Raw genomic sequence first — 53,555 nt, 5'->3', positions numbered from 1 at the left:
ACCCAGATCACCGTTCGGGGCCGGTCGCCGCCGCGCAGCAAGTCCAGTTCCCCTTCGTCGTGTGCCGCGGCAATGGCCCGCACCTGCGCACCGGCGGTCGACGCGGCGCGCAACAGGCCGTCGCGGTCGGCGGCGATCAGGCCGTCGGCGTCTTCGAGATCGACCGACTGGACGGCGCTCACGGTCCCGCCTCCGCCGGCAGCTGGGCCGCGATTTCGCCGCTGACCTGCTGCACCACCGCATCGACATCCTCGGCGCTGCGGGCCTCCACGTTGAGCCGCAGCAACGGCTCGGTGTTGGAGCTGCGCAGGTTGAACCAGCTGTCGTCGCCCAGATCCACCGTTACCCCGTCGAGGTGGTCGATGGACTGGACCCGGTTGCCGAACGACTTCAGAACCGCTTCCACGCACGCCTCGGCGTCGGCCACGTGGAAGTTGATCTCGCCGGACGATTCATAGCGCTGGTAGTCGGCGGTCAGCTCGGACAACGGCCGGTCCTGCTCGCCGAGGGCGGCCAGCACGTACAGTGCGGCCAGCATCCCCGAATCGGCGCCCCAGAAGTCGCGGAAGTAGTAGTGGGCCGAGTGTTCGCCGCCGAAGATCGCGCCGGTGTCGGCCATCAGCGCCTTGATATAGGAGTGTCCGACTCGCGAGCGCAACGGCGTGCCACCGCGCTCGACGACCAGTTCGGGCACCGCGCGCGAGGTGATCACGTTGTGGATCACGGTCGCGCCGATCTCCCGGCCGAGCTCGCGCGCTGCTACCAGGCCGGTCACCGTCGACGGCGACACGGGGTGGCCGGTCTCGTCGACCACGAAGCAGCGGTCGGCGTCTCCGTCGAAGGCCAGTCCGATATCGGCGCCGGTGTCGCGCACATAGGCCTGCAGGTCCACCAGGTTGGCCGGGTCGAGCGGGTTGGCCTCGTGGTTGGGAAACGAGCCGTCGAGCTCGAAGTACAAGGGCAGCAAGGTAATCGAGCCGATCGGGCCGAGCACGGCCGGTGCGGTGTGGCCGGCCATCCCGTTGCCGGCGTCCACGGCCACCCGCAGCGGCCGCAGGCCGGTGGTATTGACCAGCGATCGCAGAAATCTCCCGTAGTCGTCCAGCACATCCTGGTCGGTGCGCGTTCCGGCCGGCCCGTCGTGGGCGGGCACGCCATTGATGAGATCGTCCCGTATGGCGATGAGTCCGGTGTCCGCGCCCACCGGTTTGGCGCCGGCCCGGCACAGCTTGATGCCGTTGTATGCGGCGGGGTTGTGGCTGGCGGTGAACATCGCACCGGGGCAGTCCAGCAGTCCCGAGGCGAAATAGAGCTGATCGGTCGACGCCAAACCGATGCGCACCACGTCGAGGCCCTGTCCGGTCACCCCGTCGGCAAACGCGGCGGCCAGCGACGGCGAACTGTCGCGCATATCGTGGCCGATCACCACCTGCCGCGCGCCCTCGGCGTGCATCAACCGGGCGAAGGCCGCGCCGATATCGACGGTCAGCGACTCATCGATCTCTTCCCCGACCAACCCGCGCACGTCATAAGCCTTGATAACACGATTGATAACCGCGGCGGGCCAAGACATGGCGGGCTCCTGACGACTTGGTTTTCTTCGTCCCTTGGCCGCCAGCCTATCGGCCCGACGAAGTCGCCGACGGCATCGGTCTGGACCGGAGCCGAACCGGCTATGAGAATCGGCCGGGCTAGTCGGGACTAGTCGGGGGGATCGGGCAACACGCGCAGGTGTCCGCGGCGACGTCCATTGCGATGTTCGGGCGGCGCGAACACGCCGCCACTCGGGGCCTTAGCATGAACACCGGCATGGGCACCGGCGCGGTGGACCACAGGATCGGGGAAGCCGTTGTGCGGCGAGCCGTTTCTGCCGGGTTGGGCCACCGAATAGGCCCCGGCAGCGACGGGGCCGCCCTCGCGCACGGCGTCGGCCAGCGCAACCAGATCGTCCTCATCGGGATTGGTGGGTAGCGGCCCGGCGTGGCGCACGAGTTCCCACCCTCGCGGCGCGGTGATGCGGCCGGCGTGGCTGACGCACAGATCCCAGGAGTGCGGTTCACGTGCTGTGGCGAGCGGACCCACGACCGCCGTCGAGTCCGAATAGACGAACGTCAACGTTGCCACTGCGTAATGCGGACACCCGGGCCGACAGCAGCGACGGGGTACGTTCACGACCGAAAGGCTATCGTGCGGAAACGCCGCCGAAGCGGCGGACACGCGCATCCGTTCCGGGCGCGATGTGCAACCGTTACCATCGGCGCGTGAACGATTCCCGCGGCTACCCCCGCAGTGGCCGGCCGGGTGGCAGATCCGCGGCGGCGCGCCGGGTGCGGCGCCGGGGTCGCGAGTGGCGTGGCCCGCTGCTGCCGCCGACGGTGCCGGGGTGGCGCAGCCGGTCCGAGCGGTTCGACATGGCGGTGCTGGAAGCCTACGAACCCATCGAGCGCCGCTGGCAGGACCGGGTGTCCGAATTGGACGTCGCGGTGGACGAGATCCCGCGCATATCAGCCAAGGATCCCGAGAACGTGCAGTGGCCGCCCGAAGTCATCGCCGACGGGCCGATCCCGCTTGCCCGGCTGATACCGGCAGGAGTCGACGTCCGCGGCAATGCCACGCGAGCACGAATTGTCTTGTTCCGCAAGCCAATTGAGCGACGGGCGAAGGACACCCTGGAGCTTGGCGAGTTGTTGCACGAAATCTTGGTGGCCCAGGTAGCCAGCTATCTGGATGTCGAGCCCTCGGTCGTCGACCCGACGATCGACGACGAGTGAGCAGCGGGCCGCCCCCAGATCCCGATCAGATCCCGATCAGATAATGCCGCGCTTGAGGCGCCGACGCTCGCGCTCCGACAGGCCACCCCAGATGCCGAAACGCTCGTCGTGAGCGAGCGCGTATTCCAGGCACTCGTGGCGCACCTCGCAGCCAAGGCAGATCTTCTTTGCCTCGCGGGTCGAGCCGCCCTTCTCCGGAAAGAACGCCTCGGGATCCGTTTGGGCACAAAGGGCCCGGTCCTGCCACTGGTCGGCGGGCGGCTCGACGAGAGCCGGCGCCTGCTGGGGCTCGAACGCGTCGGAAACCAAACTCAAGTGCGGTCGGGCGATCTCCATCGATGGCACTGTCGCCGAGCCGGCAGCGGTGTGCGGTGCGCCTGCCATCACACCCCTAAGGTGCTCATAGGACATGCCGCCGCCTCCTCACCTAATAGATCGTGAAATGGTTTGCCACTGTTTTGATGTGCAGTTAACCCAATTCGAACTAGTGATCGAATCTCGGTCTGCGACACCGAAACCGGCCGGCCAACCGGGAAATGACACTGATGTGATTAGACACGCATTGGGCAGCCGGGTCAAGCATTCCGGCGCATTTCCATACCATCTCGTGATCAAATTTCCGCGATTCTGTTTCGGTTCGGTGTACGGCGTGTCGAGTGCACTTCGTCACAATGCGCGTCAGGGACCCGTCAGGGGCCGGCGTGAAAGCGCGGTAACCCCGCCCTGATCCCCCGTCCCCGGCGGGTACTGTCCTGCGGTGTGAAGGTCACCGTTCTCGTGGGGGGAGTCGGCGGCGCCCGCTTTCTGTTGGGGGTCCAGCAGTTGCTCGGCCTGGGACAGTTTGCCATACCGGGACACGACGCATGTCACGAATTGACCGCGGTGGTCAACATCGGTGACGATGCCTGGATCCACGGGCTACGGGTCTGCCCGGACCTGGACACCTGCATGTACACCCTGGGCGGCGGTGTCGACCCGCAGCGGGGCTGGGGTCATCGCGACGAAACCTGGCACGCCAAAGAGGAACTCGCGCGCTACGGCGTACAGCCGGACTGGTTCCAACTCGGCGACCGGGATCTGGCCACGCACCTGGTGCGCACCCAGATGCTGCGCGCCGGCTACCCGCTGTCGCAGATCACCGCGGCGCTGTGTGACCGCTGGCAACCGGGGGCGACGTTGCTCCCGGTCAGCGATGACCGTTGCGAGACCCACGTGGTGATCACCGACCCGGAGGCCCAATCCCAGCGTGCCATCCACTTCCAGGAGTGGTGGGTGCGCTACCGCGCCCAGGTGCCGACCCACAGCTTCGCCTTCATCGGCACTGAAACAGCGAGTGCCACAACAGAAGTACTGGCCGCTATCGCCGAGTCTGACGTCGTCATGCTGGCTCCGTCCAACCCGGTGGTCAGCATCGGTGCCATCCTGGCGGTCCCCGGCATCCGTGCCGCGCTGCGGGCCACCTCAGCGCCGATCGTCGGCTACTCGCCGATCATCGGGGGAAAACCGTTGCGCGGCATGGCCGATGCGTGTCTTTCGGTGATCGGGGTGGATTCCACCGCGGCGGCGGTGGGCCGGCACTACGGCGCGCGCACCACCACCGGCATACTCGACTGCTGGCTGGTGGCCGAGGGCGATCAGGCCGACATCGACGGCGTGCTGGTGCGATCGATACCGCTGTTGATGAGCGACCCGAAGGCAACCGCGGAGATGGTGAGCGCCGGGCTGGAGCTTGCGGGTGTGGCGGCGTGAGCGAGCACGGCACCGGATCGCCCATCGAAATCCTGCCTGTCACCGGGCTTCCCGAATTCCGCCCCGGCGATGACCTGAGCGCGGCGATCGCGGCCGCCGCGCCCTGGCTGTGCGACGGCGACGTCGTGGTGGTCACCAGCAAGGCGGTGTCCAAGTGCGAGGGCCGGCTGGTGCCGGCGCCGGAGTCCGAGGAGGCACGAGATCGACTGCGCCGCAAGCTGATCGACGACGAAGCGGTACGGGTACTGGCCCGCAAGGGCAAGACCTTGATCACCGAGAACCGGCTCGGGCTGGTGCAGGCCGCCGCCGGGGTGGACGGATCCAACGTCAACCGGAATGAATTGGCGCTGCTGCCCGTCGATCCCGACGCCAGCGCCGCGGCCCTGCGCGCCGGGCTGCGCGACCGTCTCGGTGTCACCGTGGCGGTGGTGGTCACCGACACCATGGGCCGAGCCTGGCGCTGCGGCCAGATCGACGCCGCGGTCGGTGCCGCCGGTCTGGCGGTGCTGCATAACTATGCGGGCGCCCTGGACCGGCACGGCAACGAATTGGTCGTCACCGAGATCGCGGTCGCCGACGAGATCGCCGCCGCCGCCGATCTGGTCAAGGGCAAGTTGACGGCGCTGCCGGTGGCCGTGGTCCGCGGGCTGCCGGTGCGCGACGACGGCTCCACGGCGCGGCGCTTGGTGCGGCCGGGCGCCGAGGACCTGTTCTGGCTCGGCACCGCCGAAGCCATCGAGCTGGGGCGCCGACAGGCCCAGCTGCTGCGCAGGTCGGTTCGCCGGTTCAGTGCCGAGCCGGTGCCGCCGGAGCTCGTCGAATCCGCGGTCGCCGAGGCGCTCACCGCGCCGGCCCCGCACCACACCCGGCCGGTGCGGTTCGTATGGCTGCAGACGCCGGCGGTGCGCGCCCGGCTGCTCGATCGGATGAAAGACAAGTGGCGCTGCGATCTGGCCGGCGACGGCAAGCCGGCCGACGCCGTCGAACGCCGCGTCGCGCGCGGCCAAATACTCTACGACGCACCCGAAGTCGTCATCCCCATGCTGGTGCCGGAGGGTGCCCACGCCTACCCCGACGCGGCCCGCGGCCACGCCGAGCACACCATGTTCACCGTCACGGTGGGAGCCGCGGTGCAAGCCCTGCTGGTTGCCCTGGCGGTGCGTGGGCTGGGCAGTTGCTGGATCGGCTCGACGATCTTCGCCGCCGATGTGGTGCGTGCCGAATTGCAGTTGGCTGCCGACTGGGAACCGTTGGGCGCCATCGCGATCGGCTACGCCCAAGAGCCGACGGGGGTGCGCGACCCGGCGCCCGTTGGGGACCTGTTGGTCCGCAAATGACAACGTTCGCGGGTAAGGCCGCCGCGTCCGCCGACAAGGTTCGCGGCGGCTACTACACGCCGCCCGCGGTGGCCCGGTTCCTGGCTCGCTGGGTCTGCGAGGCCGGCCCACGGATCCTGGAGCCCTCCTGCGGCGATGGCCGGATTCTGCGCGAACTGGCCGCCCTGACTTGCCGGGCACACGGTGTGGAACTCGTTGAGCGGGAAGCGAAAAAGTCGCGAGCATTCGCTGCCGTCGACGTCGCCAACTTTTTCAGCTGGCTGCATACGACCCGACCCGGCAGCTGGGACGGCATCGCCGGCAACCCGCCCTATATCCGCTTCGGCAACTGGGCACCCGATCAGCGGGCACCGGCCCTGGAGCTGATGCGAAGCGCGGGCCTGCGCCCGACGAAGCTGACCAATGCGTGGGTCCCGTTCGTCGTGGCCAGTACCGCCCTGGTGCGCGAGGGCGGACGAGTGGGCCTGGTGGTTCCGGCGGAATTGTTGCAGGTCAGCTACGCGGCGCAGCTGCGGGAATTTCTGCTGAGCAGTTATCGCGAAATCACGCTGGTGACCTTCGAGCGATTGGTATTCGACACGATCCTGCAAGAAGTCGTGGTGTTCTGCGGAGTGGTCGGTGCGGGCCCGGCGTGGATACGCACCGTCAACCTCGCCGATGCCGGTGGACTCGAGCGCGCGAACCTCACCGGCGAGACCGCTCCGGCGCTCCTTCACGAAAAAGAGAAGTGGACCACGTATTTCCTCGACCCGGGTCAGATCGAGCTGTTACGCGCACTGCGCCGGTCCGGGACCATGGTCAGGCTCGGCGACCTGGCGGAGGTGGACGTGGGCATCGTGACCGGCCGCAACAGCTTCTTCACCTTCACCGACGCCGAGGCGGCCGCGCGGGGGCTGCGGCGGCACTGCGTTCCGCTGGTCTCTCGCAGTGCCCAACTCAGCGGTCTGGTCTACGACGACGATTGCCGGGCAAGCGATGTCGCCGCCGGGCACCGAACCTGGCTGCTGGACGCCCCCCGCACCCCCGCCGACGGCGCTTTGGCCGCGCACCTTGCCGCCGGCGAGGCCGCCGGGGTTCACCTGGGTTATAAGTGCTCGATCCGCAAACCGTGGTGGCGCACGCCGTCGCTGTGGATTCCGGACCTTTTCATGCTGCGCCAAATCCACTGCGCGCCGCGCCTGACGGTCAATGCGGCCGCGGCGACGAGCACCGACACCGTGCATCGGGTGCGGGTGGGCCCCACCGTCGATCCGGCAAGGCTTGCCGCCGTCTTCCACAACAGCGCGACGTTCGCGTTCGCCGAGATCATGGGCCGCAGTTATGGCGGTGGCGTCCTGGAGCTCGAGCCGGGTGAGGCCGAGCTGTTGCCGGTCCCGCCGCCGGCGTACGCGAGCTCCGAACTTGCCCGCGACGTCGATCTGCTCTTGAAGTCGAACGAGACGGAGAAGGCCCTCGACATTGTGGATCGTCATGTCCTGATCGAGCGGCTCGGTCTGTCGCCGGACCTGGTCGCGAGCTGCCGGGCGGCGTGGTCCACCCTTCGCGGTCGCCGACGCAACCGGGGGTCGCGTTGAGCATCCGGGATTCGGTGATCGCCACCCTCACCGATTGGCAGGCTCCCGACCCGGGCCAGGACTCGCTGCGGCATGCCGTGCTGGCGTTCGTGCATGCCCGGGCCGACGCGTGCCGGCGCGACTGCGAAGCCGGCCACATCACCGCCTCGACGCTGGTGCTGGACGACAGCGGCACTCAGGTGCTGCTGTGTTTGCATCGCCGCTTCGGTCGTTGGGTGCAGCTGGGCGGCCACTGCGAGGACGACGACCGCGACGTCGTCGCCGCGGCGCTGCGCGAGGCGACCGAGGAATCCGGCATCGCCGGTTTGCGGCTGGCACCCGAACTCGTCGCGGTGCATGTGCATCCGGTCACCTGCTCGTTGGGAGTGCCGACGCGTCATCTGGATCTGCAATTCATGGCGCACGCGCCGGCCGGGGCGCAGATCGCGATCAGCGAGGAGTCCGAGGACCTGCGGTGGTGGCCGGCCGAGGAATTACCGCGCGGGACCGACCACGCGCTGGCGTACCTGGTGACTCAAGCAACTCAAGCGACGCGCCGAGCGTGACGCCAGCGTCACGTTCGCCGTCGAGCGTGTCAACAGCGTCACGTTGGAGGTGAAAGAAGCTCAGACGTCGGACGAATAGCGGATGCCGCCGTCGGGAATGGAGACCCCGGGCCACACCCGGGCGCCACGCAGCAGTTCGCAGCGCGCGCCGATGTCGGCGCCGTCGCCGATCACGCCGTCGCGGATCAGCGCCCGGGGCCCGATGCGGGCGCCGAAGCCGATGATCGATCGCTCTATCACGCTGCCGGCCTCCACCTTGACGCCGTCAAAGATGATCGCGCCGTCCAGCCGGGCGCCGGGGCCGATCTCGGCGCCCCGCCCGACGACCGTGCCGCCGATCAACAACGCCCCGGGCGAGATCGCCGCGCCGTCGTGCACCAGCTGCTCACCGCGATGGCCGTGCAGGGCCGGTGACGGAGCGATGCCGCGAACCAGGTCAGCCGACCCACGCACGAAATCTTCCGGTGTGCCCATGTCGCGCCAGTACGTGGCGTCGACATAGCCGCAAATCCTGACGTCGGCATCGGCGAGCAACGCCGGAAAGACCTCGCGCTCCACCGAGACCTCGCGGCCCCGGGGAATCCGGTCGATGATCTCGCGCTTGAACACATAGCAGCCGGCGTTGATCTGGTCGGTGGGCGGATCCTCGGTCTTCTCCAGGAATGCCGTGACCCGGCCGTCGGCGTCGGTGGGCACACAGCCGAAGGCCCTCGGGTCACCCACCCGAACCAGGTGCAGGGTGACGTCCGCCTGGTTGGTGTCGTGGAATTCCAGCAGTTGGTTCAGGTCGGCCCCGGAGAGGACGTCGCCGTTGAACACCATCACGGTGTTGTAGCGCAGCTTGTCAGCCACATTGGCGATGCCGCCGCCGGTGCCCAGCGGGTTCTCCTCGGTCACGTAGTCGATCTGCAGGCCCAGCTTGGACCCGTCGCCGAATTCGGCTTGGAACACCTCGGCCCGGTACGACGTGCTCAGGATGACGTGTTCGATTCCCGCCGCGGCGACGCGCGACAGCAGATGGGTCAGAAACGGCAGCCCGGCGGTCGGGAGCATGGGTTTGGGCGCGGACAACGTCAGCGGCCGCAGCCTGGTGCCCTTGCCGCCGACCAGGATCACCGCATCGACTTGCCGAACTGCCAACTCAGTGCCGCCCTTCTACTAGTTTCCGGCGCGAACTGCGCACCATGAGACGAGAACGCACCGCCAGTGATCCCCGCAGCGTCCAGCGCAGCGGCGCACGCCACCAGCCGCTATGCCGATCCGCCAGGAATATGTAGGTGCTTTGGTGATGTGCCGCCAGATGCGTCGCCGGGTCGCGTCCGGTCGAGTGCCCCTTGTGATGCAGGACCTCGGCTGAAGGCACATAGACGCTGAGCCAGCCGGCCTTGCCGAGCCGGTCGCCGAGATCGACGTCCTCCATGTACATGAAGTAGCGCTCGTCGAACCCGCCCACCTGGGCGAAGGCCGAGCGCCGCAGCAACAAACACGACCCCGACAGCCAACCGACCGCCCGTTCACTGGGCTCCAGGTGCTCCTGGCGGTAGGCCTTCGTCCACCTGTTACCCGGCCATACCGGTCCGAGCACCGCGTGCATGCCGCCGCGGATCAGGCTGGGCAGGTGGCGTGCCGACGGGTACACCGACCCGTCGGGATCGCGGATCAGCGGACCCAGCGCACCGGCGCGGGGCCAGCGCTCGGCGGCCCCCAGCAGGGCGTCGATGCTGCCCGGTCCCCATTGCACATCCGGGTTGGCCACGATCACCCAGTCGCCCAGCCAGTCCTCACCGAGCCGGTCGAGCTGGGAAACGGTGAAGTTCACCGCGGTTCCGTAGCCGAGATTGGCTCCCGTCGGCAGCAGCCGCACGTTGGGGTAGCGCTCGACGGCGGCCTGGGGTGTTCCATCGGTGGAGCCGTTGTCGGCCAGCAACACCCTGACCGGACGCTCGGTGGCCAGCGACAATGACGCCAGGAACCGCTCCAGGTGAGGGCCCGGCGAATAGGTCACCGCGACGACCGGCAAGACGTCAGTCACGCGTAGAGGGTAACGGTCGTGGCGTGGGATGTCCCGGGGCTGCGCCGCAAGCTGCCGCCAGCGCCGCGGCCAGCGCGCTGCGCCAGGGCCGCAGCGGGGTCAATCCGGCCGCGGTCCAGGCCCGGCCACCCAACGCCGAGTAGCTCGGCCGCGGCGCGGGCCGCGGGAACTGGGCACTGCTGACCGGCCGCACCCGGCGGGGGTCGGCGCCGCATTCTTCAAACACCGCGCAAGCTTGGGCGAACCGGGAGACCGCACCCTCATTGGCGGCGTGCAACACACCTCCGGGTACGCCGGCGCCGGCCACTTCCAGCAACGCGGCGGCCAGGTCGGCCACATAGGTCGGTGATCCGGTCTGGTCGCTGACCACGTCGATCGGGCCGTCACCGGCGGCCAGCCGGCGCATGACGGCCACGAAGTCCGTGCCGTCCCCGCCGGTGTAGACCCACGCGGTGCGCACCACGACGGCCTCCGGCAACGCCGCCAGCACCGCTTGTTCACCGGCGAGCTTGCTGCGGGCATACACACTCTGGGGCGCGGTTGCGTCGCCCGGCTCGTAGGGATGTGGCGGCGCACCGCCGAAGTCGCCGTTGAACACGTAGTCGGTCGAGACGTGAATCAGCTGGGCACCGACACGCGCGCAGGCACGCGCGAGGTTTTCCGGACCGGTGGCGTTGACGGCGTAGGCGCGGGCCTCGTCGCTTTCGGCGGCGTCGACGTCGGTGTAGGCGGCGCAATTGAGCACGATGTCGCCGCTTCGGACGATCAGGTCGGCCGCGCCCGGGTCGGTGATATCCCATTGCGACGACGTCCGCGCCAGCACCTCGCGGCCCGCGAGGCCCGCCTGCGCAGCCACAACGCGGCCCAGCTGCCCGCCCGCACCGGTGATCAAGATCCTGCCCGACATGCGTTCGAGTCTGGCACGCCGGCCCGCGCTACCCAGAAACTAGCTGTGACACAAGTAACCTACAGTGATGCCTGTGCAACGTGTGGTTCGTGCGGTGTGCACCGCATTGGCCGTCGCGGTCGTCCTCGGCACCGGATTGGCATGGACCAACGTCCGGTCGTTCGAAGACGGCATCTTCCACATGTCCGCGCCCTCGCTGGGCCATGGCGGCGACGACGGCGCGATCGACATCCTGCTGGTCGGCCTGGACAGCCGTACCGATGCCCACGGCAACCCGCTGTCCGCCGAGGAACTGGCGACGTTGCGGGCCGGCGACGAGGAAGCCACCAACACCGACACGATCATCCTGATCCGGATCCCCAACAACGGGAAGTCGGCCACCGCGATATCCATTCCGCGCGACTCCTACGTCCAGGCCCCCGGCGTGGGCAAGACCAAGATCAACGGCGTCTACGGCCAGACCCGGGAGGTCAAGCGGGCCGGACTGGTCCAGGCCGGCGCTTCCGCGGCCGAAGCCGCCGCCGCGGGCACCGAAGCCGGTCGCGAGGCGCTGATCAAGACGGTGGCCGAACTCACCGGGGTCACGGTCGACCACTACGCCGAGATCGGCCTGCTCGGTTTCGCGTTGATCGCCGACGCGCTCGGCGGCGTCGACGTGTGCCTCAAAGATCCTGTCTACGAACCGCTTTCGGGCGCCGACTTCCCGGCCGGGCGGCAGAAGCTCAACGGTCCGCAGGCGCTCAGCTTCGTCCGCCAGCGCCACGAGTTGCCGCGCGGCGACCTGGACCGGGTGGTGCGCCAGCAGGCGGTGATGGCCTCGCTGGCCCACCGGGTCATCTCCGGCAAGACGCTGTCCAGCCCCGCGACGCTCAAGCGGCTGGAGCAGGCTGTGCAGCGCTCGGTGGTGCTGTCGTCGGGCTGGGACATCATGGATTTCGTCAAGCAGATGCAGAGCCTTTCCGGCGGCAACGTCGCCTTTGCCACCATCCCGGTGCTCGACGGCGCCGGCTGGAGCGACGACGGCATGCAGAGCGTGGTCCGGGTGGACCCGCACCAGGTTGCCGACTGGGTGGGCGGCCTGCTGCACGAGCAGGACGAGGGCAAGACCGAGCAGCTGGCCTACACACCAGCCAAGACCACCGCCGACGTGGCCAACGACACCGACATCAACGGATTGGCGGCGGCGGTCTCAGAAGTCCTGAGCGCCAAGGGATTTGCTACCGGATCGGTGGGCAACAACGACGGCGTCCACGTGAAGGGCAGCCAGGTGCGGGCCGCCAAGACCGACGACTTGGGCGCGCAGCAGGTCGCCAAGGAGCTGGGCGGGTTACCGGTCGTCGCCGACTCCTCGATACCGCCGGGATCGGTCCGGGTGGTGCTGGCCAGCGACTACACCGGACCGGGCTCCGGCCTCGGCGGCAACGGGACCGGCACCATGACGCCCGCCCGCGCTTCAAATTCCGGGAATGCCGGCGCCTCGGACACCACTCCCCCGCCGTCGCCGATCCTGACCGCCGGTTCCGACAATCCGGAGTGCATCAACTGACCACGCTGTCCGGGGCGATCCTCGATCCGATGCTGCGGGCCGACCCGGTCGGCCCCCGCATCACCTACTACGACGATGCTGTTCAGCCTGCCGGCGAACGCATCGAGCTGTCGGCGGTGACCCTGGCGAATTGGGCCGCCAAGACCGGGAATTTGTTGCGCGACGAGCTGGCCGCCGGGCCGGCCAGCCGGGTCGTGGTGTTGCTGCCCGCCCATTGGCAAACGGCGGCCGTGCTGTTCGGGGTGTGGTGGATCGGCGCCGAGGTGGTTCTCCAGGGCCCTGCCGACGTTGCCCTGTGCACCGCGGAACGGCTGGACGAGGCGGACTCGACCGTCCAGCCGGGTGGCGAGGTGGCGGTGTTGTCCCTGGATCCGTTCGGCCGGGCGGCGCCCGGCCTGCCGATCGGGGTCACCGACTACGCCACCGCGGTGCGGGTGCATGGCGACCAGATCGTTGCCGAGCGCCACCCCGGGCCGGCGCTGGCCGGCCGATCGGTCGACCAGATCCTGGCCGACTGCGAAAACTCCGCGACGGCAAGGGGTTTGACGTCAAACGATCGGGTGCTTTCGGTGCTTTCCACTGCCTCGTGGACCACTCCCGGCGACATGGTGGACGGCCTGCTGGCGGTCCTGGCCGTGGGCGCTTCTCTGGTGCTGGTGGCCAACCCGGACCAGGGGGCGCTGCAGCGCAGGATCGAGACCGAAAAGGTCACCCGCGTCCTTTGATCCGAGGCGATTCGACGGCTCAAGCCACGCCCGCAGATACATGTTGATATCGCGATATTTTGATGTTAGCGTCGTGGCCGATGACAGGCCGAAAGGAAGGTACAGACTCATGGCGGCGTACGGAGTGTTGGCGAAGGCGGCCACCTTGGTGGTCCACGGGGTGGTCGGGGTGGCAGCCTATGACCTGGTGCGCAGGGCCGCGAAGAAAGCGCCGGTGCATCAGGCGGCGGTCTCGGTGGTCGAGTTGGGGTTGCGCGGAACACATAAGGCCGAGGAAGCCGCGGAGTCGGCCCGGCTGAAGATTTCCGACGTGATGGCCGAGGCTCGCGAGCGTGTCGGCGAGGAGGCGCCCACCCCTGCCGTCGGTCACGCCCACGACCACGACCACTGAGCTACCCGAGATGACGCTGGCAATTCCTCAAGCAGTTCCTCACGAAGTGGTTTCCGATGCGGCCGGGCGCATGCGGGTCCACGTCGGCTGGGTCCGCGGTGACTCCCGCCGGGCGGTAGCGATCGAAGAGGCCGTCGCCAAGCAGAACGGGGTGCGGGTGGTGCACGCCTACCCGCGCACCGGGTCGGTCGTGGTGTGGTACGCCCCGCGGCGCTGCGACCGCCCGGCGGTCTTGCAGGCGATCAGCGACGCTCAGCACGTCGCGGCCGAGTTCATTCCGGCCCGGGCGCCGCACTCCTCGGAGATCCGCAACGCCGACGTGCTACGCATGGTCATCGGCGGCGCGGCGCTGGCCCTGCTCGGGGTGCGCCGCTACGTGTTCAAGAGGCCACCGCTGCTGGGGCCCAGCGGCCGGATGGTCGCCACCGGCGTCACCATCTTCACCGGCTACCCGTTCCTGCGCGGCGCACTGCGCTCGCTGCGCTCCGGCAAGGCCGGCACCGACGCGCTGGTCTCGGCAGCCACCGTCGCCAGCCTCATCCTGCGGGAAAACGTGGTCGCGCTCACCGTGCTGTGGCTGCTCAACATCGGCGAGTACCTGCAGGATCTGACGCTGCGGCGGACCCGGCGGGCGATCTCGGAGCTGCTGCGGGGCAATCAGGACACCGCCTGGATCCGCCTGACCGACGGCACCGAAGCGGGCACCGAAGTGCAGGTGCCGATCGACACCCTGCAGATCGGCGACGAGGTGGTGGTGCACGACCATGTCGCCATCCCGGTCGACGGTGAGGTGGTCGACGGTGAGGCCATCGTCAACCAGTCGGCGATCACCGGGGAGAACCTGCCGGTCAGCGTCGTGGTCGGGACGCACGTGCACGCGGGTTCGGTCGTGGTGCGCGGGCGCCTGGTGGTGCGCGCCCAGGCCGTGGGCAACCAAACCACGATCGGTCGCATCATCAGCAGAGTCGAAGAGGCGCAACAGGATCGGGCACCGATCCAGACGGTCGGGGAGAACTTCTCCCGCCGGTTCGTGCCCACCTCGTTCATCGTGTCCGCGATCACCTTGCTGATCACCGGGGACGTCCGGCGGGCGATGACCATGCTGTTGATCGCCTGCCCCTGCGCGGTGGGCTTGTCCACCCCCACCGCGATCAGCGCGGCGATCGGCAACGGGGCGCGCCGCGGCATCCTGATCAAGGGCGGCTCGCACCTCGAACAGGCCGGCCGGGTCGACGCGATCGTGTTCGACAAGACCGGAACGCTGACCGTGGGGCGCCCGGTGGTCACCAATATCATTGCCATGCATAAGGATTGGGAGCCCGAACAGGTGCTGGCCTATGCCGCCAGCTCGGAAATCCACTCCCGGCACCCGCTGGCCGAAGCGGTGATCCGATCGACCGAGGAGCGCCGCATCAGCATCCCGCCGCACGAGGAGTGTGAGGTGCTGGTCGGCCTGGGCATGCGAACCTGGGCCGACGGGCGGACCTTGTTGCTGGGTAGCCCGTCGCTGTTGCGGTCGGAGAACGTCAACGTCTCCAAGAAGGCGTCGGAATGGGTCGACACGCTGCGCCGTCAGGCGGAGACCCCGCTGCTGCTGGCCGTGGACGGCACGCTGGTGGGGCTGATCAGCCTGCGCGACGAGGTGCGGCCCGAGGCCGCCGACGTGCTGAAAGAGTTGCGGGACAACGGTGTTCGCTGCATCGTCATGCTCACCGGCGACCATCCCGACATCGCCAAGGTGGTCGCCGAGGAGTTGGGCATCGACGAGTGGCGCGCCGAGGTGATGCCGGAGGACAAGCTCGAGGTAGTGCGCGAGCTGCAGGACGACGGTTACGTCGTCGGGATGGTCGGCGACGGCGTCAACGACGCCCCGGCGCTGGCTGCCGCCGACATCGGGACCGCCATGGGGCTGGCCGGAACCGACGTCGCCGTCGAGACCGCCGATGTGGCGCTGGCCAACGACGATCTGCATCGGCTGCTCGATGTGCGGGACCTGGGTGGGCGGGCAGTGGAAGTGGTCCGGCAGAACTACGGCATGTCCATCGCCGTCAATGCCGCCGGACTGCTGATCGGGGCCAGCGGCGCGCTGTCCCCGGTGCTGGCCGCCATCCTGCACAACGCGTCGTCGGTGGCGGTGGTGGCCAACAGCTCTCGGTTGATCCGCTACCGCCTGGACTGAGACCGGTTACGCCGAGATCGCCGTCATGGCTGTGGATGATCCGCCTACCACAACCCTGGCGGCGATCTCGGCGACCGGGCCGACGCTCAGCAGCCGCAGTCGTGACCCTGCCAGGACCGGACGCCCTGCCACACCGCGACACCGGAGATGGCGAGCCCCATGACCGGGTCGACCCACCAGCCGCCGGGCCAGCCGGCCGTGATCGCCAGGCCCAGCAGCACCCCGGCGGCCTGGGCGGCGCACAGGTAGTTCTGGGTGCCTTCGCCTTCGGTGGCCCCCGATTTCAGGCGGGCGCCCAGTTTGTGGTTGGCCCAGCCGAGGATCGGCATCAGCACCAGCGCGATGGCCGTCAACGCGATGCCCAGCACCGAGGTTTCGGCGTGCTGGCGGCCGGCCAGGTGCTGCAGGGACTCGGCAGCGATGTAGGGGGCAGTCAGCCAGAACGACACCGCGACTCCGCGTTGCGCGCGCCGCTCGGCGGTCGCGGACAGGGTGCGGTCGCCGGTGAAGCGCCACAGCACCATGGCGCTGGCCAGACCCTCCGAGCCGCCGGCCAGAGCCCACCCGGTCAAGGCCACGGATCGCACCGCCAGGCCCTGCCACAACCCGATGCCGCCCTCGATGAGCAGCACGGCCAGGCTGACCCCGGCCAGCCGGTGCGCCCACACCGCATTGTGCTGCCATTCGGAGTCCCGCTCGACCGCCGGCGTCGCGGGCGCAACCCCGTGGCAGTGGTCGGTCTGCGAGATCCCGGTGTCCATCCCGAAGATGTTAAAGGCAAGGCCGGCCCGGCGCCGGTTCGACCGGCCCACTGTGACCGAAGCGATGGTGATTACGCTGACTGACCAATAGCCTGCGGCCGTCGAGGAGATCGCAGATGGGGCGCACCGAGAACGACACCTGGGACCCGGCTTCCAGCGTGGGTGCCACGGCGACCATGGTGGCGGCCGGACGCGCCCGCGCCACCCGGGCCGCCCTGATCGACGACCCGTTCGCCGAACCGCTGGTGCGCGCTGTCGGCATCGACTTCTTCCTACGGTGGGCCAGCGGCGAACTTCGGTCCGAGGACGTCGACCTGCCCGATGCCCCGTGGGGCATGCAGCGGATGACCGACCAGCAAGCGGCGCGCACCCGCTACATCGACGCGTTTTTCGCCGCGGCCCAACACGACGGGACGCCCGCGGGCAACCGACAGGTCGTCATCCTGGCCTCCGGGCTGGACACCCGCGGATACCGGCTGCCCTGGGCGACCGGAACGGTGGTCTTCGAGATCGACGTGCCGCAAGTCGTCGAATTCAAGACCACCGCACTGGCCACCCTCGGCGCCGTTCCGCGCGCCGACGTGCGCGGCGTCCCCGTCGATCTGCGTGATGACTGGCCGTCGGCGCTGCGACAGGCCGGGTTCGGGGCCGACCGGCCCACCGCATGGGCCGCCGAGGGACTTTTCGGTTACCTGCCACCCGATGCCCAGGACCGGCTGCTCGACCACATCACCGCGCTCAGCGCCGACGGCAGCCAGCTGATCGCCGAGGTCTTTTTCAGCGCTGCGGCCAGCCGAGAGCTTTTCAGTGTTATCTACCAGCGCTGGTACCAGCACGGTCTGGACGTCGCGCTCAAGGCTCTGGGCTTCCCCGGCAAGCGCAACGACGTGGCGACGCACCTGGAAGAGGCCGGTTGGCAAGTGGTTCGCACGCCGCTGGATCGGCTGCTGGTCGACAACGGATTCGCGCCGGCCTCCGTCGATGGCACCGCTGCCCCTGCCGCCCCAGGCCCCCCCTTCGCCGAGGACTACTACTGCACCGCGGTGCTGCGCCGGCAGGCGACCACATATAAGAGAATCAGGGAAGGGTTCGCCGATGCAGAACGACAGACCCGCCAAGCCACTCGACGGGTTTCGGGTACTCGATTTCACCCAGAACGTCGCCGGTCCGCTGGCCGGACAGGTGCTGGCCGATCTGGGCGCCGAGGTGATCAAGATCGAGGCGCCCGGCGGTGAGGCGGCCCGCCACATCACCGCGGTCCTTCCCGGACGTCCGCCGCTGCCCACGTATTTTCTGCCCAACAACCGGGGCAAGAAGTCGGTGACGGTGGACCTGACTACCGGCGCGGCCCGGCAGCAGATACTGCGGCTCGCCGACACCGCCGACGTGGTGCTGGAAGGCTTTCGCCCGGGCGTCATGGAACGCATGGGCCTGGGGCCCGAGGACTTGCGAGCCCGCAATCCGAAACTGATCTATGCGCGCCTGTCGGCGTTCGGCGGCAACGGCCCGCACGGCACCCGGCCCGGTGTCGACCTGATGGTCGCCGCCGAGGCCGGCATGACCACCGGGATGCCGACGCCGGACGGCAAACCGCAGATCATCCCGTTCCAACTGGTCGACAACGCCAGCGGCCACGTGCTGGCCCAGGCGGTGTTGGCCGCGCTGCTCAACCGCGAGCGCCACGGGGTGGCCGACACCGTCCGGGTGGCCATGTACGACGTCGCGGTGGGGCTGCAGGCCAACCAGCTGACCATGCACCTGAACAAGACCAGCGGTGACCGGCCGAAGCCCGATTCCGTGCCACAAGCCAAGCGGCGCAAAGGGGTCGGCTTTGCCACCCAGCCGTCCGACGCGTTCCGCGCCGCCGACGGATACCTGTTGATCAGCGCGTACGTGCCCAAGCATTGGAATAAGCTGTGCCACCTCATCGGCCGGCCCGATCTCCTGGACGACGAGCGATTCATCGACCAGCGCGCACGGGCGATCCACTACCACGAGTTGACCGACGAGCTTCAGTCGGCGCTAGCCGCCAAGACCGCCGCCGAATGGGTCGAGCTGCTGCAAGAGGGCGGTCTGATGGCCTGCCTTCCCTATAGCTGGAAACAGGTCGTCGACACCCCGCTGTTCGCCGAGAACCGGCTTGCCGTCGAGGTCGGCCGCGGGGACGACGCCGTCACCGTGATCCGGACGCCGGCGCGCTATTCGAGCTTCAGCGCGGTGGTCGCCGATCCCCCGCCGGCCCCGGGCGAGCACAACGACATGTTTCTGACCGAACCCTAAAGTCCGGTGTCACGGTCCACAGCTTTCTTTGAGTTACCGATGAATGACCTGCCCCGCGCTGACCTCGTCCAGACCCGCGTAGAGGATTACAGGGTCGTACTCCGTAACCTCACATATTCGCTATTTATCCAATATGAACTCTCGCTTTCAAAGCCGGTGGACAGCGGGGGCGTCGGGACGGGGAAGCGGTTCTGCCGCCGATGACCTTTGATCGGTTCGAGGAGCCACGATATGAGCGCCGCTGTCAAGGACTCCGCCTTACGTACCGAAACCCGATCACGGTCGATCTTGGTTAACCTGCGGCACGACGTCCCGGCTTCGCTCGTCGTCTTTCTGGTCGCGCTGCCGCTGTCGCTGGGGATCGCGATCGCCTCGGGCGCTCCGCTGGTCGCCGGTCTGATCGCGGCAGTGGTAGGCGGCATTGTCGCCGGGGCCATCGGCGGGTCGTCGGTTCAGGTGAGCGGACCGGCTGCGGGTCTGACCGTGGTGGTCGCCGGGCTGATCGACGAGGTCGGCTGGCCGATGTTGTGCCTGATGACCATTGGGGCAGGTGTGCTGCAGATCGCGTTCGGCGTGAGCCGGATGGCCCGCGCCGCGTTGGGTATTGCTCCGGTGGTGGTGCACGCCATGCTGGCGGGCATCGGCATCACCATTGCGTTGCAGCAGATTCACGTGCTGGTGGGTGGTTCGTCCCGGAGTTCGGCGTGGCAGAACATCGTGGCACTGCCCAGCGGCATCCTGCATCACGAACTGCACGAGGTGATCGTCGGCGGCACCGTCATCGCCATCTTGCTGTTGTGGTCGAAGCTTCCGGCCAAGGCGAGGATGGTTCCGGGCGCTCTGGTGGCCATCGTGGCGGCGACCGCCCTCGCACAGGCCACTGGGCTAGACGTCGAGCGAGTTACCTTGTCCGGCAACTTTTTCGAGGCGATCAGCTTGCCGAATATCCCCGACATGTCCCCCGACGGCCGACCGTGGACCCAGGAGATCGGCGCGATCGCCGTCGGTATCCTCACCATCGCCCTGATCGCCAGCGTCGAATCGCTGCTGTGCGCGGTCGGTGTCGACAAGCTACACAAGGGGCCGCGCACCAACTTCAACCGGGAAATGATCGGACAGGGCAGCGCGAATATGGTGTCCGGGTTCCTCGGCGGCCTGCCCGTCACCGGGGTTATCGTCCGTAGTTCGGCCAATGTGGCCGCCGGCGCCCGAACCCGGATGTCGGGGATATTGCACGGGGTATGGATCCTCCTGTTCGCATCGCTGTTCACCAACCTGGTGGAACTCATACCCAAGGCGGCGCTGGCCGGCCTGCTCATCGTGATCGGCGCCCAGCTGATCAAGTTGGCTCACATCCGAATGGCTTTGCGCACCGGCAATTTCGTCATCTACACGATCACCATCGTGTGTGTGGTTTTCCTCAACCTGCTGGAGGGTGTGGCTATCGGGCTTGCGGTCGCGATCCTGTTCCTGCTGGTCCGAGTGGTGCGTGCGCCCATCGAGGTCAGGCCGGTGGGAGAAGAGGCCAAGCACTGGCGGGTCGATATGGACGGCACGCTGAGCTTCTTGCTCCTGCCGCGGCTGACCCGTGTGCTCTCGACGCTGCCGCGGGGAACCGACGTGACGCTGCACCTGAACGCGGACTACATCGATCACGCGGTGTCCGAGGCGATTTCGGATTGGAAAACCGCGCACGAGGCAACCGGCGGATCGGTCGCCATCATCGAGACGTCGCCGGCGAATATGATCAGCGCGCACAGCAGTCCGCCGAAACGTCACTTCGGGACCAGGTCGCTCCGCGATGTCGCCTGGCCGTCGCGGCGCGACAAGCATCCCGAGCGCGCTTCCATCCTGCACGGCGTCGAGGAGTACCACCGCAATGGCGCCAGAGCACTGCACCACCAGGTGCGGGCACTGACGGATCCGCCGAACCCGGACACGTTGTTTCTCACCTGCGCCGACTCCCGGATCCTGCCGGACGTCATCACCGCCAGCCGTCCCGGTGACCTGTACATCATCCGCAACGTCGGCAACCTGGTACCGACCGATCCCGCCGAGCGCTCGGTGGACGCCGCCCTCGACTTCGCGATCAACGAACTCGACGTGAGTTCGGTTGCGGTGTGCGGACATTCGTCATGCCACGCGTTGAACGTGTTGCTGCAGCCGACCAGTCCCCTGGGTCCCATGGGTCACTGGCTGCAACATGCACACGAGAGCCTGGCCGCATTCCGCCACAACCATCCCGCGCGGCTGAGCGCGGTGTCCAACGGCTTCACCGAAGCTGACCAGCTCGCCATCGTGAACGTGGCCGTGCAGGTGGAACGACTTGCCCGAAACCCGATCCTGGCCCCGGCATTGGCGTCCGGCGCGGTACGAATTGTCGGAATGTTCTTCGACCTCTCCACGGGCCGGGTGCACGAGGTGGACCGCAGCGGCATCGTGTGCCTGGAAGAGCCGGCCGGCGCGCAATAGCGGCATCAGAGCGTCAGCTTGACCGCCCGGTCGTTGCCGCGGTCGGCGACGTACACATTCCCCGAGCCGTCGACCGCCACCGCCAACGGGGTGTTGAGCCCGGTGAACGGCAGCACGGTCGCGGTGTTCGACCCGACCGCCAGCTTCACCACATCGCTCTTGTTGTGCTCGGTGACATAGACATTGCCGACGGTGTCCACGGCGATACCCCACGGCACGGAGAGTTCGCGGAACGGCAGCACGGTCTGGTCGTTGGACCCGGCGTCCAGCTTGACCACCCGGTTGTTGTCGGTGTCGGCGACATAGATGCCGCCGGCGCCGTCCACCGCCACACCATCGGGATTCTTCAGGCCGTCGAACGGCAGCACGGTCTGGGTCTTGGCGCCCGCCGCCAGCTTCACCACCCTGCTGTTGCCGCGGTCGGCGACATACACACTGCCCTGCGCATCGACGGCGACCCCTTCGGGGTAATCGAGGCCGTCGAACGGCAGCACCGTCTGGCTGTTCGAGCCGGCGGGCAGCATCACCACCCGGTTGTTGAAATCGGTGACGTAGATCGCACCGGCGCCGTCAACCGCCAGCCCCTGAGGCTGGTAAAGCCCGCTGAACGGCAGCACCGTCGCGGTGCTCGACCCGTTGGCCAACTTCACCACCCTGCCGTACATGCCCGCAGGCGCCGTCGGACGCGCCGTCGAGGTACTTCTGGAAGTTGGCCGTGGTCCCCGATTTGTCGCTGCGGAAGATCACGTGGATGGGCGTCGGCGGCAGGTTGGCGTCGGAGTTGAGGGCCTTGATCGCGGGGTCGTCCCATCGGGTGATGGTGCCGTTGAAGATCTTTGCGGTCGTGGGCCCGTCGAGATTCAGCTTGCTCACTCCGCTGACGTTTTAGGTCACCGCGATCGGGCCGAACACCGTCGGCAGATCCCACGCCGGCGAACCGCACCGGGCCGCGGCCCGGTCGGGCTGACCGGTCGACGGGTCCAACGGCACGTCGGAGCCGGCGAGATCGGTCCGGTTGTTGACGAACTCCTCCACCCCGGCCCCGGAGCCGTTCGCGTTGTAGTCCAGCGTGTAACCGGGGCAGGCCCGAATGAAGGCGTAGACGAATTGTTCGATCGCATTCTGTTGCGCGGTGGAACCGGCGTCTTGGAGTTCCTTTTTGCCGCCGCACTCGATCTTCGTGGCGGCGGTGTCGGTGTGGCCGCCGCATGCCGAGAAGACCAGCGCGGCCGCGGTCAGCACGCTCACCAGGCCGCTAGGGCCACCAGGTCGGTTGGACGTCACGGAACTCCTCTACACCCACCGTCGCCACAGGTCGCGGGCCCAGCCGGAACCGCTCCTGCGAAACGTACGAACGAAAAGGTGAACATAGTAAACCTTCGCGGGTAAACGGAACTGTGACAAGAGGCATCCCCGGATCGCCGGTGGGTTACGTGATCTATCCGATTTGGTGTTCGTGGGGCTGCTGATCGCCGCCGGACAGCTGATGGTTTGCCCGCCGGCACTCCGAATCTCGTTGAGCGGCAACCACTCAGCTCGACGGCAGCCGCACCACCTGCAGGAAGAACTCGTCGATCTGCCGCACCGCGGTCATGAACTGGTCGAGGTCGACCGGCTTGGTGACATAGGCGTTCGCGTGCAACTTGTAGCTGCGCAAGATGTCTTCCTCCGCCGCGGAGGTGGTAAGCACCACGACCGGGATGCGCGCCAGGTCGGGGTCCGACTTGATCTTCTCGAGCAGCTGCCGACCGTCGTACTTCGGCAGGTTCAGGTCGAGCAGGATCAGATCGGGTCGGGGCGCATCGTGGAACTCGCCGCGCCGGTAGAGGTAGTTAAGCCCCTCTTCCCCGTCGCGCGCGACGTGGAGCCTGTTCTTGACCTTGTTGTGCTCGAACGCTTCTCGAGTGATGAGCTCGTCACCCGGGTCGTCTTCGACAAGCAGGATGTCGATGGGGCGGCCTGCCGATGTCATGTGGTTGTTCCTTTCGGGGAGGGCGCGTATTTTCCGTCGGCGAAGTCGGCATCCGCGGCGTCGGCATCCGCGGCATCGGCACCCGAGGGCGCGGCGATGGGCAGCCTGAACTCGAAGCGAGTTCCGTCGGTGTGGGACGTGTCGATCCACACGGCGCCGCCGTGATGCTCGACGATCTTGCGGCACAACGCAAGACCCAAACCCGTTCCGCCGTAAGCGTCACGGCCGTGCAGCCGTTGGAAGATGATGAAGACCTTGTCGGTGAATTCCTCCGGGATGCCGATGCCGTTGTCGGTCACGCTGAACAGCCACTGACCGTCGCGCTCGCCGCTGCCCCGCCGGCAGTCGATGACGACCCGCGGCGCACGGTCCGGGCGCCGGAATTTGACCGCATTGCCAATCAGGTTCTGCCACAACATCGTCAGCAACGTCGGGTCCCCCACCACCCGCGGCAGCGGCTCGGCGGGACGCACAATATGGGCATCTGATTCCTCGATCGCGGTGGCGAGGTTGGCCAGGGCGGCGTCCAGCGTCGCGCCAAGGTCGACGTCGGTGCTCGTGGTGCCCAACCGGCCGACCCGGGAGAACCTGAGCAGGTCGTTGATGAGCACCTGCATGCGCTTGGCTCCGTCGACCGCGAAGCCGATGTATTCGAGGCCGCGCTCGTCGAGCTGATCGGCGTATCGCTTTTCGAGCAACTGACAGAAGGCGGCGACCTTGCGCAGCGGTTCCTGCAGATCGTGGGACGCGACGTAGGCGAACTGCTCCAGTTCGGCGTTCGAGCGCCGCAACTCGAGAGCCTGCTCATCCAATTGTGCCCGGGCCGAATGCGATGCCTCGAGCTCTTCCACTATCCGCTGCCGCATGTTCTCGACGTCGATGGCGATGCCCCGGATGTCTTTGGGTCTGCTGGGCGGCGCGATGGCTTCGCCGAAGTTGCCTTCCGTGACCCGCCGGCATGCCCGCGCCAGGGCAGCCAGCGGACGGGTGACCGCCCGTCTGGTCAACAGCCCCAGCAGCGCCGCCGTGGCGAAGAACACCAGCGCCATCGCGGCCAGCACCCGGTCGCGCCAGTCGTCCATGTGCGCAAGCCGCTCGGCCGCCTGCGCCCGGGCCTGGGCCAGATGCTGGTTCTGCACGCCGAAAAGCTCACGGAGCCGGTCGAATTGGGACTTGCCTATGGCCACGATGGAGCCGTTGACCACGATGGGAGTGTCCGGGGTCACCTGCGCGATCAGCGGCTGGGCATAGCTGATCCGCCAGGCGGCGGCGGCGTTTTCGACCGCGTCCAGATCAGCCAGCAGTTCAGGGTGGTGAGCCAGTCGCCGGCGGATGTCGTCGGCGGCGGCCTGCTCGGCACGCTGCCCCTCGTAGTAGGGGCCGAGGAACTGCTTGTCGGCCGATATCAGGTAGCCGCGGATGCCGGATTCCTGGTCGCGTAATGCCGACTGCAATTGGCAGGCCGCTACCCGCGACGGCGCAATGTCGTCGCGGAGTTGGCGCGACAACTCGTCGGTGCGATTCAGCAATACCGCACCCGCCACCGCGCCCGCGAGCACCATCACGCCCATGACCGCCAGCACCAGCGCTTGCCATCCCCGCACGGTGAGTTCTATTGGGCGCCATGCCATCCCACCGGCAATCATCGGGTCGTGCGCTCCACGCGCAGCACGGCGATGTCATCGGTGAGTCCGCCGAGCGACTGGGCGCGCTGCTGTGCCCCGTCGATGAGCGCGTCGACGAATGCGGGGCCGGACAGCGCCGCGTGCGAGCGGGCCAGCGCCAGCAGGCCGTCCTCACCGAGGCGTTCCCGGCCGGATCCCGAATACCCCTCGAACAGTCCGTCGGTGATCAGCAGCAGCCCGTGGCCAGCCGGCAATGCCAGCTCATGCTGCGGCCAGTTGTCGAGGTGCAGACCCAGCGCCGGGCCGGCCGGTGGCTCGAGCCATTCCACGGTGCCGCCGCCGTGCAGCAACATCCCTGGATGACCGGCCCGGATCACCTTGATGCGGCTGCCATCAGGGCCGCGTGACGGACCGGCGGGAATGGTCAGGCTGAGCACCGTCGCGAACACCCCTTCGCCGGTGCGCTCGGCGCGCAACACCTGCTCCAGGCGCCGCATCAGGTCGACGCCGTCGACGCCGGCCAACGTCAGCGCACGCCAGGCGATCCGCAGAGCCGCACCCAGGGCGGCCTCGTTGGGGCCGTGCCCGGCGACGTCACCGATCAGGACATGGACGACCCGGTCGGGGGTTTGGACGACGTCGTAGAAGTCCCCGCACAGCAAGGCGTCTTCACGGCTCGGCCGGTACCGGGCGACGATGTCGACGCCCGGACGGTCCAGCAGCAGCGGGGAGGGCAGCAGGCCGCGTTCGAGCAATGCGTTCTCCCGCGCTCGAAGCCGGCTTGCGTGCAGGTCGGCGGCAATCAGCTCGGCACGTTTGCGCTCGATCGCGTAAAGCAGTGCGCGCCGCAGCATTTCGGGTTCGACCCGCCCCTTGACCAAGTAGTCCTGCGCCCCCGCGGCCACCGCGGTGGCGCCGAAGTACTCGTCGTTCAGCCCGGTCAGCACGACGATCGGCACGGTGGCATCGCGCTCGGCGATGCGGGCAAGCGCGTCTATCCCGCTGGCGTCGGGAAGGTTCAGGTCCAGCAGCACGCAGTCGGGCCGGGCGGAGTCCAGCTCACGCTCGGCGTGTGCCATCGAGGGCGCCCACCTCACCTCGATATCGGTGACCGCGTCGGCGATCAGGTTTTCGACGAGGACGGCGTCGGCCCGATCGTCTTCGATCAGCAGCAAGGACAACGACTGCCGTTGCGTTGCGGGGGCGATGCCGGGACCCGGCCCAGGCGTCGGGTCGCGCTTAGGTGGCGCGCGCACAGATAACCACGCCTTCTACCTCACTCCCCCTGGCCGCGGTGTACCCGTTTGCTCGAGTCCGACGATGGCCGACGATAGCCGGTGCCCGGTTGTGCCCACGCCTGCCTCCCACCCCGAATGGACGGCAGCGCCGCTAGCTCGACTTTACTGGCGGATCCTGGGCGCGGGACCCGGTTATTCGGGGTTGTCCCGGAAATGTCAGCGCAGCAACGCCCGTGACATCACCACGCGCTGGATCTGGTTGGTGCCCTCATAAATCTGAGTGATCTTGGCGTCGCGCATCATTCGCTCGACCGGGAAGTCGACGGTGTAGCCGGCGCCGCCGAACAGCTGGACCGCATCGGTGGTGACCTCCATCGCGACGTCGGAGGCAAAGCATTTCGACGCCGCGGAGATGAAGCCCAGGTTCTGCTCACCGCGCTCGGCGCGTGCGGCAGCGGTGTAGACCATCAACCGGGCCGCCTCAACCTTCATCGCCATGTCGGCGATCATGAATTGCACGGCCTGGAAGGTGCTGATCGACTCGCCGAACTGCTTGCGGTCCTTGGTGTAGGCGATGGCGGCGTCGAGGGCGCCCTGGGCGATCCCCACGGCCTGGGCGCCGATGGTGGGACGGGTGTGGTCCAGCGTGGCCAGTGCCGTCTTGAAACCGGTGCCCGGTTCGCCGATGATCCGGTCGCCCGGGATGCGGCAGTTCTCGAAGTACAGCTCCGTCGTGGGCGAACCCTTGATTCCGAGCTTGCGTTCCTTGGGACCGACGGTGAAGCCCTCGTCGTCCTTGTGCACCATGAACGCCGAGATGCCGTTGGCGCCCATGTCCGGGTCGGTCACCGCCATCACCGTGTACCACGACGATTTGCCGCCGTTGGTGATCCAGCACTTGGCGCCGTTGAGAATCCAGTCGTCGCCGTCGGCCTTGGCGCGGGTGCGCATCGATGCCGCGTCGCTGCCGGCCTCGCGCTCACTCAGGGCATAGGAGGCCATCGCCGTGCCGTCCGCGACCTGCGGCAACACCTGCTTTTTCAACTCCTCGGAGCCGCGCAGGATCAGGCCCATGGTGCCCAGTTTGTTGACCGCGGGAATCAACGAGGCGGACGCGTCGACACGGGCGACCTCCTCGATGACGATGCAGGCCGCCACCGAGTCGGCTCCCTGGCCCCCGTACTCCTCGGGCACGTGCACCGCGTTGAAACCGGAGGCGTTGAGCGCGTCCAGCGCCTCCTGCGGGAACCGGGAATTCTCGTCCACGTCCGCGGCATGCGGAGCGATTTCCTTTTCCGCCAGCGCGCGAATCGCCGCCCGCAACTCTTGGTGCTCTTCGGGCAGCTGGAACACATCGAACGACGGATTGCCCGCCCAACCAGCCATCTCGGCCTCCTTCTAGTCGCGGGTTAACTTACCCGCACGCTTCTGCAGTTCCGCATCCTTGGCCCGCACGGTCTCGGCCAGCCGGTCCTGGAATGCCATGACTCGCGCCCGTATCTGCGGATCAGACGACCCGAGCATCCGCACCGCCAGCAGGCCGGCGTTGCGCGCCCCACCGATGGACACCGTAGCCACCGGCACCCCGGCCGGCATCTGCACGATCGACAGCAGCGAGTCCAGGCCGTCGAGCCGGGCCAGCGGCACCGGCACCCCGATCACCGGTAGCGGGGTGGCGGAGGCGACCATACCGGGAAGGTGGGCGGCGCCGCCGGCGCCGGCGATGATGATCTCGATGCCGCGGTCGGCGGCACCGCGTGCGTAGTCGAACATCGCCGCCGGGGTGCGATGCGCCGACACCACCCGCACCTCGGTCGGGACGTCGAACTCGGCCAGCGCCGCGGCGGCGTCGGCCATCACCGACCAGTCGCTGTCGCTGCCCATGATCACCGCGACCCGGGGCTGTTCGGTCATGCGGATCCCATCCGTCGCTCCTCCACATCGCTTCCTCCCTCGGGAGCGGGAGGGGGTACCTCCCGCTTCGGGGGGCGTGCACCCGGTGCATCGTCGCCGGCGGCATGGGGATCCCATCCGTCGGTCCACTGTGCATGTGACAACCAATGCGCGGCAAGCTCGGCGCGTTCCCGCAGCTGTTGCAGGTCAGTACCGTCGGCACCGAGGAAGTTGAGGTGTCCCACCTTGCGGCCCGGCCGCTCCGCCTTGCCGTACAGGTGAACCTTGGCGTCGGGCATCCGCGCGAACAGGTGGTGCAGTCGTTCGTCGAGCGACATTGCCGGCGGGGCGGCGGCGCCGAGCACGTTGGCCATCACCGTCACCGGGACGATCGCGCCGGTGTCGCCGAGCGGATAGTCGAGCACCGCGCGCAGATGCTGCTCGAACTGACTGGTCCGAGACCCGTCCATGGTCCAGTGCCCGGAGTTGTGCGGCCGCATCGCGAGTTCGTTGACCAGCAGCGTGCCGTCGGTCGTCTCGAAGAGCTCGACGGCGAGCACCCCCACCACACCCAGTTCGGCGGCCAGCCGCAACGCCAGCTGCTGCGCGGCCGCGGCCGAGTCGCCGGTCAGCTCCGGCGCGGGCGCGATCACCTGGACGCAGATGCCGTCGCGTTGCACCGTCTGGACCACCGGCCAGGCCGCGCCCTGGCCGAACGGCGACCGCGCCACCAGCGCCGACAGCTCCCGGCGCAGCGCCACCCGCTCCTCGACCAGCACCGCCACACCATTGGTCAGGTAGTCGCGCGCGATGTCGCGGGCATCGGCGACATTGCGCGCCATCCGCACACCCCGGCCGTCGTAGCCGCCGCGAACCGCCTTGACCACCAGCGGTGCGTCCACCTGCCCGGCGAACGCGTCCAGGCAGCGCAGGTCGTCGAGCCTCTCGATGCCGGTGTAGCGCGGCACCGGGGCTCCCAGGGCCGCCAATTTCTGGCGCATCACGAGCTTGTTCTGGGCGTGCACCAGGGCCTGCGGCGGCGGCGCCACGTTGACGCCTTCGGCGACCAGCTTTTCCAGCAGCTCGTTGGGGACGTGCTCGTGGTCGAAGGTGAGCACCTGAGCCCCGGCCGCGACGCGGCGCAGGTCGTCGATATCGGTGTGCGACCCGATCACCACATTGGGAGTCACCTGCGCCGCCGACTCGTCGGCTGAGGTGGCCAAGACCCGCAGGTTCTGACCCAGCGCGATGGCGGCCTGGTGGGTCATCCGGGCCAGCTGACCGCCGCCGACCATGGCGACCAGCGGGGCGCCTAAGGGCGCGACGAGCGGGGTGCGGGAACTCGGCACGGCCATCATGGTGTCATGGCTCGCGACCGGCGTGTTTGACGGCTGCAATACCAGATCGTTATGTAGCATTTTGCGTCGATTTCGCGTCGATCCGTACACTGACGTGTTGTGTCCTTTGCCGATGCCACGATTGCGCGCCTTCCCGGGGTGGTTCAGCCCTATGCGCAGCGCCACCATGAGCTGATCAAATTCGCCATCGTCGGCGGCACCACTTTCATCATCGACTCGGCAATTTTCTACACGCTGAAGCTAACGATTCTCGAGCCCAAGCCGGTAACGGCCAAGGTGATCGCCGGGATCGTCGCCGTCATCGCGTCCTACGTGCTGAACCGGGAATGGAGCTTCCGCGACCGCGGCGGCCGCGAGCGCCACCATGAGGCACTGCTGTTCTTCGCGTTCAGCGGCGTCGGGGTGCTGCTGAGCATGGCTCCGCTGTGGGTCTCCAGCTACGTCCTGCAGCTGCGGGTGCCAACGGTGTCATTGACGGTGGAAAATATCGCCGACTTCGTCTCGGCCTACATCATCGGCAATCTGCTGCAGATGGCGTTCCGGTTCTGGGCGTTCCGGCGCTGGGTATTCCCCGACGAGTTCGCCCGCAACCCGGACAAGGCGCTGGAATCGGCGCTCACCGCCGGCGGAATCGCCGAGGTCTTGGAGGACACCCTCGAGGCCGGCAACGTCACCCTGCTGCGCGCCTGGCGCAGTAAGAGGAGCCGGACCGACCGGTTGGCTCAGCTGGGCGCTTCCTCCGAGCCCAGGGTGTCGAAAACTTCGTGATACAGCAGCGCGTGCACTTCACGCAGGCGCGGAATGTCGGGGAACTCCAGCGGATCGTGTGACGCCGACTCGATGATCAGCGTCCCGGTGCGAAACATCCGTTCGGTAATCCGGTCACGAAACTCCACGCTGTTGATCCGTGCCAGCGGGATGTCGATCCCGGTTCGGGTCAGCACGCCATGCCGAAACATCACCCGCCGGTTGGTGACGACGAAATGCGTGGTCAGCCAGCTCAGGAACGGCCACAGCGTGCCCCAGCCGACGATCACCAGCCAGATGCCCCAGATGACGCCGTGAAGGATGTTCTTGGTGAGCTGCGGCCACTGTGTCGAGTTGACGAACCCGGAACCGAGCGCGGCCAGCCCGGTGACCAGGATCAGCACCACGACCGGCCAGATCAGCCGTTTCCAGTGCGGGTGGCGATGCAGGACCACCTGCTCGCCGGCGGCCATGGCGTTGTCCGGATACCTCATGGTGGCGACCTTAACTAACGCAGATGCACCACGTCACCGGCTGACACCAGCACCGGCTCACCCCCGGTGTCGACACAGAGCCGGCCCTGGCCGTCGATGTCGCGCGCGACCCCGACGACGTCGTTCCCCCCCGGCAGCTGCACCCGCACCCGCGAACCGATGGTCAGGCTGCGGGCCCGGTAGTCGGCCGCCAGTTGCGCGTCCGCGTCGTGCCATTGGGCGATCCGTGCCGCGAGGTCTCGTAACAGCCCGGGAATCAGCTGGCTCCGGTCCGGAGCCGGCACGCCGAGGTCGAACAACGACGTCGCCCCGGGACCGTCGACCTCCTCGGGGTCCTGCGTGACGTTGAGTCCGACACCGATCACTGCGAACGGTTGCGCGACCTCGGCCAGGATGCCCGCCAGCTTGCCCATGGCTGCGGCAGGCCCGGCCAGCACGTCGTTGGGCCACTTCAGGCGTGCTTCGATCCCGCCGGCTGCGATCAGCGGGGTGACCGCGTCGATCACCGCCAGCCCGGTGGCCAGCGACAGCCAGCCCCACGCGGCGGTGGCGACGCCGTCGATACGCACGCCGACCGACATGGTGATCTGCGCGCAGGGCGCGGCCGTCCAGCCCCGGCCATGGCGTCCGCGTCCGGCGGTTTGGTGCTCGGCGATCAAGACCACCCTGTCGATATCGGCTCCGGAGGCGGCGCGCTCCAGCAGATCGGCGTTGGTGGAGCCGGTCTGCTCCACCACGTCGAGTTGGCGCCATCCCGAGCCGATCGCCTCGGCACGCAAGGCCGCGGCATCGAGTGGCAGCCTGAGCTGATCCCGGTTCATCACCCCCAGAGCCTAGAGACCCTTGGAAGCGTGCTGGGCCGACGCAGATGCAGCGGGGTCGATCGCGGGATTTGGGATGCTGAAGCGGGCAGCTCATCGGGTGTTCGGCGGATTCGAACCGGGCGCCGGACCGGGTAACGATCTGGTTGCCGATACCATCGACTCCCATGACGAGCGTTACCGACCATACTGCCGAGCCCGCCGCCGAGCACACCATCGACATCCACACCACCGCGGGCAAGCTCGCGGAGCTGCACAAGCGTCGCGCAGAGTCCCTGCATCCGGTCGGTGAGACGGCTATCGAGAAGGTCCATGCCAAGGGCAAGCTGACCGCCCGGGAGCGTATCTACGCACTGCTGGACGAGGATTCGTTCGTCGAGCTGGACGCGCTGGCACGGCACCGCAGCACCAACTTCGGATTGGAGAACAACCGTCCGCTGGGCGACGGGGTGGTCACCGGCTACGGCACCATCGACGGCCGCGACGTGTGCATCTTCAGCCAGGACGCCACCGTGTTCGGCGGCAGCCTGGGCGAGGTGTACGGCGAGAAGATCGTCAAGGTGCAGGAATTGGCGGTCAAGACCGGCCGCCCGCTGATCGGCATCAACGACGGCGCCGGCGCGCGCATTCAGGAAGGCGTCGTCTCGCTGGGCCTCTACAGCCGAATTTTCCGCAACAACATCCTGGCCTCCGGCGTCATCCCGCAGATCTCGCTGATCATGGGCGCCGCCGCCGGCGGGCACGTCTACTCCCCCGCGCTGACCGACTTCGTGATCATGGTGGACCAGACCAGCCAGATGTTCATCACCGGACCCGACGTCATCAAGACCGTCACCGGCGAGGACGTCACCATGGAGGAACTCGGCGGTGGCCACACCCACATGGCCAAATCCGGGACCGCGCACTATGTCGCGTCCGGCGAACAGGACGCATTCGACTACGTTCGCGAGCTACTGAGCTACCTGCCGCCCAACAACTTCACCGACCCGCCGCGCTACCAGACGGAGGCCCCGGCAGGGCCGGTAGAAGAGAACCTCACCGACGAGGACCTCGAGCTGGACACGCTGATCCCCGACTCCCCGAACCAGCCCTACGACATGCACGAGGTCGTCACTCGCATCCTCGACGAGGACGAGTTCCTGGAGATCCAGGCCGGCTACGCGCAGAACATCATCGTCGGGTTCGGGCGCATCGAGGGCCGGCCGGTGGGCATCGTCGCCAACCAGCCCACCCAATTCGCCGGCTGCCTGGACATCAACGCCTCGGAGAAGGCGGCCCGCTTCGTGCGGACCTGCGACTGCTTCAACATTCCGATCGTGATGTTCGTCGACGTTCCGGGCTTTTTGCCCGGCACCGACCAGGAATACAACGGCATCATCCGCCGCGGCGCCAAGCTGCTCTACGCCTACGGCGAGGCCACCGTCCCGAAGATCACCGTCATCACCCGCAAGGCCTACGGCGGCGCGTACTGCGTGATGGGCTCCAAAGACATGGGCTGCGACGTCAACCTGGCCTGGCCGACCGCGCAGATCGCGGTGATGGGTGCTTCCGGCGCCGTCGGCTTCGTGTACCGCCAGCAGCTCGCGCAAGCGGCGAAGGACGGGCAGGATGTCGATGAGCTGCGGCTACAACTGCAGCAGGAATACGAGGACACGCTGGTCAACCCGTATATCGCCGCTGAGCGCGGATACGTCGACGCGGTGATCCCGCCGTCGTACACCCGCGGCTACATCGGTACGGCGCTGCGGCTGCTGGAACGCAAGATCGCGCAGCAGCCGCCGAAGAAGCACGGGAACATTCCCCTGTGAGTCGAGTGAGCGGAGCGAGCGCCGCGAGCGACGGGAACGAGGCGAACAATCAGGCCACCGTGAGTCGAGTGAGCGGAGCGAGCGCCGCGAGCGACGGGAACGAGGCGAACAATCAGGCCACTGTGAGTCGAGTGAGCGGAGCGAGCGCAATGAATGAGCGCAACCAGACGAACGAAACCAGCACCACCGACCCCGCACCTCACCCGCACGAACCGCACATCGAGATCGTCAAGGGCCACCCCACCGATCAGGAGTTGGCGGCACTGATCGCGGTGCTGGGCAGCGTCAGCGGTGCGCCGCCGGCGCCGGAAACCGAGCCCACTCGATGGGGCTTGCCGGTCGACAAATTGCGGTTCCCCGTGTTCAGCTGGCAACGCATCACGCTGCAGGAAATGCTGCACATGCGCCGATGACCCGGTTGGTGCTCGGGTCCGCATCCCCCGGCCGGCTCAAGGTGCTTCGCCAGGCCGGCGTCGTCCCGCTAGTCGTGGCCTCCGGTGTCGACGAGGACGCGCTCATCTGCGGTTTGCGGCCCGAATCTTCGCCCGACGAGGTGGTAGGCACACTGGCCCGAGCCAAAGCCGAGCAGGTCGCGGGGGCGGTGAACCGCTCGCTCGCTAGCGATTGCGTTGTGGTGGGCTGTGATTCGATGCTGCAGCTCGATGGCAAGTTATGCGGCAAGCCCCAATCTATCGCCAGCGCGCGGCAACAATGGCAGTCAATGGCGGGACGCGCCGGACAACTTTATACCGGCCACTGCGTTATCCGCCTGCATGACAACAAAATTACTCATAATGTCGGCGAAACAGCAATAACCACAGTGTATTTCGGAAGACCATCGCCGGGCGACCTCGAATCGTATTTGGCCAGCGGTGAATCGTTGCGGGTCGCAGGCGGGTTCACCCTCGACGGCTTAGGCGGCTGGTTCGTCGACAGAATCGACGGCGATCCGTCCAACGTGATCGGACTGAGCCTGCCGCTTCTGCGATCACTCCTACAACAGGTGGGGCTGTCGGTCGCCGCACTGTGGGCGGACAGCGCCGGCGATTGACCTGCGTGGCGCGTCAAGACTGCGAGACGTCATCGGCTGCGTCCCGGCGTCGGAGTGTGTTTTGCAGACGTTCACGTGTCGCGCTCGCCACATAAGGGCGCCCATAGTGTTGTGGCATGACCACGTGGGCCGAATTCAGCGCCGACGCGCCGCACATCGCGGCATTTCCACGCGACGTCATCGCGCCGCCGGCAACCTTTGTCTACTGGCCACCCTTCGCTCGGACGGCTTCCCGCGGATCAGCCCTATGGAGCCGCACATTCTCGAGAACCGGTTGCTGTTGCCCGGGATGCCCGGCACCACCAAGTTCCGCGATCTCGCGCGCGACCCGCGGTTCTGCCTGCACACCGCGACCATCGACACCCAGGTGACCACGGCGACGCGAAGCTGTGGGGTCTGGCCCACGTCGCCACCGACACCACACTGCTTCGCCGGTTCGCCGAAACCCTGTTCGACCAGACCGGATTGGATGTGCGTGGGCAGCAATTCGACCTCTTCGCAGCCGACATCACCGGAGCATCGGCGGTAGAGGTCCGCGACGGGCGTCTGGATATCACCGTCTGGAATCCGGGCCAGACCGAACGGGTGGTTCACAAGCACTGAGCTACGGGCGGTTGCTGGGCCAGCGGTAGGCTCGATAACGTGCCCCTGCCCACAGATCCGAGTCCTACCTTGTCGGCCTATGCCCACCCCGAACGGCTCGTGACCGCCGATTGGCTGTCCGCCCACCTGGGCGCGCCCGGCCTGGCGATCGTCGAATCCGACGAGGACGTCCTGCTTTACGACGTCGGCCATATTCCGGGTGCGGTCAAGGTCGATTGGCACACCGACCTCAACGACCCAACGGTGCGCGACTACATCGACGGCCAGCAGTTCGCCGCTTTGATGGACCGCAAGGGCATTGCCCGCGACGACACCGTGGTGATCTACGGCGACAAGAGCAATTGGTGGGCCGCCTACGCGCTCTGGGTTTTCACCCTGTTCGGCCACCCCGACGTGCGCCTGCTCAACGGCGGACGTGACCTCTGGCTCGCCGAGCGCCGCGACACCACCCTGGAGGTGCCGGACAAGACGTCGACCGGCTACCCCGTGGTGCAGCGCAACGACGGCCCCATCCGCGCGTTCAAAGACGACGTGCTGGACATCCTGGGCAACCAGCCGCTGATCGACGTACGTTCCCCTGACGAGTACACCGGCAAACGCACCCACATGCCCGAGTACCCCGAGGAAGGCGTACTGCGCGGCGGCCACATTCCCACCGCCCGGTCGATCCCCTGGAGCAAGGCGGTCGACGAGAGCGGGCGGTTTCGCAGCCGCGAGGAGCTGGAAGAGCTCTACGGCTTCTTGAGCCCGGACGACAAGACCGTCGTCTATTGCCGCATCGGCGAGCGGTCCAGCCACACCTGGTTCGTGCTCACGCATTTGCTCGGCAAGCCCGGCGTCCGCAACTACGACGGGTCGTGGACCGAATGGGGCAACACCGTGCGCGTGCCGATCGTCACGGGCGAAGACCCGGGAGCCGTGCCCGAGCGATGAGTCTGCCCGCGCCGCTGGCCGAGGTGGTGTCCGACTTCGCCGAAGTCCAGGGCCAGGACAAGCTGAAGCTGCTGCTGGAATTCGCCGACGAACTCCCAGCACTGCCCGCCGAGCTCGAGGAACGGGCCATGGAGCCCGTGCCCGAATGCCAGTCCCCGCTGTTCCTGTATGTCGACGCAAGCAATCCGCAGCGGGTGCGCCTGCACTTCAGTGCGCCGGCCGAAGCGCCGACCACCCGCGGATTCGCCTCCATCCTGGCCGCCGGGCTGGACGGGCAGCCGGCGGCCGACATCCTGGCGGTGCCCGAGGATTTCTACGCCGAATTGGGTTTGGCCGCTCTGATCAGCCCGCTTCGACTGCGCGGCATGTCGGCGATGCTCGCCCGGATCAAGCGCCGACTGCGCGAAACGGTTTGAATCGGGGAACCGCGTGACCGGCTCCACGGCGCGGCGCATAAACTTCCCCGAACAAGACTTGTAAGAAAATCTCTTAAAGACGTTCAGCCCTACAGGAGGCGCAGTGGCCAGTCACGCCAGCTCCAGGATCACTAAAGTTCTGGTCGCCAACCGCGGCGAGATCGCAGTCCGGGTGATCCGGGCGGCCCGGGATGCCGGTCTGGCCAGCGTGGCCGTCTACGCCGAACCCGACGCCGACGCCCCGCACGTACGGCTGGCCGACGAGGCGTTCGCCCTGGGCGGTCAGACCTCGGCCGAGTCCTACCTGGACTTCGAAAAGCTGCTCGACGCGGCGGCCAAGTCCGGTGCCAATGCCATCCACCCCGGCTACGGCTTCCTGTCGGAAAACGCCCATTTCGCCCAGGCCGTGACCGACGCCGGCCTGATCTGGATCGGGCCCAGCCCGCAGTCGATCCGCGACCTCGGCGACAAGGTCACCGCCCGTCACATCGCGGCCCGCGCCCAGGCGCCGCTGGTGCCCGGCACCCCGGACCCGGTCAAAGACGCCGACGAGGTGATCGCCTTCGCCAACGAATACGGCCTGCCGATCGCGATCAAGGCCGCGCACGGCGGCGGCGGCAAGGGCATGAAGGTGGCCCGCACGATCGACGAAATCCCCGAACTGTACGAGTCGGCCGTGCGGGAAGCCACCGCCGCGTTCGGCCGCGGCGAGTGCTTCGTCGAGCGTTACCTGGACAAGCCGCGCCACGTCGAGGCCCAGGTGATCGCCGACCAGCACGGCAACGTCGTGGTCGCCGGGACCCGCGACTGTTCGCTGCAGCGCCGCTACCAGAAGCTGGTCGAGGAGGCGCCGGCGCCGTTCCTGACCGACGCGCAGCGCAAGGAGATCCACGAATCGGCCAAGCGGATCTGCAAAGAGGCCCACTACTACGGCGCCGGAACCGTCGAATACCTGGTCGGCCAGGACGGCCTGATCTCCTTCCTGGAGGTCAACACCCGCCTTCAGGTCGAGCATCCGGTCACCGAGGAAACCGCCGGCATCGACTTGGTACTGCAGCAGTTCAAGATCGCCAACGGCGACAAGCTCGACATCACCGAGGACCCCACCCCGCGCGGGCACGCCATCGAGTTCCGGATCAACGGCGAGGACGCCGGGCGGGGCTTCCTGCCCGCGCCCGGCCCGGTGACCAAGTTCCACCCGCCCGCGGGCCCGGGCGTCCGTATGGACTCCGGCGTCGAGACCGGCTCGGTGATTGGCGGCCAGTTCGACTCGATGCTGGCCAAGCTGATCGTTCACGGCGCCGACCGTGCCGAGGCGCTGGCCCGCGCCCGCCGCGCGCTGGCCGAATTCGAAGTCGAGGGTCTGGCGACGGTGATCCCCTTCCACCGGGCGGTGGTGTCCGACCCGGCATTCATCGGCGACGAGCACGGCTTCTCGGTGCACACCCGCTGGATCGAGACCGAGTGGAACAACACCGTCGAACCCTTCACCGGCAGCGAGCCGAGCGACGAAGAGGACGCCCGGCCGCGGCAGAAGGTGGTCGTCGAGGTCGACGGCCGCCGGGTCGAGGTGTCACTGCCGGCCGACCTCGCACTGTCCGGCGGCGGCGGGTGCGACCCGGTCGGTGTTATCCGGCGCAAGCCCAAGCCGCGCAAGCGTGGCGCCCACAGCGGTGCGGCAGCCTCCGGCGACGCCGTTACCGCGCCCATGCAGGGCACCGTGGTGAAGGTCGCGGTCGAAGAAGGTCAGGAAGTGGCGACGGGCGACCTCGTGGTCGTCCTGGAGGCGATGAAGATGGAGAACCCGGTCACCGCGCATAAGGACGGCGTCATCACCGGGCTGGCGGTCGAAGCCGGGGCCGCCATCACCCAGGGAACGGTGCTGGCCGAGATCAAGTAGCCGCTCACCGCGCCAACCCCTGCCTGACCAGCGATTCTCTGAGTCGGATCGGAGAACGTTGTCGCCCCGGCACCCGCCGGGTAGCCTCAAAACAGGTTGAGTTCACAGCCGCCCGGAGCCACGTCCTGTCAGTGCGTCAGGGTCGCGAGGGAGGCAAACTCCCTGCGTAAGCGGCACAGCGCACACTCGACGTGGTCGACACCAACGAATGTTCGATGGATGGAGTCCACGATTGTCTGTGATCCAATCCTGGCAGAAATGCGGAACCGCTGACTTCACTGCCAGCTATGGTCCGTCGGCCGGCGTGGTCACCGTAGAAGGTGAGCTCGACGCCGCCAACGCCGATCAGCTCGCCGGATACGTCCAGCAGTGCGTGAGGTATTGCCGGTGGCTGACCCTGGACCTACGGCGCCTGGAATTTATTGGGACTGCCGGGTTTTCCGCTCTTCACCGAATCAACGTGGTCTGCTCGGCGGCGGACACCCAGTGGGCGATGGTGCCGAGCCGGGCCGTGTCGCGGTTACTGGAGATTTGCGATCCCGACGGCGCGCTGCCGGTCATGGAGCCGGTGAACCCGGTGAACGGTGCCCCCGACGGCGATCTGCGCCTACTCGAGCTGGTCGCGGAGCCGCGCTAGCGACTTGGCGAGCAGCCGGGACACGTGCATCTGGGAGATGCCGACCCGCTCGGCGATCTGGGTCTGCGTCATCGACTCGAAAAACCTGAGGATCAAGACCGTTCGCTCGCGCTCGGGCAGCGCCTCGAGCAACGGGCGTAGCGACTCGCGATCTTCGATCCGGTCCAGGCCGGCGTCGATGTCGCCGAGGGTGTCCGCGATGGCACGGGCGTCGTCGTCTTCGTTACCACCACCGCTGTCGATGGACAGTGTGTTGTAAGAGCTGCCCGCCACCAGCCCTTCGACGACCTCGCCGCGGTCCATACCGAGTTCGGCGGCAAGTTCGGTTGCGGTGGGTGCCCTGCCGAGCCGCTGCGACAACTCGGCGGTGGCGGTGCCCAACCGCAGGTGTAGTTCCTTCAGCCGGCGAGGAACCTTGACTGACCAACTGTTGTCCCGGAAGTGCCGCCGGACTTCCCCCATGATGGTGGGCACGGCGAACGAGACGAAGTCCGACCCGGTCTCGACGTCGAAGCGGACTACCGCGTTGACCAGTCCGACCCGGGCGACCTGAATCAGGTCGTCGCGGGGTTCGCCGCGTCCCTCGAACCGCCGGGCGATGTGATCGGCCAGCGGCAGGCAGCGCTCCACGATGTTGTCGCGGTGGCGCTGGAAATCCGGTGAGTCGGGGTCAAAACCGGCCAACTCACGAAACATCTCCGGGACATCGGCGTATTCGTTGGGCCGTGAAGCAGAACCGCCGGCAGCACGCGGCGTCACCTGCCAGCGGCCGCCCGTCGGGCCGTCAACACAATGCCGAACACACTGCCGGCGGCGTCGGGCATGCGACCGTCGTGGAAAGTCTGGACGTCGTCGGCCAGCGACGTCAGGACATGCCAGCTGAAGCTGCCCGGTGCCACGACGTCGTGGGTGTCGCACATCGCGGACGCCTCCACCACGAGTTCGTCGTCGCGCGGGTCGACCACCAGCGTCAAGGTCGCGTTCGGTGTGGCGGAACGGATAAGCCGGGTACACACTTCGTCGACGGCCAGTCTCAGGTCGGCGACCGCGTCGAAATCCAAGTCTTCGAAGGTGCCGATGGCGCCGACCAGGGTACGCAGGATCGCCAGATTCTCCAAGCGCGCAGCAACGTTCAGCTCGACGGCGCGGTCGCCGCGTTGGTGCCTGTTGGGACGCGCGTCGGCATCGCTCATGTGGCCTCCCGGCAATTTTTGACCGACACTACTACTACTGATTTGGGTCCCGATTTGGCTGTCGATTTCGGTCCCTTTCCGATCGCCTCCCGGAGGCCCGTTTTGGGCCGCGCGCTCTAACCGGTTGGTCATGGCCGCCACCGGGTATTCAACCAGCCATGGACGAGGCGGACGTGACCGACACAATCCGGACGCGCCGGCTCCGGCGCATCGCGGTGATCGCCGGGATCACCTTGGTGGTGTTGATCGCGATCGCTGCAGCGATCTATGTCGGGGCCTTCGTGATTCTGTCCCCGATGATGGGGTGACGGCGCCGACGCGGCAAAGCCCGTACTCGTCATGGTTCACAACTGATACCCCGTCGGCGCCACCCGTAAAACAAAACCGTCGCCCGGTTTTTTGCAGTGAGGCGCCAGCCGGCACCGGAAGCTGCTAGCTGGCCAGCCGTTGGCGCGGTACCTCGGGGTGTTCCGCATACCACCGCTCGGCGATTCGGCGCACCCGCCGGTGCTCGGCGGCCAGCCACACCAGCCCGGCCACCGTGACCACGAGCGCCGCGACACCGGCGACCATGCCCTGGGAGTTATGCCCGGTGCCGAAGGCGGCAAGAGATCCGACACCGCCGATAACCCCGGCCACCACCAGCAGATACCCGGGGCCAGTGCAGCACGTCGATCAGTGACTCGCCGGCCAGCGGCCGCGTCGTATGCAGGTGGTCGACGGGGTCGCGGTAGGTGTCCCCCATGGCTCCTCCTCGTTCTCACTCGTCAGCGGCCGGACTCGCGGGACAGGATGGCGGGGTCAGAGCCAACTAACCGCCAGTGCCGGGCCGGCGATGGGAGGCACGCCCATGGACACAGCCACCACCATCAGCGTCAACAAGAACCATCCGGCGCCGTGCCATCCCCACCAGGTACCGCGGGCGCGCCACACCTGATAGGTGCGGATGAAGGCCCAGATTCCACCGGCCAACAGGATCAGCGGGCCGCCGAAGGCCAGCAGGGTCCGCTCCGGTGGGCCACAGGCCACCGTGTCCACGGCCGCGCCGCCGCACGTGCTGACCCACAAGGCCGCCATGATGACAAACCCCACACCAGCGCCGGCGGCCAGGACTGCGAACCGGACGGCGGCGCGAACCTCGGCGTCGTCCTGTCCCAATCGGTCACCGGGTGATCGTTCGCGTGCCTTCTGCATCCTGAACCCCAAATCCCGCGTTCGCGGAGTACAACGTTTCCATACCCCGCGGTCAGCCCAGGTAAACGGTGCGACTAGGTCCGACTAGGTCCGACTAGGTCACAGCCGTCTCACAGCCGTCAATGCGGCACGTACACCGGCGATCGCGGCATCGATCTCGGCGCGCGTGACGGTCAACGCCGGACGGAAGCGCACCCCGTCGTCACCGGCCGGCAGCACGATCACCGCGCGTTGCCACAACCGGCGGATCACGTCGTCACGGTCCGCGGTGGTCGGCAGGCTGAAGGCACACATCAGCCCCCGGCCGCGCGGATCCAGAACCAGGCCCGGGAACTCCTGGGCAAGCTCGTCGAGCCGGGCGCGCAGGTGGTGGCCCTGCCGGGCCGCATGTTCGAAGAGCCCGTCGTTTTCGATCACCTCCAGGATGCGCCGGGCCCGCACCATGTCGACCAGGTTTCCGCCCCACGTCGAGTTGAGCCGCGACTTGACGGCAAACACGTTGTCGGCGACCTCGTCGACGCGGCGGCCTGCCATCACCCCGCACACCTGCGTCTTCTTGCCGAAGGCCACGACATCGGGCGCCACGCCCAACTGCTGGTAAGCCCAAGGGGTTCCGGTGATCCCACAGCCGGTCTGTACCTCGTCGAAAATCAGCAGCGCATCGTATTCGTCACACAACCGGCGCATCGCCGCGAAGAACTCGGGCCGGAAGTGGCGGTCGCCGCCTTCGCCCTGGATGGGCTCGGCGATGAAACAGGCGATGTCGTGGGGATGCGCCTCGAATGCCGCGCGGGCCTGCCGCAGCGCCTCGGCCTCCAGCGCATCCATGGCCGACTCGCCTAAACCCGGTCGGATATGCGGTGCGTCGACGCGCGGCCAGTCGAATTTCGGGAAGCGGGCCACGGTGACCGGCTTGGTGCTGGTGAGCGACAGGGTGTAGCCGCTGCGGCCGTGAAATGCCCCGCTCAAGTGCAGCACCCGGGTGCCCAGCGCCGGATCGATGCCGCGCGCCTGGTTGTGGCGGCTTTTCCAGTCGAATGCGACCTTGAGGGCGTTCTCCACCGCCAAAGCGCCGCCTTCGACGAAGAACAGATGCGGTAGCGCCGGGTCTCCCAACACCCTGACGAAGGTCTCGACGAAGCGCGCCATCGCCACCGAATACACATCGGAGTTGCTGGGTTTGTTCAACGCGGCCTCGGTGAGCTCGGCGCGGAATTCTTCGTCGCCGGCCAGCGCCGGATGGTTCATGCCCAGCGCCGACGAGGCGACGAAGGTGAACATGTCGAGGTAGCGACGGCCGGTTCGGGCGTCGACCAGATAGCAGCCGGCCGACCGGGACAGATCAAGCACCAGGTCGAGGCCGTCGACCAGAATGCTGCGGCCCAGCACCTCGTGGACCTGGTCTGGCGTTACCGGCCGACGGGTGTGCGCAGACGATCTCACGGCGGCAGTCATATCACCATGCTAGCCGTGGTTTTACGGAGTCAGATGATATCTACCGGAAAGATTATGGTATGAACTGCCGATCGCTGTAAAAAGTGTTCAGGATGATGGTGCTTCGAGTGCGCACGTTGGCGGCTGTCCGGATTCGCTGCAGCAGGTCCTCCAGGGCCCGGGCGGACTCGACGCGCACTAGCAGGACGTAACTCTCTTCGCCGGCCACGGAGTGACACGCTTCGATTTCGTCGATGTGTTCCAGCCGGGCGGGCGCATCATCGGGTTGGGAAGGGTCCAGAGGAGTGATGGCCACGAACGCTGACAGCAGGTGCCCGACGGCCTCCGGGTTGACCCGCGCCGAATACCCGGTCACCACGCCACGCGACTCCAGCCGGCGTACCCGCGACTGGACCGCCGAGACCGACAGGCCGGCACTGGCGGCCAGCTCCGAGAGGGTGGCACGCCCGTCGGCGACCAGCTCGCGCACCAGGATCCGGTCGATGTCGTCGAGCCTGTCAGCCATGGCCGGAGACTATCGCAGCGGCGGCACCCGATGAGTCCGGTCAAGAGGCTGGCCACCTGGCAACTGCGGGCCCGCTTCGCCGCCGGGCTGTCGGCCAGGTATGCCGCTGAAGTGCCCGCCTACACCGCGCTGGTGAAGGTGAGCACGCAGGTCAACGCCGACTACGCGGCGCGCCATGGCGATGCGGACCGGTTGGGCTCGCTGCGGCGGGTCACCGCCGAACGGCATGGCGCCATCCGGGTGGGCACCCCTGCCGAGCTCGCCGCCGTCGCCGACCTGTTCGCCGCGTTCGGCATGGAACCGGTCGGCTGCTACGACCTGCGCTCGGCGCGGTCGCCGATTCCCGTGGTGGCCACCGCGTTTCGCCCGATCGAAGCAGATGAACTGGCGCGCAACCCGTTTCGGGTGTTCACGTCGATGCTGGCCACCGGCGACAGCCGGTTCTTCGATGCCGGGCTGCGCAACCGCGTGCAGAACTTCCTGGCGCAGCGGCAGTTGTTCGATCCCGCGCTGCTGGCCCGGGCGCGGGTGATCGCGGACGACGGCGGCTGCGACGCCGAGGAAGCGCAGGCTTTCGTCGCCGGGGCGGTGGCCGCATTCGCGCTGTCGCGAGAACCGATCGACAAGTCCTGGTACGACGAGCTGTCCCGGGTGTCGGCGGTGGCCGCCGACATCGCCGGGGTCGGCAGCACCCACATCAATCACCTGACGCCGCGGGTGCTGGACATTGACGAGCTGTACCGTCGGATGAGCGGGCGCGGGATCGCCATGATCGACACCATTCAGGGCCCGCCGCGCACCGCGGGACCCGCCGTGCTGTTGCGGCAGACCTCTTTCCGCGCGCTGGCCGAACCGCGGTTGTTTCGCTGTGCCGACGGCCGCATCACCGAGGGCAGCCTGCGGGTGCGCTTCGGTGAAGTCGAGGCGCGCGGTGTCGCCCTCACCCCGCGCGGGCGCCAGCGCTACGACACCGCGATGGCACATGCCGACCCGGCCGCCGTGTGGGGCGACCACTTCCCGGCCACGGATGCGGAGCTGGCCGCGCAGGGCCTGGCCTACTACCGCGGCGGCGACCCGTCGGCGCCCATTGTTTACGAGGACTTCCTGCCGGCCTCGGCGGCCGGAATCTTCCGCTCCAATCTGGACAGCGACGGCAGCGATACCCGTGCCGCCGACGCGGTCGACAATTGCGGCTACGACGCGCAGTGGTTGGCCGGGGCCATCGGACGCGATATCCACGACCCCTACGCACTCTATGAAGCACAGGCCAAGGAGGCTGCCGTATGACCAGCACCAGCGAGCTACGCGACCGGGTCCTGGGGGCTTCCGACGCGATCGGGGTAACTGCCGGCCTGGGCGAGCCGGGCGGGCACGGGATGCCGGTCAGCACGCCGATCACCGGCGAGTCGTTGTTCTCGCTCGCCTACACCACGCCCGAGCAGGCCGATCGCACGATCGCCGAGGCGGTGCAGGCGTTCTCGACATGGCGCGGCATGCCCGCACCGGTGCGTGGCGCGCTGGTGTCCCGGCTCGGGGAGTTGCTCACCGCGCACCGACACGACCTCGCCACGCTGGTGACGGTCGAAGTAGGCAAGATCACCGCCGAGGCGCTGGGCGAAGTCCAGGAAATGATCGACATCTGTCAGTTCGCGGTCGGCCTGTCGCGCCAGCTCTACGGGCGCACCATCGCCTCGGAGCGCCCGCGGCACCGGCTGATGGAGACCTGGCATCCGCTCGGCGTGGTCGGTGTGATCACCGCGTTCAACTTCCCGGTCGCGGTGTGGGCGTGGAATACCGCGGTGGCGCTGGTGTGCGGGGACACCGTGGTGTGGAAACCCTCGGAGCTGACACCGCTGACGGCGCTGGCCTGTCAGGCATTGCTGACCCGCGCCGCCGCCGACGTCGGTGCCCCGCCCTCGGTGAGCGGCCTGCTGTTGGGCGAGGCGGATCTGGGAGAGCTGCTCGTCGACGACCCGCGCGTTGCGCTGGTGTCGGCGACCGGTTCGGTGCGGATGGGCGGGCAGGTCGGTCCGCGCGTCGCCGCCCGGTTCGGCCGGGTGCTGCTGGAGCTGGGCGGCAACAACGCGGCCGTGGTGACGCCGTCGGCCGATCTGGAGCTGGCGGTGCGAGGCATCGTGTTCGCCGCCGCCGGCACCGCCGGCCAGCGCTGCACCAGCCTGCGCCGGCTGATCGTGCACCGTTCGATCGCCGACGACGTGGTGACCCGGGTCGCCGAGGCGTTCCGCACCCTGCCCGTCGGCGACCCGTCGGTGCCGGCCACGCTGATCGGCCCGCTCATCCACGAGACCGCCTACCGCGACATGGTGGGCGCGCTGGAGCAGGCGCGCGCCGATGGCGGTGAGGTCATGGGCGGGGACCGGCACCCGGCCGAGCACCCGAGCGGGTACTACGTTGCGCCCGCCGTGGTCCGGATGCCGTCGCAGACGGCCATCGTGGCGACCGAGACGTTCGCGCCGATTCTCTACGTGCTGGTCTACGACGAGCTCGACGACGCTATCGCGCTCAATAATGCTGTGCCGCAAGGACTTTCGTCGGCAATCTTCACCAACGACCTGCGCGAGGCGCAGCGCTTCCTCGACGAATCCGACTGTGGAATCGCCAACGTGAACATCGGTACCTCGGGTGCGGAGATCGGCGGCGCCTTCGGCGGCGAGAAGCAAACCGGCGGCGGGCGCGAGTCCGGTTCGGACGCCTGGAAGGCCTATATGCGCCGCGCCACCAACACGATCAACTACTCCCGCGAGCTGCCGCTGGCCCAGGGCGTGGTGTTCGGCTGAGAATCAGGTCTAGCGGAGCTGGTAGTCGACATGAGTAATATCGTCCCCATGGCGACAGCCAGGAGGCGGTTATCCCCTGAGGACCGACGCGCCGAACTGCTGGCCCTGGGGGCGGAAGTTTTCGGAAAGCGACCTTACGACGAGGTCCGCATCGACGAGATCGCGGAGCGCGCCGGGGTGTCGCGTGCGCTGATGTATCACTACTTCCCCGACAAGCGGGCGTTCTTCGCCGCCGTCGTCAAGGACGAGGCGGACCGGCTGTACGCGGCGACCAACAAGCCGCCCGCCCCGGGCCTGACGATGTTCGAAGAGATCCGCACCGGCGTGCTGGCCTATATGGCCTATCACCAGCAGAACCCGGAAGCAGCGTGGGCGGCCTATGTCGGCCTGGGCCGGTCGGACCCGGTGCTGCTGGGCATCGACGACGAAGCCAAGAACCGCCAGATGGAACACATCATGACCCGCATCGGTGAGGTCGTCAGCGGCATCCCGGGCAACAGCGCGCTGGAGCCGGAGGTCAAGCGAGATCTGCGGGTGATCATCTTCGGCTGGATCGCGTTCACCTTCGAGATCTGCCGGCAGCGGATCATGGACCCCACCACCGACGCCGAATGCCTTGCCGACGCCTGTGCACACACCCTGCTGGACGCGATAGCCCGGGTGCCACAGATTCCGGAGGAATTGGCCCATGCGATGGCGACCGCACGCGACTTGCCGCAACGGTGAGTTGTCGGTACCCGTTGGCACGATGGTCAGGTGAGCTTTGACCCGCTAGGCCGATTCAGCGCGATCACCCGCGACTGGTTCGCCAGCACTTTCGCCGCGCCCACCGCCGCGCAGGCCAGTGCCTGGGCCGCGATCGCCGCCGGTGACAACACCTTGGTCATTGCTCCGACGGGCTCCGGCAAGACCTTGGCCGCCTTCCTCTGGGCGCTCGACAGCCTGGCTGCCGCGCCGGATCGGCAGGCCGGAACCCGCGTCCTCTACGTCTCGCCGCTCAAGGCGCTCGGCGTCGACGTCGAGCGCAACCTGCGCACCCCGCTGGCGGGGCTGACCCGGCTGGCCGAGCGCCGGAGCCTACCCGCGCCCGACATCAGCGTCGGAGTCCGCTCCGGCGACACCCCGCCCGCGGCACGCCGCCAGCTCATCGCGCGGCCACCCGACGTGCTGATCACCACGCCGGAGTCGCTGTTCTTGATGTTGACCTCGGCCGCCCGTGAAACGCTGGCCAACGTCGAGACCGTCATCGTCGACGAGATCCACGCCATCGCGGCCACCAAGCGGGGCGCTCATCTGGCGCTGTCGCTGGAGCGCCTCGACGACTTGGCGGACTTGGCGCCGGGGCCGGCTGGGAGGCGCCGCGCACAGCGCATCGGCCTGTCGGCGACGGTGCGTCCGCCCGAGGAACTCGCCCGGTTCTTGTCCGGACAGTCCCCGACCACCATCGTCGCTCCCCCCGCGGCCAAGACACTGGAGCTGTCCGTGCAGGTGCCGGTGTCCGACATGGCCAACCTGGCGAACAACTCGATCTGGCCCGATGTCGAGGCCCGGCTGGTCGACCTGATCGAAGCGCACAATTCGACCATCGTGTTCGCCAACTCGCGGCGACTGGCCGAACGACTCACCGCGCGGCTCAACGAAATTCACGCCGAACGCTGCGGCGTGGAGCTTCCCGCCGCGCCCGATCAGAAGACCAACCCGCAGGTTGCCGGCGGCGCCCCGGCCTATGTCATGGCAAGCGGCCAAAGCTTTGGCGCCCCTCTGGTGTTGGCGCGCGCCCATCACGGATCGGTCAGCAAGGAGCAGCGCGCCCTGGTCGAGGAGGACCTCAAACGCGGGCTGCTCAAGGCGGTGGTGGCGACGTCGAGCCTGGAGCTGGGCATCGACATGGGTGCGGTGGATCTGGTGATCCAGGTGGAGGCGCCGCCGTCGGTGGCCAGCGGCCTGCAACGCATCGGGCGGGCCGGGCACCAGGTCGGTGAGATCTCGCGGGGAGTGCTGTTTCCCAAGCACCGCACCGATCTGCTCGGCTGTGCGGTGAGCGTGCAACGCATGCTGGCCGGCCAGATCGAGACCATGCGGGTGCCGGCCAATCCGCTGGACATCCTGGCCCAGCACACCGTGGCGGCGGCCGCGCTGGAGCCGCTCAACGCCGACCGCTGGTTCGACACTGTGCGCCGCAGCGCCCCGTTCGCGACCCTGCCGCGCGGCGCGTTCGAGGCCACCCTGGATCTGCTGTCCGGCAAGTACCCGTCCACCGAGTTCGCCGAGCTGCGGCCGCGGTTGGTCTACGACCGCGATACCGGCACGCTGACCGCGCGTCCGGGCGCGCAGCGGCTCGCCGTCACCTCCGGCGGCGCCATCCCCGACCGCGGGCTGTTCACCGTGTGGCTGGCCACCGAAAAGCCTTCGCGGGTAGGCGAACTCGACGAAGAGATGGTTTACGAGTCGCGCCCCGGCGACGTGATCTCGCTGGGGGCCACCAGCTGGCGGATCACCGAGATCACCCATGATCGGGTGCTGGTGATCCCCGCGCCGGGTCAGCCGGCCCGGTTGCCGTTCTGGCGTGGCGACGACGTCGGCCGCTCGGCCGAGCTGGGCGCCGCGCTGGGCCAGCTGACCGGCCAGCTGGCCCGCCTGGGTCGCGAGGCGTTCGGCAAGCGTTGTGCCGCTTTGGGTTTCGACGACTACGCCACCGACAACCTGTGGGTCCTGCTGGATGAGCAGCGGGCCGCCACCCGGGTGGTGCCCACCGACACCACCCTGCTGGTCGAGCGGTTCCGCGACGAGCTGGGCGATTGGCGGGTGATCCTGCACTCCCCGTACGGGCTGCGGGTGCACGGACCGCTGGCGCTGGCGGTGGGCCGGCGGCTGCGGGAGCGCTACGACATCGACGAGAAGCCCACCGCCTCCGACGACGGCATCGTGGTACGGCTGCCCGACACCGCGTCCGACACCGCGGACACACCACCCGGCGCGGAATTGTTCGTTTTCGACGCCGAGGAGATCGACGCCGTCGTCACCGCCGAGGTGGGCGAGTCGGCACTGTTCGCCTCCCGGTTCCGGGAGTCGGCGGCGCGGGCTTTGCTGCTGCCCCGCCGCCACCCCGGCCGCCGCTCGCCGTTGTGGCACCAGCGCCAGCGCGCCGCCCAGTTGCTGGAGGTGGCCCGCAAATATCCCGACTTCCCGATCGTGCTGGAAACCGTCCGCGAGTGCCTGCAAGACGTCTACGACGTCCCGACCTTGACCCGCTTGATGGCCGATATCGCCCAGCGCCGGGTGCGGATAGCCGAGGCCGACACCGCGACACCCTCCCCGTTCGCCGCCTCACTGCTGTTCGGTTACGTCGGTGCGTTCATCTACGAGGGCGATGTCCCGCTGGCCGAGCGCCGCGCGGCGGCGCTGTCGCTGGACAGCACGCTGCTGGCCGAGCTGCTGGGCCGCGTCGAGTTGCGTGAGCTGCTGGACGCGGAGGTCATCGCCGCGACCGGTCGCCAGCTGCAGCACCTGACGGCCGACCGGGCGGCCCGCGACGCCGAAGGCGTGGCGGACCTGCTGCGGCTGCTGGGTCCGCTCACCGAGGACGAAGTCGCCGCACGCGCGGGCGCGCCCGACGTCGGGGGCTGGCTGGAGGCGTTGCGCGCGGCCCGGCGCGCCCTGACGGTGTCCTTCGCCGACCGCAATTGGTGGGTGGCCGTCGAAGACATCGGCCGGCTGCGCGACGGCGTCGGCGCGGCGGTTCCGGTGGGACTGCCGGCGACGTTCACCGAAGAAGTGGCCGACCCGCTGGGTGAGCTGCTGGGCCGCTACGCGCGCACCCACACGCCGTTCACCACCGCCGAGGCCGCCGCCCGGTTCGGCCTGGGTTTGCGGGTGACCGCCGACGTGCTGGGCCGGCTGGCCAGCGACGGCCGGCTGGTGCGCGGCGACTTCGTCGCCACCGCGGCGCCGGGCGGCGTCGGAGCCGAGCAATGGTGCGACGCCGAGGTGCTGCGCATCCTGCGGCGCCGGTCACTGGCCGCGCTGCGGGCCCAGGTCGAGCCGGTCAGCACCGCGGCCTACGGGCGCTTCCTGCCGGAGTGGCACCAAGTGGGCGCCACCGACGCGGGCGGCGTCGACCGGCTCGCGGCGGTGATCGATCAGCTTGCCGGCGTGCGGATTCCGGCTTCGGCGCTGGAGCCACTGGTGCTGGCCCCACGAGTCCGCGACTACTCCCCGGCGATGCTCGACGAGCTGCTCGCCAGCGGCGAGGTCACCTGGTCGGGCGCCGGGTCGATCTCGGCCAGCGACGGCTGGATCAGCCTGCACCTCGCCGATTCCGCGCCCTTGACGCTGGCATTGCCTCCCAACTTGCCCACCGAGATCGAGTTGACCGATACCAATCGGGTAATCCTGGAAACGCTGGCCGGCGGCGGCGCGTACTTCTTCCGCCAGCTCACCGGAAACGGACATGCTGAGACCGACCTCAAAGCCGCCCTCTGGGAACTGATCTGGGCCGGCTGGGTCACCGGCGACACATTCGCGCCGGTGCGCGCGGTCCTCGGCGGCGGCCCGGGTTCCCGCAAGCGGTCCGCCCCCGCGCACCGCGGACACCGCCCGCCGCGGCTGAGCCGATACAGCGTCGCGCATGCCCAGGCGCGTGCCGCCGACCCCACGGTGGCGGGGCGATGGTCGGCACTGCCGCCTCCCGAGCCGGATTCCACGCTGCGGGCCCACTATCACGCCGAGCTGCTGTTGAACCGCCACGGCGTGTTGACCAAGGGCGCGGCGGCCGCCGAAGGTGTGCCGGGCGGGTTCGCCACCCTATACAAGGTGTTGAGCGCGTTCGAGGAGGCCGGCCGCTGCCAGCGCGGCTACTTCGTCGAGTCGTTGGGCGGCGCTCAGTTCGCCGTGGCATCCACCGTGGACCGGCTGCGCAGCTACCTCGACGGGATCGACCCGCAGCGGGCGGAGTACCGGGCCGTCGTACTGGCCGCCACCGACCCGGCCAATCCCTATGGCGCCGCACTGCCCTGGCCGGGCGCCGAACGTGCCGCCGCGGCCCGGCCGGGCCGCAAGGCCGGGGCACTGGTCGTGCTGGTGGACGGCGAGCTGGCCTGGTTCCTCGAGCGTGGCGGCCGCACCCTGCTGACCTTCACCGACGACCCGGGGGCCAGCCACGCGGCGGCCATCGCGTTGGCCGACCTGGTGGCTGCGCGCCGGGTCGCGTCGATCCTGGTGGAGCGCGTCGACGGGATACCGGCCCTGCAACCCGGCGGGCCGGACTGGGTGACCGGCGCTCTGGCCGAGGCCGGGTTCGTCCGCACCCCGCGCGGTTTGCGGCTGCGATGAGCCATGCCCGAGGGTGACACCGTCTGGCATACCGCGGCCATACTGCGGCAACAGCTGGGCGGCCGGACCCTGACCCGCTGCGATATCCGGGTGCCGCAGTTTGCCACCGTCGACCTCAGCGGGCACATGGTCGACGAGGTGCTCAGTCGGGGTAAGCATCTGTTCATCAGAGTTGGCGGGGTCAGCATTCACTCCCATTTGAAGATGGATGGCAGCTGGCGAGTTGCCGAGCGTCCGGTGCGGGCGGATCATCGGGTGCGAATCGTCTTGGAGGCAGGAAACATTCGGGCGGTCGGTGTCGACCTGGGCGTGCTGGAGCTGCTGGACCGAGACAACGACGGCACCGTCGTCGCGCATCTGGGACCCGACCTTTTGGGTGAGGATTGGGATGCTGCGGTTGCCGCCGCCAACCTGGCCGCCGATCCGGACCGGCCCATCGCCGAGGCGCTGCTGGACCAGCGGGTACTGGCCGGGATCGGCAATGTCTATTGCAACGAGCTGTGTTTCGTCAGCGGACATCTGCCGACGGCGCCGGTGAGCGCCATCACCGATCCGCGGCGCCTCGCTACCCGTGCGCGAGAGATGCTGTGGGCCAACCGTTTACGCTGGAGTCGCTGCACCACCGGCCACACCCGGGCCGGTCGGCGGCTGTGGGTCTACGGACGAGCCGGTGAACCCTGCCGGCGCTGCGGAACCTGCATCGAATACCTCCACGCCGGTGGCAGCGCCGGGCGAATCCGGTTCTGGTGCCCTACCTGCCAGCAATGACCTAATCCCGGCCGTGCGCCATAAGAACTGCACAACGGCTTGCGACCCGTCGAAAGCGCGCGGGCAGGCCCGACGGTCCCCTGGGCAGATAGTGCGTGCCGCCCGGCCAGGCAGCTCATCGCGACCAGCACCCGCCGCGCGCAGGAGCAGCGGCTGCCCGCCTACGGGTAGAAGGGGTTGAGAACCGGCGGGATGATTTGGTTGCCGGTCACACCGGTGAGCCGGACCCAGATCTGTGCGGGGATGTTAAGCGACTGGTAGACGCCGGCGCCGAGCCATGAGACGGGTAGCTGTAAGAAGCTGGGCATCGCATCGACGATGTTTTGTATCGGGGAATACACGAAGTAAGGGATGCCGGCCACCAGCGTGCGTGACCCCAGACTCAGGTTGGTCGCGATATCGGGATACCCCTGTCCGGCGAAATCGGCGCTGAGAACACTGAATAGATTGAAGCCGGGATCAACGTAAGTGCCGTCGAAGTTGGCGGACGTCAGGGGCCCACCCTGCATATACGGCAGCGGCGGAATGCCGAATTCATCCATGATCGTCGGCGTCGTGCTGACGATTTGCCATGAGTTGTTGATATACCCGTCTCTCACATCATTGAAGGCCTGATCGAAGATGAGGAATGTCGCTGTCTCACGGGGTGATTGGAAGCCATGAGTGAGGCTGAAGTTTTGGGGTCCTATTTCACCATGGTCGGTGACCACGAGCGTGGAGAACTGCTCGCCGGGGTTAGCGACCTCCCAGTCGGCCACCGCTCCCAACAGGCCTGAACCGCCCATATTCGTAGGAAGTTGCCGACCCAGGTTGTAGTCCATGTTCCGAATGGCCTCTTGGTACTGCGGCGAATCACCGCCATACAGGTGCGCGTTTTCATCGACACCTACGAAGTAGGAGAAGATGAGATTGCCCTTGTTTGGATTGGCGGCCAGAATCGCGGCCTGGGATTTCTGGCCGACCAGGTTTTGCGTCGCTATCCAGTTGGTGTCGCCCGGGATCTGCGGGACGAATTCGATGTAGTCGGCCGGATACGATCCAGCGCCGGCGATGTCGGTGATGATGGGCCAGTTGGCGATGACCGTGGTGTTGACCTGATCGCCCCAGGTGCCCTCGAGCTGGTTGTACACGGTCGACCAGGTGTCGTACGTCCACGGGGTGAAGACATTGTTGGTCACGCCGGCCGTCTCGCTCCACACACCGGTCTGGATCGTCGTCCACGAGGGGTTGGAGACGCTGGTGTGCCCGACGATCGTCGACGCGGAGGTGACGCTTTGCGGCATCAGCGCGTGGAAGTTCGGGGTGCCAAGAGGGTCGGCCAGGATTGCGGCCAGATTCGTGCCGTCCGTGCCGATCAGCAGGAAATTCGCGTCGGGTGCCATCGAAAGCAGAGCAAGGGCCTGTTGTTGAGACACCGTCAGCACCGCTGGATGCTCCCCGACGCTGCCGGTGGCTCCCGGGGCGCCAAACAGGGACAACGCTCTTCCGCCCAACCCGCCGGTCCCGGCGGCGATGGATCCTATGCCGAGCCCGCCGGGACCGGCGG

Annotated in this window: 46 protein-coding genes and 6 pseudogenes; 27 read left to right on the top strand and 25 right to left on the bottom strand. The window is 68.0% G+C overall.

What is annotated here, in order from left to right; translation table 11 throughout:
- The 3 genes and pseudogenes from EET03_RS05540 to EET03_RS05530 all read right to left on the bottom strand — a co-directional run.
- A pseudogene (locus tag EET03_RS05540) lies at positions 1–182 on the bottom strand (TobH protein); the annotation flags it as partial.
- The gene (locus EET03_RS05535; protein WP_099194005.1) at positions 179–1,573 is read right to left on the bottom strand and encodes a phosphomannomutase/phosphoglucomutase; all 1,395 of its coding nucleotides are present in this window, start codon (positions 1,571–1,573) and stop codon (positions 179–181) included. The gene EET03_RS05535 and the pseudogene EET03_RS05540, both read right to left, overlap by 4 nt.
- 128 nt (positions 1,574–1,701) lie before the next feature.
- The gene (locus EET03_RS05530) at positions 1,702–2,172 is read right to left on the bottom strand and encodes a DUF3499 domain-containing protein (protein ID WP_208649003.1); all 471 of its coding nucleotides are present in this window, start codon (positions 2,170–2,172) and stop codon (positions 1,702–1,704) included.
- Positions 2,173–2,237: 65 nt separating this feature from the next.
- On the opposite strand from EET03_RS05530, the gene EET03_RS05525 reads away from it, so the two are divergent.
- On the top strand, positions 2,238–2,771 hold the full coding sequence (locus tag EET03_RS05525) for a metallopeptidase family protein (protein WP_425271501.1): 534 nt from the start codon (positions 2,238–2,240) through the stop codon (positions 2,769–2,771).
- Positions 2,772–2,807: 36 nt separating this feature from the next.
- Here EET03_RS05525 and EET03_RS05520 read toward each other — a convergent pair whose 3' ends face one another.
- Positions 2,808–3,155 (bottom strand): WhiB family transcriptional regulator, encoded by a 348-nt coding sequence (locus EET03_RS05520; RefSeq protein WP_063469463.1) that lies wholly within the window; start codon positions 3,153–3,155, stop codon positions 2,808–2,810.
- Between the two features lie 375 nt (positions 3,156–3,530).
- On the opposite strand from EET03_RS05520, the gene cofD reads away from it, so the two are divergent.
- The 4 genes from cofD to EET03_RS05495 are packed head-to-tail and all read left to right on the top strand — an operon-like array spanning position 3,531 to position 7,976.
- Positions 3,531–4,520, top strand: a complete 990-nt coding sequence (gene cofD, locus EET03_RS05510) for a 2-phospho-L-lactate transferase (RefSeq protein WP_063469450.1) — start codon at positions 3,531–3,533, stop codon at positions 4,518–4,520.
- A complete protein-coding gene (locus EET03_RS05505) occupies positions 4,517–5,857 on the top strand; it encodes a coenzyme F420-0:L-glutamate ligase (protein WP_075542687.1) in 1,341 nt (446 codons plus the stop codon). The genes cofD and EET03_RS05505 overlap by 4 nt, the downstream gene beginning before the upstream one ends.
- On the top strand, positions 5,854–7,431 hold the full coding sequence (locus EET03_RS05500) for an Eco57I restriction-modification methylase domain-containing protein (RefSeq protein ID WP_075542688.1): 1,578 nt from the start codon (positions 5,854–5,856) through the stop codon (positions 7,429–7,431). Before EET03_RS05505 ends, EET03_RS05500 begins: the two co-directional genes overlap by 4 nt.
- Positions 7,428–7,976 (top strand): NUDIX hydrolase, encoded by a 549-nt coding sequence (locus EET03_RS05495; RefSeq protein ID WP_075542718.1) that lies wholly within the window; start codon positions 7,428–7,430, stop codon positions 7,974–7,976. The genes EET03_RS05500 and EET03_RS05495 overlap by 4 nt, the downstream gene beginning before the upstream one ends.
- Positions 7,977–8,036: 60 nt before the next feature.
- Here the strand turns inward: EET03_RS05495 and manB are convergent, their stop codons facing one another.
- The 3 genes from manB to rfbD are packed head-to-tail and all read right to left on the bottom strand — an operon-like array spanning position 8,037 to position 10,915.
- Positions 8,037–9,116: a mannose-1-phosphate guanylyltransferase gene (gene manB / locus EET03_RS05490; RefSeq protein WP_075542689.1), complete on the bottom strand. Its 1,080-nt coding sequence runs from the start codon at positions 9,114–9,116 to the stop codon at positions 8,037–8,039.
- Position 9,117: 1 nt separating this feature from the next.
- Positions 9,118–10,008: a glycosyltransferase family 2 protein gene (locus EET03_RS05485; protein WP_075542690.1), complete on the bottom strand. Its 891-nt coding sequence runs from the start codon at positions 10,006–10,008 to the stop codon at positions 9,118–9,120.
- Positions 10,001–10,915 carry a dTDP-4-dehydrorhamnose reductase gene (gene rfbD, locus EET03_RS05480; protein ID WP_075542691.1) on the bottom strand — a complete coding sequence of 305 codons (915 nt, stop codon included), beginning with the start codon at positions 10,913–10,915 and terminating at the stop codon, positions 10,001–10,003. Before rfbD ends, EET03_RS05485 begins: the two co-directional genes overlap by 8 nt.
- A gap of 67 nt (positions 10,916–10,982) precedes the next feature.
- On the opposite strand from rfbD, the gene EET03_RS05475 reads away from it, so the two are divergent.
- From EET03_RS05475 to ctpC, 4 genes are all read left to right on the top strand, one after another.
- On the top strand, positions 10,983–12,461 hold the full coding sequence (locus EET03_RS05475) for an LCP family protein (protein WP_075542692.1): 1,479 nt from the start codon (positions 10,983–10,985) through the stop codon (positions 12,459–12,461).
- On the top strand, positions 12,449–13,186 hold the full coding sequence (locus tag EET03_RS05470; RefSeq protein ID WP_208649002.1) for a TIGR03089 family protein: 738 nt from the start codon (positions 12,449–12,451) through the stop codon (positions 13,184–13,186). Before EET03_RS05475 ends, EET03_RS05470 begins: the two co-directional genes overlap by 13 nt.
- Before the next feature lie 109 nt (positions 13,187–13,295).
- Positions 13,296–13,577, top strand: coding sequence for a DUF1490 family protein (locus EET03_RS05465; protein ID WP_075542693.1), 282 nt, complete (start codon positions 13,296–13,298; stop codon positions 13,575–13,577).
- Between the two features lie 10 nt (positions 13,578–13,587).
- The gene (gene ctpC / locus EET03_RS05460; protein WP_099194004.1) at positions 13,588–15,756 is read left to right on the top strand and encodes a manganese-exporting P-type ATPase CtpC; all 2,169 of its coding nucleotides are present in this window, start codon (positions 13,588–13,590) and stop codon (positions 15,754–15,756) included.
- 86 nt (positions 15,757–15,842) lie between these two features.
- On the opposite strand, the gene EET03_RS05455 is transcribed toward ctpC, so the two are convergent.
- On the bottom strand, positions 15,843–16,517 hold the full coding sequence (locus EET03_RS05455; RefSeq protein WP_099194331.1) for a cation efflux transmembrane domain-containing protein: 675 nt from the start codon (positions 16,515–16,517) through the stop codon (positions 15,843–15,845).
- Between the two features lie 116 nt (positions 16,518–16,633).
- On the opposite strand from EET03_RS05455, the pseudogene EET03_RS05450 reads away from it, so the two are divergent.
- From EET03_RS05450 to EET03_RS05440, 3 genes and pseudogenes are all read left to right on the top strand, one after another.
- Positions 16,634–17,566: pseudogene (locus EET03_RS05450) on the top strand (class I SAM-dependent methyltransferase); the annotation flags it as partial.
- A gap of 46 nt (positions 17,567–17,612) precedes the next feature.
- The gene (locus EET03_RS05445; RefSeq protein ID WP_075542695.1) at positions 17,613–18,797 is read left to right on the top strand and encodes a CoA transferase; all 1,185 of its coding nucleotides are present in this window, start codon (positions 17,613–17,615) and stop codon (positions 18,795–18,797) included.
- A gap of 231 nt (positions 18,798–19,028) precedes the next feature.
- Positions 19,029–21,269, top strand: a complete 2,241-nt coding sequence (locus EET03_RS05440; protein WP_075542696.1) for a SulP family inorganic anion transporter — start codon at positions 19,029–19,031, stop codon at positions 21,267–21,269.
- Positions 21,270–21,274: 5 nt separating this feature from the next.
- On the opposite strand, the pseudogene EET03_RS05435 reads toward EET03_RS05440, so the two are convergent.
- The 8 genes and pseudogenes from EET03_RS05435 to EET03_RS05400 all read right to left on the bottom strand — a co-directional run.
- A pseudogene (locus tag EET03_RS05435) lies at positions 21,275–21,937 on the bottom strand (NHL repeat-containing protein); the annotation flags it as partial.
- A pseudogene (locus tag EET03_RS05430) lies at positions 21,936–22,553 on the bottom strand (extracellular solute-binding protein); the annotation flags it as partial. The pseudogenes EET03_RS05435 and EET03_RS05430, both read right to left, overlap by 2 nt.
- A 247-nt stretch (positions 22,554–22,800) precedes the next feature.
- Positions 22,801–23,241, bottom strand: a complete 441-nt coding sequence (locus EET03_RS05425; protein WP_075542697.1) for a response regulator — start codon at positions 23,239–23,241, stop codon at positions 22,801–22,803.
- The gene (locus tag EET03_RS05420; protein ID WP_075542721.1) at positions 23,238–24,872 is read right to left on the bottom strand and encodes a sensor histidine kinase; all 1,635 of its coding nucleotides are present in this window, start codon (positions 24,870–24,872) and stop codon (positions 23,238–23,240) included. Before EET03_RS05420 ends, EET03_RS05425 begins: the two co-directional genes overlap by 4 nt.
- Positions 24,873–24,883: 11 nt before the next feature.
- Positions 24,884–26,047, bottom strand: coding sequence for a PP2C family protein-serine/threonine phosphatase (locus tag EET03_RS05415; protein ID WP_244232252.1), 1,164 nt, complete (start codon positions 26,045–26,047; stop codon positions 24,884–24,886).
- 273 nt (positions 26,048–26,320) lie between these two features.
- Positions 26,321–27,490, bottom strand: coding sequence for an acyl-CoA dehydrogenase (locus EET03_RS05410; protein ID WP_099194003.1), 1,170 nt, complete (start codon positions 27,488–27,490; stop codon positions 26,321–26,323).
- A 12-nt stretch (positions 27,491–27,502) separates the two neighbouring features.
- Positions 27,503–28,018 carry a 5-(carboxyamino)imidazole ribonucleotide mutase gene (gene purE / locus EET03_RS05405; protein ID WP_099194002.1) on the bottom strand — a complete coding sequence of 172 codons (516 nt, stop codon included), beginning with the start codon at positions 28,016–28,018 and terminating at the stop codon, positions 27,503–27,505.
- Positions 28,015–29,355, bottom strand: coding sequence for a 5-(carboxyamino)imidazole ribonucleotide synthase (locus EET03_RS05400; RefSeq protein WP_075542722.1), 1,341 nt, complete (start codon positions 29,353–29,355; stop codon positions 28,015–28,017). The genes purE and EET03_RS05400 overlap by 4 nt, the downstream gene beginning before the upstream one ends.
- 99 nt (positions 29,356–29,454) lie before the next feature.
- On the opposite strand from EET03_RS05400, the gene EET03_RS05395 reads away from it, so the two are divergent.
- On the top strand, positions 29,455–30,123 hold the full coding sequence (locus tag EET03_RS05395) for a GtrA family protein (RefSeq protein ID WP_063469435.1): 669 nt from the start codon (positions 29,455–29,457) through the stop codon (positions 30,121–30,123).
- Here EET03_RS05395 and EET03_RS05390 read toward each other — a convergent pair.
- Both EET03_RS05390 and EET03_RS05385 read right to left on the bottom strand, forming a co-directional pair.
- The gene (locus tag EET03_RS05390; protein ID WP_023371481.1) at positions 30,078–30,596 is read right to left on the bottom strand and encodes a PH domain-containing protein; all 519 of its coding nucleotides are present in this window, start codon (positions 30,594–30,596) and stop codon (positions 30,078–30,080) included. The two genes, EET03_RS05395 and EET03_RS05390, sit on opposite strands and share 46 nt — an antisense overlap.
- Positions 30,597–30,610: 14 nt before the next feature.
- Complete coding sequence (locus EET03_RS05385; protein WP_075542701.1) at positions 30,611–31,420, bottom strand: biotin--[acetyl-CoA-carboxylase] ligase; 810 nt, start codon at positions 31,418–31,420, stop codon at positions 30,611–30,613.
- A gap of 164 nt (positions 31,421–31,584) precedes the next feature.
- Here EET03_RS05385 and EET03_RS05380 point away from each other — a divergent pair, with 164 nt between their 5' ends.
- The 8 genes and pseudogenes from EET03_RS05380 (at position 31,585) to EET03_RS05345 (ending at position 38,765) form a co-directional block, all read left to right on the top strand.
- Entirely contained in the window at positions 31,585–33,225 is a 1,641-nt protein-coding gene (locus tag EET03_RS05380; protein ID WP_075542702.1) for an acyl-CoA carboxylase subunit beta, read from the top strand.
- Positions 33,222–33,638: an acyl-CoA carboxylase subunit epsilon gene (locus EET03_RS05375; RefSeq protein WP_082274641.1), complete on the top strand. Its 417-nt coding sequence runs from the start codon at positions 33,222–33,224 to the stop codon at positions 33,636–33,638. Before EET03_RS05380 ends, EET03_RS05375 begins: the two co-directional genes overlap by 4 nt.
- Entirely contained in the window at positions 33,635–34,276 is a 642-nt protein-coding gene (locus EET03_RS05370; RefSeq protein ID WP_075542704.1) for a Maf family protein, read from the top strand. The genes EET03_RS05375 and EET03_RS05370 overlap by 4 nt, the downstream gene beginning before the upstream one ends.
- Before the next feature lie 116 nt (positions 34,277–34,392).
- Positions 34,393–34,879 (top strand): annotated as a pseudogene (locus EET03_RS05365) (pyridoxamine 5'-phosphate oxidase family protein).
- A gap of 39 nt (positions 34,880–34,918) precedes the next feature.
- Positions 34,919–35,812, top strand: coding sequence for a sulfurtransferase (locus EET03_RS05360; RefSeq protein ID WP_075542706.1), 894 nt, complete (start codon positions 34,919–34,921; stop codon positions 35,810–35,812).
- On the top strand, positions 35,809–36,228 hold the full coding sequence (locus EET03_RS05355; protein ID WP_063469429.1) for a SufE family protein: 420 nt from the start codon (positions 35,809–35,811) through the stop codon (positions 36,226–36,228). The genes EET03_RS05360 and EET03_RS05355 overlap by 4 nt, the downstream gene beginning before the upstream one ends.
- A gap of 103 nt (positions 36,229–36,331) precedes the next feature.
- Positions 36,332–38,128, top strand: coding sequence for an acetyl/propionyl/methylcrotonyl-CoA carboxylase subunit alpha (locus tag EET03_RS05350; protein WP_099194001.1), 1,797 nt, complete (start codon positions 36,332–36,334; stop codon positions 38,126–38,128).
- Positions 38,129–38,366: 238 nt separating this feature from the next.
- Entirely contained in the window at positions 38,367–38,765 is a 399-nt protein-coding gene (locus EET03_RS05345) for an STAS domain-containing protein (RefSeq protein ID WP_244232251.1), read from the top strand.
- Here EET03_RS05345 and EET03_RS05340 read toward each other — a convergent pair.
- The gene (locus EET03_RS05340) at positions 38,736–39,524 is read right to left on the bottom strand and encodes an RNA polymerase sigma factor SigF (protein ID WP_075542709.1); all 789 of its coding nucleotides are present in this window, start codon (positions 39,522–39,524) and stop codon (positions 38,736–38,738) included. The genes EET03_RS05345 and EET03_RS05340 overlap by 30 nt on opposite strands.
- The gene (locus EET03_RS05335; RefSeq protein ID WP_063469425.1) at positions 39,521–39,958 is read right to left on the bottom strand and encodes a hypothetical protein; all 438 of its coding nucleotides are present in this window, start codon (positions 39,956–39,958) and stop codon (positions 39,521–39,523) included. Before EET03_RS05335 ends, EET03_RS05340 begins: the two co-directional genes overlap by 4 nt.
- 173 nt (positions 39,959–40,131) lie before the next feature.
- Between EET03_RS05335 and EET03_RS32315 the strand changes: the two genes are divergently transcribed.
- Positions 40,132–40,266, top strand: coding sequence for a hypothetical protein (locus EET03_RS32315; protein WP_279637614.1), 135 nt, complete (start codon positions 40,132–40,134; stop codon positions 40,264–40,266).
- Positions 40,267–40,390: 124 nt separating this feature from the next.
- On the opposite strand, the pseudogene usfY reads toward EET03_RS32315, so the two are convergent.
- The 4 genes and pseudogenes from usfY to EET03_RS05315 all read right to left on the bottom strand — a co-directional run bounded on the left by usfY (position 40,391) and on the right by EET03_RS05315 (position 43,112).
- Positions 40,391–40,703: pseudogene (gene usfY / locus EET03_RS05330) on the bottom strand (protein UsfY).
- A 56-nt stretch (positions 40,704–40,759) separates the two neighbouring features.
- On the bottom strand, positions 40,760–41,152 hold the full coding sequence (locus EET03_RS05325; RefSeq protein WP_075542710.1) for a hypothetical protein: 393 nt from the start codon (positions 41,150–41,152) through the stop codon (positions 40,760–40,762).
- Between the two features lie 99 nt (positions 41,153–41,251).
- Positions 41,252–42,607 carry an L-lysine 6-transaminase gene (lat, locus tag EET03_RS05320; RefSeq protein WP_063469422.1) on the bottom strand — a complete coding sequence of 452 codons (1,356 nt, stop codon included), beginning with the start codon at positions 42,605–42,607 and terminating at the stop codon, positions 41,252–41,254.
- A 52-nt stretch (positions 42,608–42,659) separates the two neighbouring features.
- Positions 42,660–43,112 (bottom strand): Lrp/AsnC family transcriptional regulator, encoded by a 453-nt coding sequence (locus EET03_RS05315; protein WP_063469421.1) that lies wholly within the window; start codon positions 43,110–43,112, stop codon positions 42,660–42,662.
- A 30-nt stretch (positions 43,113–43,142) separates the two neighbouring features.
- On the opposite strand from EET03_RS05315, the gene hglS reads away from it, so the two are divergent.
- From hglS to nei2, 5 genes are read left to right on the top strand one after another with little or no spacing between them, the layout of a single operon-like run.
- Positions 43,143–44,399: a 2-oxoadipate dioxygenase/decarboxylase gene (gene hglS, locus EET03_RS05310; RefSeq protein WP_075542711.1), complete on the top strand. Its 1,257-nt coding sequence runs from the start codon at positions 43,143–43,145 to the stop codon at positions 44,397–44,399.
- Complete coding sequence (gene amaB / locus EET03_RS05305) at positions 44,396–45,910, top strand: L-piperidine-6-carboxylate dehydrogenase (RefSeq protein WP_075542712.1); 1,515 nt, start codon at positions 44,396–44,398, stop codon at positions 45,908–45,910. Before hglS ends, amaB begins: the two co-directional genes overlap by 4 nt.
- Before the next feature lie 48 nt (positions 45,911–45,958).
- A complete protein-coding gene (locus EET03_RS05300) occupies positions 45,959–46,636 on the top strand; it encodes a TetR/AcrR family transcriptional regulator (protein ID WP_063469418.1) in 678 nt (225 codons plus the stop codon).
- 30 nt (positions 46,637–46,666) lie between these two features.
- Positions 46,667–51,241, top strand: a complete 4,575-nt coding sequence (locus EET03_RS05295; RefSeq protein WP_075542713.1) for an ATP-dependent helicase — start codon at positions 46,667–46,669, stop codon at positions 51,239–51,241.
- A gap of 3 nt (positions 51,242–51,244) precedes the next feature.
- Positions 51,245–52,009 carry an endonuclease VIII Nei2 gene (gene nei2, locus EET03_RS05290; RefSeq protein ID WP_075542714.1) on the top strand — a complete coding sequence of 255 codons (765 nt, stop codon included), beginning with the start codon at positions 51,245–51,247 and terminating at the stop codon, positions 52,007–52,009.
- Between the two features lie 161 nt (positions 52,010–52,170).
- Here the strand turns inward: nei2 and EET03_RS05285 are convergent.
- The coding region (locus EET03_RS05285; protein WP_122508739.1) for an alkaline phosphatase family protein at positions 52,171–53,555 on the bottom strand (1,385 nt) is incomplete at its 5' end.

Source organism: Mycobacterium innocens (assembly GCF_900566055.1).
In the GTDB taxonomy this organism is placed as follows: Bacteria; Actinomycetota; Actinomycetes; order Mycobacteriales; family Mycobacteriaceae; genus Mycobacterium; species Mycobacterium innocens.
Note: the sequence above shows the minus strand (reverse complement) of the source record. Positions and strands in the feature narration are given on the sequence as shown.

What these genes read in the sequence shown, in the direction of transcription:
- EET03_RS05370 (WP_075542704.1), top strand. Translation starts at nt 33,635, where the DNA reads ATGACCCGGTTGGTGCTCGGGTCCGCATCCCCCGGCCGGCTCAAGGTG.
- lat (WP_063469422.1), bottom strand. Translation starts at nt 42,607, where the DNA reads ATGACTGCCGCCGTGAGATCGTCTGCGCACACCCGTCGGCCGGTAACG.
- EET03_RS05355 (WP_063469429.1), top strand. Translation starts at nt 35,809, where the DNA reads ATGAGTCTGCCCGCGCCGCTGGCCGAGGTGGTGTCCGACTTCGCCGAA.
- EET03_RS05380 (WP_075542702.1), top strand. Translation starts at nt 31,585, where the DNA reads ATGACGAGCGTTACCGACCATACTGCCGAGCCCGCCGCCGAGCACACC.
- purE (WP_099194002.1), bottom strand. Translation starts at nt 28,018, where the DNA reads ATGACCGAACAGCCCCGGGTCGCGGTGATCATGGGCAGCGACAGCGAC.
- ctpC (WP_099194004.1), top strand. Translation starts at nt 13,588, where the DNA reads ATGACGCTGGCAATTCCTCAAGCAGTTCCTCACGAAGTGGTTTCCGAT.
- EET03_RS05455 (WP_099194331.1), bottom strand. Translation starts at nt 16,517, where the DNA reads ATGGACACCGGGATCTCGCAGACCGACCACTGCCACGGGGTTGCGCCC.
- EET03_RS05410 (WP_099194003.1), bottom strand. Translation starts at nt 27,490, where the DNA reads ATGGCTGGTTGGGCGGGCAATCCGTCGTTCGATGTGTTCCAGCTGCCC.
- EET03_RS05535 (WP_099194005.1), bottom strand. Translation starts at nt 1,573, where the DNA reads ATGTCTTGGCCCGCCGCGGTTATCAATCGTGTTATCAAGGCTTATGAC.
- EET03_RS05335 (WP_063469425.1), bottom strand. Translation starts at nt 39,958, where the DNA reads ATGAGCGATGCCGACGCGCGTCCCAACAGGCACCAACGCGGCGACCGC.
- amaB (WP_075542712.1), top strand. Translation starts at nt 44,396, where the DNA reads ATGACCAGCACCAGCGAGCTACGCGACCGGGTCCTGGGGGCTTCCGAC.
- EET03_RS05520 (WP_063469463.1), bottom strand. Translation starts at nt 3,155, where the DNA reads ATGGCAGGCGCACCGCACACCGCTGCCGGCTCGGCGACAGTGCCATCG.
- EET03_RS05465 (WP_075542693.1), top strand. Translation starts at nt 13,296, where the DNA reads ATGGCGGCGTACGGAGTGTTGGCGAAGGCGGCCACCTTGGTGGTCCAC.
- rfbD (WP_075542691.1), bottom strand. Translation starts at nt 10,915, where the DNA reads ATGTCGGGCAGGATCTTGATCACCGGTGCGGGCGGGCAGCTGGGCCGC.
- EET03_RS05500 (WP_075542688.1), top strand. Translation starts at nt 5,854, where the DNA reads ATGACAACGTTCGCGGGTAAGGCCGCCGCGTCCGCCGACAAGGTTCGC.
- EET03_RS05300 (WP_063469418.1), top strand. Translation starts at nt 45,959, where the DNA reads ATGGCGACAGCCAGGAGGCGGTTATCCCCTGAGGACCGACGCGCCGAA.
- nei2 (WP_075542714.1), top strand. Translation starts at nt 51,245, where the DNA reads ATGCCCGAGGGTGACACCGTCTGGCATACCGCGGCCATACTGCGGCAA.
- EET03_RS05315 (WP_063469421.1), bottom strand. Translation starts at nt 43,112, where the DNA reads ATGGCTGACAGGCTCGACGACATCGACCGGATCCTGGTGCGCGAGCTG.
- EET03_RS05440 (WP_075542696.1), top strand. Translation starts at nt 19,029, where the DNA reads ATGAGCGCCGCTGTCAAGGACTCCGCCTTACGTACCGAAACCCGATCA.
- hglS (WP_075542711.1), top strand. Translation starts at nt 43,143, where the DNA reads ATGAGTCCGGTCAAGAGGCTGGCCACCTGGCAACTGCGGGCCCGCTTC.
- EET03_RS05425 (WP_075542697.1), bottom strand. Translation starts at nt 23,241, where the DNA reads ATGACATCGGCAGGCCGCCCCATCGACATCCTGCTTGTCGAAGACGAC.
- EET03_RS05400 (WP_075542722.1), bottom strand. Translation starts at nt 29,355, where the DNA reads ATGATGGCCGTGCCGAGTTCCCGCACCCCGCTCGTCGCGCCCTTAGGC.
- EET03_RS05475 (WP_075542692.1), top strand. Translation starts at nt 10,983, where the DNA reads ATGCCTGTGCAACGTGTGGTTCGTGCGGTGTGCACCGCATTGGCCGTC.
- EET03_RS05445 (WP_075542695.1), top strand. Translation starts at nt 17,613, where the DNA reads ATGCAGAACGACAGACCCGCCAAGCCACTCGACGGGTTTCGGGTACTC.
- EET03_RS05420 (WP_075542721.1), bottom strand. Translation starts at nt 24,872, where the DNA reads ATGGCATGGCGCCCAATAGAACTCACCGTGCGGGGATGGCAAGCGCTG.
- EET03_RS05390 (WP_023371481.1), bottom strand. Translation starts at nt 30,596, where the DNA reads ATGAGGTATCCGGACAACGCCATGGCCGCCGGCGAGCAGGTGGTCCTG.
- EET03_RS05325 (WP_075542710.1), bottom strand. Translation starts at nt 41,152, where the DNA reads ATGCAGAAGGCACGCGAACGATCACCCGGTGACCGATTGGGACAGGAC.
- EET03_RS05525 (WP_425271501.1), top strand. Translation starts at nt 2,238, where the DNA reads ATGTGCAACCGTTACCATCGGCGCGTGAACGATTCCCGCGGCTACCCC.